This is a genomic window from bacterium (assembly GCA_021159335.1).
GTDB lineage: Bacteria > UBP14 > UBA6098 > B30-G16 > B30-G16 > JAGGRZ01.
Genome location: JAGGRZ010000133.1, coordinates 1 through 57,671, shown reverse-complemented (window position 1 = coordinate 57,671; position 57,671 = coordinate 1). Strand labels below are relative to the sequence as shown.

General features: G+C 44.6%; 54 protein-coding genes and 2 tRNA genes (1 of these 56 running past the window's edge). 31 read left to right on the top strand and 25 right to left on the bottom strand.

Annotation, left to right across the window (positions count from 1 at the left end):
• The 6 genes from J7J62_07350 to J7J62_07325 form a co-directional block, all read right to left on the bottom strand.
• Positions 1-397, bottom strand: the 5' portion of a protein-coding gene (locus tag J7J62_07350) for a hypothetical protein (protein MCD6124969.1). The gene continues 263 nt to the left of window position 1, outside the view; 397 of the gene's 660 nt are visible here — the first part of the coding sequence; the start codon lies at positions 395-397; its stop codon lies beyond the left edge, outside the window.
• Positions 398-425: 28 nt separating this feature from the next.
• Positions 426-499: transfer RNA gene (locus J7J62_07345), tRNA-Ile, on the bottom strand.
• Positions 500-514: 15 nt separating this feature from the next.
• Positions 515-587, bottom strand: a tRNA-Ala gene (locus tag J7J62_07340).
• A gap of 83 nt (positions 588-670) precedes the next feature.
• Positions 671-1,474: a M23 family metallopeptidase gene (locus J7J62_07335; GenBank protein MCD6124968.1), complete on the bottom strand. Its 804-nt coding sequence runs from the start codon at positions 1,472-1,474 to the stop codon at positions 671-673.
• Positions 1,475-2,440, bottom strand: a complete 966-nt coding sequence (locus J7J62_07330) for a transketolase family protein (GenBank protein ID MCD6124967.1) — start codon at positions 2,438-2,440, stop codon at positions 1,475-1,477.
• A gap of 117 nt (positions 2,441-2,557) precedes the next feature.
• Positions 2,558-3,418: a transketolase gene (locus J7J62_07325; protein ID MCD6124966.1), complete on the bottom strand. Its 861-nt coding sequence runs from the start codon at positions 3,416-3,418 to the stop codon at positions 2,558-2,560.
• Between the two features lie 151 nt (positions 3,419-3,569).
• Here J7J62_07325 and J7J62_07320 point away from each other — a divergent pair, with 151 nt between their 5' ends.
• The 7 genes from J7J62_07320 to dnaK all read left to right on the top strand — a co-directional run bounded on the left by J7J62_07320 (position 3,570) and on the right by dnaK (position 10,691).
• Positions 3,570-5,093 (top strand): aromatic amino acid lyase, encoded by a 1,524-nt coding sequence (locus J7J62_07320; protein MCD6124965.1) that lies wholly within the window; start codon positions 3,570-3,572, stop codon positions 5,091-5,093.
• 30 nt (positions 5,094-5,123) lie between these two features.
• Positions 5,124-5,867: an NTP transferase domain-containing protein gene (locus tag J7J62_07315; GenBank protein ID MCD6124964.1), complete on the top strand. Its 744-nt coding sequence runs from the start codon at positions 5,124-5,126 to the stop codon at positions 5,865-5,867.
• A gap of 38 nt (positions 5,868-5,905) precedes the next feature.
• Entirely contained in the window at positions 5,906-6,976 is a 1,071-nt protein-coding gene (locus tag J7J62_07310) for a bifunctional phosphoglucose/phosphomannose isomerase (GenBank protein MCD6124963.1), read from the top strand.
• A 185-nt stretch (positions 6,977-7,161) separates the two neighbouring features.
• Positions 7,162-7,482, top strand: coding sequence for a nucleotidyltransferase domain-containing protein (locus tag J7J62_07305; GenBank protein ID MCD6124962.1), 321 nt, complete (start codon positions 7,162-7,164; stop codon positions 7,480-7,482).
• On the top strand, positions 7,479-7,868 hold the full coding sequence (locus J7J62_07300) for a HEPN domain-containing protein (protein MCD6124961.1): 390 nt from the start codon (positions 7,479-7,481) through the stop codon (positions 7,866-7,868). Before J7J62_07305 ends, J7J62_07300 begins: the two co-directional genes overlap by 4 nt.
• Before the next feature lie 310 nt (positions 7,869-8,178).
• On the top strand, positions 8,179-8,631 hold the full coding sequence (locus tag J7J62_07295) for an Hsp20/alpha crystallin family protein (protein ID MCD6124960.1): 453 nt from the start codon (positions 8,179-8,181) through the stop codon (positions 8,629-8,631).
• A gap of 113 nt (positions 8,632-8,744) precedes the next feature.
• Positions 8,745-10,691, top strand: coding sequence for a molecular chaperone DnaK (gene dnaK / locus J7J62_07290; GenBank protein ID MCD6124959.1), 1,947 nt, complete (start codon positions 8,745-8,747; stop codon positions 10,689-10,691).
• Between the two features lie 92 nt (positions 10,692-10,783).
• On the opposite strand, the gene J7J62_07285 is transcribed toward dnaK, so the two are convergent.
• Positions 10,784-12,346 (bottom strand): response regulator, encoded by a 1,563-nt coding sequence (locus tag J7J62_07285; protein ID MCD6124958.1) that lies wholly within the window; start codon positions 12,344-12,346, stop codon positions 10,784-10,786.
• A gap of 196 nt (positions 12,347-12,542) precedes the next feature.
• On the opposite strand from J7J62_07285, the gene speB reads away from it, so the two are divergent.
• Positions 12,543-13,376, top strand: coding sequence for an agmatinase (gene speB, locus J7J62_07280; protein MCD6124957.1), 834 nt, complete (start codon positions 12,543-12,545; stop codon positions 13,374-13,376).
• Positions 13,377-13,445: 69 nt separating this feature from the next.
• Here the strand turns inward: speB and J7J62_07275 are convergent, their stop codons facing one another.
• The 3 genes from J7J62_07275 to J7J62_07265 all read right to left on the bottom strand — a co-directional run bounded on the left by J7J62_07275 (position 13,446) and on the right by J7J62_07265 (position 16,018).
• Complete coding sequence (locus J7J62_07275) at positions 13,446-13,979, bottom strand: 3-isopropylmalate dehydratase (GenBank protein ID MCD6124956.1); 534 nt, start codon at positions 13,977-13,979, stop codon at positions 13,446-13,448.
• Between the two features lie 75 nt (positions 13,980-14,054).
• Positions 14,055-14,837, bottom strand: coding sequence for an energy-coupling factor transporter transmembrane protein EcfT (locus tag J7J62_07270; GenBank protein ID MCD6124955.1), 783 nt, complete (start codon positions 14,835-14,837; stop codon positions 14,055-14,057).
• Positions 14,834-16,018, bottom strand: coding sequence for a zf-TFIIB domain-containing protein (locus J7J62_07265; GenBank protein MCD6124954.1), 1,185 nt, complete (start codon positions 16,016-16,018; stop codon positions 14,834-14,836). The genes J7J62_07270 and J7J62_07265 overlap by 4 nt, the downstream gene beginning before the upstream one ends.
• Before the next feature lie 124 nt (positions 16,019-16,142).
• Here J7J62_07265 and J7J62_07260 point away from each other — a divergent pair, with 124 nt between their 5' ends.
• Complete coding sequence (locus J7J62_07260; protein MCD6124953.1) at positions 16,143-17,705, top strand: hypothetical protein; 1,563 nt, start codon at positions 16,143-16,145, stop codon at positions 17,703-17,705.
• 145 nt (positions 17,706-17,850) lie between these two features.
• Here J7J62_07260 and J7J62_07255 read toward each other — a convergent pair whose 3' ends face one another.
• The 14 genes from J7J62_07255 to J7J62_07190 all read right to left on the bottom strand — a co-directional run bounded on the left by J7J62_07255 (position 17,851) and on the right by J7J62_07190 (position 32,493).
• The gene (locus J7J62_07255; GenBank protein MCD6124952.1) at positions 17,851-19,011 is read right to left on the bottom strand and encodes a glycosyltransferase; all 1,161 of its coding nucleotides are present in this window, start codon (positions 19,009-19,011) and stop codon (positions 17,851-17,853) included.
• 27 nt (positions 19,012-19,038) lie between these two features.
• Positions 19,039-20,160, bottom strand: coding sequence for a PQQ-binding-like beta-propeller repeat protein (locus J7J62_07250; GenBank protein ID MCD6124951.1), 1,122 nt, complete (start codon positions 20,158-20,160; stop codon positions 19,039-19,041).
• A 70-nt stretch (positions 20,161-20,230) separates the two neighbouring features.
• Positions 20,231-23,230 carry a T9SS type A sorting domain-containing protein gene (locus J7J62_07245; protein MCD6124950.1) on the bottom strand — a complete coding sequence of 1,000 codons (3,000 nt, stop codon included), beginning with the start codon at positions 23,228-23,230 and terminating at the stop codon, positions 20,231-20,233.
• 37 nt (positions 23,231-23,267) lie between these two features.
• Complete coding sequence (locus tag J7J62_07240) at positions 23,268-23,663, bottom strand: hypothetical protein (protein MCD6124949.1); 396 nt, start codon at positions 23,661-23,663, stop codon at positions 23,268-23,270.
• Between the two features lie 11 nt (positions 23,664-23,674).
• Complete coding sequence (locus tag J7J62_07235; GenBank protein ID MCD6124948.1) at positions 23,675-24,943, bottom strand: hypothetical protein; 1,269 nt, start codon at positions 24,941-24,943, stop codon at positions 23,675-23,677.
• 31 nt (positions 24,944-24,974) lie between these two features.
• On the bottom strand, positions 24,975-26,024 hold the full coding sequence (locus J7J62_07230; protein ID MCD6124947.1) for a 4Fe-4S binding protein: 1,050 nt from the start codon (positions 26,022-26,024) through the stop codon (positions 24,975-24,977).
• 30 nt (positions 26,025-26,054) lie between these two features.
• On the bottom strand, positions 26,055-26,423 hold the full coding sequence (locus tag J7J62_07225) for a hydrogenase iron-sulfur subunit (GenBank protein MCD6124946.1): 369 nt from the start codon (positions 26,421-26,423) through the stop codon (positions 26,055-26,057).
• Between the two features lie 234 nt (positions 26,424-26,657).
• Entirely contained in the window at positions 26,658-26,822 is a 165-nt protein-coding gene (locus J7J62_07220; protein MCD6124945.1) for a hypothetical protein, read from the bottom strand.
• Between the two features lie 119 nt (positions 26,823-26,941).
• Entirely contained in the window at positions 26,942-27,397 is a 456-nt protein-coding gene (locus J7J62_07215) for a dTDP-4-dehydrorhamnose 3,5-epimerase family protein (protein ID MCD6124944.1), read from the bottom strand.
• A gap of 30 nt (positions 27,398-27,427) precedes the next feature.
• The gene (locus J7J62_07210) at positions 27,428-27,994 is read right to left on the bottom strand and encodes a peptidylprolyl isomerase (GenBank protein ID MCD6124943.1); all 567 of its coding nucleotides are present in this window, start codon (positions 27,992-27,994) and stop codon (positions 27,428-27,430) included.
• A 12-nt stretch (positions 27,995-28,006) separates the two neighbouring features.
• Positions 28,007-30,127 (bottom strand): DUF3857 domain-containing protein, encoded by a 2,121-nt coding sequence (locus J7J62_07205; GenBank protein MCD6124942.1) that lies wholly within the window; start codon positions 30,125-30,127, stop codon positions 28,007-28,009.
• Positions 30,124-30,873, bottom strand: coding sequence for a tetratricopeptide repeat protein (locus J7J62_07200; GenBank protein ID MCD6124941.1), 750 nt, complete (start codon positions 30,871-30,873; stop codon positions 30,124-30,126). Before J7J62_07200 ends, J7J62_07205 begins: the two co-directional genes overlap by 4 nt.
• 59 nt (positions 30,874-30,932) lie before the next feature.
• A complete protein-coding gene (lpxK, locus tag J7J62_07195; protein ID MCD6124940.1) occupies positions 30,933-31,916 on the bottom strand; it encodes a tetraacyldisaccharide 4'-kinase in 984 nt (327 codons plus the stop codon).
• A gap of 4 nt (positions 31,917-31,920) precedes the next feature.
• Positions 31,921-32,493, bottom strand: a complete 573-nt coding sequence (locus J7J62_07190; GenBank protein ID MCD6124939.1) for a phospholipase D family protein — start codon at positions 32,491-32,493, stop codon at positions 31,921-31,923.
• 93 nt (positions 32,494-32,586) lie between these two features.
• Here J7J62_07190 and J7J62_07185 point away from each other — a divergent pair, with 93 nt between their 5' ends.
• From J7J62_07185 to J7J62_07125, 13 genes are all read left to right on the top strand, one after another.
• Entirely contained in the window at positions 32,587-33,075 is a 489-nt protein-coding gene (locus J7J62_07185) for a hypothetical protein (protein ID MCD6124938.1), read from the top strand.
• Between the two features lie 6 nt (positions 33,076-33,081).
• Positions 33,082-34,575 carry a T9SS type A sorting domain-containing protein gene (locus J7J62_07180; GenBank protein MCD6124937.1) on the top strand — a complete coding sequence of 498 codons (1,494 nt, stop codon included), beginning with the start codon at positions 33,082-33,084 and terminating at the stop codon, positions 34,573-34,575.
• Positions 34,576-34,590: 15 nt separating this feature from the next.
• Complete coding sequence (locus J7J62_07175; protein ID MCD6124936.1) at positions 34,591-35,475, top strand: lysophospholipid acyltransferase family protein; 885 nt, start codon at positions 34,591-34,593, stop codon at positions 35,473-35,475.
• Between the two features lie 79 nt (positions 35,476-35,554).
• Positions 35,555-40,441 (top strand): hypothetical protein, encoded by a 4,887-nt coding sequence (locus tag J7J62_07170; GenBank protein ID MCD6124935.1) that lies wholly within the window; start codon positions 35,555-35,557, stop codon positions 40,439-40,441.
• Between the two features lie 16 nt (positions 40,442-40,457).
• Positions 40,458-40,763, top strand: coding sequence for a preprotein translocase subunit YajC (gene yajC / locus J7J62_07165; protein ID MCD6124934.1), 306 nt, complete (start codon positions 40,458-40,460; stop codon positions 40,761-40,763).
• Between the two features lies 1 nt (position 40,764).
• Positions 40,765-41,316, top strand: a complete 552-nt coding sequence (gene def / locus J7J62_07160) for a peptide deformylase (protein ID MCD6124933.1) — start codon at positions 40,765-40,767, stop codon at positions 41,314-41,316.
• A gap of 15 nt (positions 41,317-41,331) precedes the next feature.
• Positions 41,332-41,649 carry a LapA family protein gene (locus tag J7J62_07155; GenBank protein MCD6124932.1) on the top strand — a complete coding sequence of 106 codons (318 nt, stop codon included), beginning with the start codon at positions 41,332-41,334 and terminating at the stop codon, positions 41,647-41,649.
• The gene (locus tag J7J62_07150; GenBank protein ID MCD6124931.1) at positions 41,646-42,761 is read left to right on the top strand and encodes a tetratricopeptide repeat protein; all 1,116 of its coding nucleotides are present in this window, start codon (positions 41,646-41,648) and stop codon (positions 42,759-42,761) included. Before J7J62_07155 ends, J7J62_07150 begins: the two co-directional genes overlap by 4 nt.
• Entirely contained in the window at positions 42,731-43,498 is a 768-nt protein-coding gene (locus J7J62_07145; GenBank protein MCD6124930.1) for an SPOR domain-containing protein, read from the top strand. Before J7J62_07150 ends, J7J62_07145 begins: the two co-directional genes overlap by 31 nt.
• A gap of 35 nt (positions 43,499-43,533) precedes the next feature.
• Positions 43,534-44,514: an FAD:protein FMN transferase gene (locus J7J62_07140; GenBank protein MCD6124929.1), complete on the top strand. Its 981-nt coding sequence runs from the start codon at positions 43,534-43,536 to the stop codon at positions 44,512-44,514.
• Positions 44,511-45,068, top strand: coding sequence for an outer membrane beta-barrel protein (locus J7J62_07135; protein ID MCD6124928.1), 558 nt, complete (start codon positions 44,511-44,513; stop codon positions 45,066-45,068). Before J7J62_07140 ends, J7J62_07135 begins: the two co-directional genes overlap by 4 nt.
• Positions 45,069-45,091: 23 nt before the next feature.
• Complete coding sequence (locus J7J62_07130) at positions 45,092-46,207, top strand: Na/Pi symporter (GenBank protein MCD6124927.1); 1,116 nt, start codon at positions 45,092-45,094, stop codon at positions 46,205-46,207.
• Positions 46,208-46,221: 14 nt separating this feature from the next.
• Positions 46,222-46,905, top strand: coding sequence for a hypothetical protein (locus J7J62_07125; GenBank protein ID MCD6124926.1), 684 nt, complete (start codon positions 46,222-46,224; stop codon positions 46,903-46,905).
• A gap of 27 nt (positions 46,906-46,932) precedes the next feature.
• Here the strand turns inward: J7J62_07125 and yidD are convergent, their stop codons facing one another.
• Positions 46,933-47,205 (bottom strand): membrane protein insertion efficiency factor YidD, encoded by a 273-nt coding sequence (gene yidD, locus J7J62_07120; GenBank protein ID MCD6124925.1) that lies wholly within the window; start codon positions 47,203-47,205, stop codon positions 46,933-46,935.
• A gap of 79 nt (positions 47,206-47,284) precedes the next feature.
• Here yidD and mrdA point away from each other — a divergent pair, with 79 nt between their 5' ends.
• The 9 genes from mrdA to J7J62_07075 all read left to right on the top strand — a co-directional run.
• Positions 47,285-49,090 (top strand): penicillin-binding protein 2, encoded by a 1,806-nt coding sequence (gene mrdA / locus J7J62_07115; GenBank protein ID MCD6124924.1) that lies wholly within the window; start codon positions 47,285-47,287, stop codon positions 49,088-49,090.
• A gap of 108 nt (positions 49,091-49,198) precedes the next feature.
• Positions 49,199-50,161: an acetyl-CoA carboxylase carboxyltransferase subunit alpha gene (locus J7J62_07110; GenBank protein MCD6124923.1), complete on the top strand. Its 963-nt coding sequence runs from the start codon at positions 49,199-49,201 to the stop codon at positions 50,159-50,161.
• A 2-nt stretch (positions 50,162-50,163) separates the two neighbouring features.
• Positions 50,164-51,510, top strand: coding sequence for a phosphoglucosamine mutase (locus tag J7J62_07105; GenBank protein ID MCD6124922.1), 1,347 nt, complete (start codon positions 50,164-50,166; stop codon positions 51,508-51,510).
• A gap of 80 nt (positions 51,511-51,590) precedes the next feature.
• Entirely contained in the window at positions 51,591-52,949 is a 1,359-nt protein-coding gene (locus J7J62_07100) for a PFL family protein (GenBank protein MCD6124921.1), read from the top strand.
• Positions 52,950-52,964: 15 nt separating this feature from the next.
• The gene (pdxA, locus tag J7J62_07095) at positions 52,965-53,942 is read left to right on the top strand and encodes a 4-hydroxythreonine-4-phosphate dehydrogenase PdxA (protein ID MCD6124920.1); all 978 of its coding nucleotides are present in this window, start codon (positions 52,965-52,967) and stop codon (positions 53,940-53,942) included.
• Positions 53,932-54,474 carry an outer membrane beta-barrel protein gene (locus J7J62_07090; protein ID MCD6124919.1) on the top strand — a complete coding sequence of 181 codons (543 nt, stop codon included), beginning with the start codon at positions 53,932-53,934 and terminating at the stop codon, positions 54,472-54,474. The genes pdxA and J7J62_07090 overlap by 11 nt, the downstream gene beginning before the upstream one ends.
• Positions 54,475-54,509: 35 nt before the next feature.
• Positions 54,510-55,457, top strand: coding sequence for a T9SS type A sorting domain-containing protein (locus tag J7J62_07085; GenBank protein ID MCD6124918.1), 948 nt, complete (start codon positions 54,510-54,512; stop codon positions 55,455-55,457).
• A complete protein-coding gene (gene prfA / locus J7J62_07080) occupies positions 55,454-56,542 on the top strand; it encodes a peptide chain release factor 1 (protein MCD6124917.1) in 1,089 nt (362 codons plus the stop codon). Before J7J62_07085 ends, prfA begins: the two co-directional genes overlap by 4 nt.
• Positions 56,539-57,671 (top strand): hypothetical protein (locus tag J7J62_07075; protein ID MCD6124916.1); only part of this gene is annotated, 1,133 nt, incomplete at its 3' end. The genes prfA and J7J62_07075, both read left to right, overlap by 4 nt.

Genomic DNA, 57,671 nt, shown 5'->3' with positions numbered 1-57,671 from the left:
CAAGTCCATAACCGCTTTGCAAAAGCAAGAGATTGTAAATCTCCCTGCTCGGATACAAACCAACTATTCTGTAGAAATCTTTGTCCTCAATTTCGGGGGATGCCCCGGCATACCGTGCAGAAAACCATCTGCATTCCTCGAATGTCCAATCTCCTTTTATCCTGAACGCGATGGCGGACGCCCATATAGCGCCATCGACTGCGATAAAACCATATCCCCAGTTCTTCTCCCCAAGATAAATTTCGCCGGCACCCGGTAGCAGAGCTGATAAAACAATGGCTTTAAAAAGGCTTTTTTGCTTATCTTGCTCGGCTTGCTCATAAAATATGTTGCCCTCAAAAATTCTCTGACTGAAAACTACCTGGACTATGAGGAGGAGTAGGATTAGCTTTTTCATTATTTCCTCGTTTCGAGCTTAAACAAAATGGCCCAGCGTGGAATTGAACCACGGACCTCGCGCTTATCAGGCGCGCGCTCTAACCAACTGAGCTACTGGGCCATGTCCAATTTTCTTTGGAGGATACCGGATTCGAACCGGTGACCCCAGGCTTGCAAAGCCTGTGCTCTCCCAGCTGAGCTAATCCCCCACAAGCAATTTTCAAATTATTTTTGATGGGCGGTTTGTCAATACTTTTTTGAACCCACGAAAAGCTCATAACAAGCCGTCATATCATAATTTAAGAGGATCAATAGGTTTGCCTTTGTATCTGACCTCATAGTGCACATGTGGACCCCTAACCATGCCCGTGTGACCGCTATAACCTATGATATCCCCTTTGCCAACAATATCCCCCGCATCCACGACTATCTCGGAAAGGTGACCGTAAACAGTCTCGTATCCATTAAGATGGTCCACAACGACGAATTTCCCGAGTTCCCTGTTCTCGCCCGCCTCGATGACAACCCCGTCAGCTGTAGCCGAAACAGGAGTGCCGTCCTTGGCGTAGATGTCAACCCCTGTATGAGGAGATTTGAAAATTCCGCCCACCTCACCAAACTTGGCAGTAACAGGTCCCTTAACTGGCAATCCCGATGGTATGTGCGCGACAAGCCTATCTTTGCTATCAAGAAAGTCCGCAAGCTCAGGTAACCCAACATTCCTGAACGGTGATGGTTTTTGCCTGAAAGCTACTTCTAATTTTTGCTTCTTCGTTGAGGTCTTTTTGGTTCTCTCCCCTGAGACCAGCAATGCTTGCTCGAGAATTCGCTTCATAGCCGAAAGCCGCCTTATCTCAAATTCCAGCGAATCGAGTTTCACGAGTGCTTTCCGTAGCCGTATATTTTCTGCCTTAAGCATTCTTATCTTGGACCCGCGCCACAGCGCCGCAGATAATATATTGTAGCACACCATCGCCCAGCCCGCTATGACGAGCCCAACAAGAAGAACGAATGCCCAGCGAGGCATAACGAATCCATACTTTCTTTCACCTTCACTGGGCGAAATTATAACGGTTATTTTTCGCTTTTTGGGCATCTAATGTTTGCGCTTAAGTAAATTCTCTGCTTTCCTTGCTATGCTTTCGTAATCAAGTCCGAACTCCCTTAAAAGTTCCATTGGCTGCCCCGACTCTCCAAACCTATCGTTTACCGCCACGAAATCCATAGGAACGGGATGGGTTCTGACAACCACCTCGGCCACCGCACCTCCCAATCCACCGTGAATCTGGTGTTCCTCCGCAGTTAATATAGCTCCCGTTTCCTTCGCGGCTTTCTCTATCGCAGCAACATCTATAGGCTTTATAGTGTGTAAATCAATGATCCGCGCGCTTATACCTTTTTTCTCAAGCAACTCAGCCGCCAGTATCGACTCGGCAACCATTGCCCCACATGCTATTATGGTTAGGTCTTCACCGTCACGGACTATTCTTGCTTTGCCGGGCTCAAACGGAGTTTCCTCGTCCGTAATGAGCGGAACGGGCGCTCTACCAAATCTTATGTAAACAGGTCCATCTATCTGTTCTACTGCTGCTATGGTGGCTTTTCTTGTTTCCTCGGCGTCGGCGGGAACGAAAAGCGTCATTCGAGGCATTACCCTCATTATGGCTATTTCCTCAAGAGCCTGATGTGTCGCGCCATCCGGACCAACCGATACCCCACCGTGTGCACCGCCTATCTTCACATTAGCATTGTTATAACAAACCGATGTTCTTATCTGGTCGCACGCTCTCCCAGCAGCGAAAACCCCATATGTCGAGAAAACGGCTATTTTACCCGCTAAAGCCAGTCCTGTTGCCATCCCCGCAGCATTTTGTTCAGCGATCCCCGCGTTGAAAAACCTATCTGGAAATTTCTCGGCAAAGTAACTCGCTCTCGTTGATTCAGTAAGGTCCGCTCCTATAACAACAAGTTCAGGATGACGCTCGGCAAGCTCAGCTAAGGCCTGCCCAAAACCGTTTCTTGAGGGTATCATCTTCCATCCATGCTCCTCGTATATGTTCATCGCCTGCCCTCCGAATTAAATCTTTTTTTGGCAATAATCACTTTTCGTTGAGGACCACAATCTCAGTCGAAATCGAATACATCTGGGCGAATGTCTCGTAATGTTCAAAAAGTTCTCTCATCTTATATCACTATCCAGTGCCTCGGGTGGGAATCCAAGGTCTTTCATGGCTATTAGTGCCTGTTCGCGATTGGGAGCTTTCCCGTGCCACTCGGCATGGTCCTCCATGAATGAAACCCCCTTGCCCTTCGTTGTGTGCATTATGATGGCTGTGGGCTTCCCAGACATTGATTTCGCCTGCTCAAATGCCTCATCGAGCTCACGAATCGAATGCCCGTTTATATCTATAACATGCCAGCCGAACGCCTCAAGTTTCTCAACCAGCGGATAGATTGACATCACATCCCTCACTCTACCATCGATCTGGAGGTCGTTATTGTCTATTATCGCCGTGAGGTTGTCGAGTTTATAATGGGCACCAGCCATGAACGCTTCCCATATTTGTCCTTCCTGAATTTCGCCATCGCCAAGAATCGCGTATACGCGCCAGTCAGCTTTATCGAGATATTTCCCTGATATTGCCATTCCCACCGCTATAGACAATCCCTGCCCCAGTGAGCCAGTCGAAGCCTCGATTCCGGGCAAGCCCTTATCCCGCGCGGGATGTCCCTGAAGCCGTGAGCCAAGCTTGCGAAGCGTCCAGAGCTCCTCGCGAGGGAAATAACCGCTCTCTGCCAGTACTGCATAAAGTGCTGGACACGCATGACCCTTAGACAACACCACTCTATCTCGTCCTTCCCAGTCAGGCTCTTTGGGACGGTGACGAAGATGTTTGAAGTACAAAACTGCCAACATGTCAGCTATTGACAATGAACCACCGGGATGCCCCGAACCCGCATGGTAGGTCATTTTTACAATGTCAAATCTTATCCTGCGGGCTATCTCCTCAAAATAACGAACCTCATGCTCTGTCAACATTTCCCCTTACCTCCTCAAAAGAACAATTTAGAGCATATATGAACCCGAGCAAGAAAATTGATTGTGAATACAAAATATTCTTATAAGATAATTTCTTGCTCAAAAAGCGCGATAGAATTTATTTAAAGGACAACTCAAAAAGGAGATTGCTATGGCTATAATTTTGGATGGCTCAAACCTAACGGTGGAGAAACTCGTAAGAATAGCGCGATATGGGGAGAAGGTGGAACTTTCACCAGAAGCTATTGACCGGATAAAAGTATGTCGAGAAATGGTTGAGCGGAAAATAGCTGCGCGAGAAATAATGTATGGCATAAATACAGGCATTGGCGAATTTTCGGAAATAATACTTACCGATGAGCAAATCGAACAGTTTCAAAAATGGTTGATATTTAACCACGCTGCGGGAATAGGCGAACCTATGCCTATAGAATATGTTCGTGGTGCCATGGCGAGTAGAGTTAATGTTCTTGCCCACGGAATGTCCGGGTGCAGGCTCGAGATAGTCCAAACATTCGTAGAAATGCTTAACAAAGGCGTTACACCTGTAGTTTGTCGGAAAGGGTCTGTGGGAGCGTGCGGGGATCTTGCACCAATGTCGCAAATAGCGCTTTTGCTTATGGGCGAAGGCGAAGCGTTTTACAAAGGCGAAAGACTACCTGGACGGGTGGCAATGGAAAGAGCTGGCATCCCTATCCCAGGCTTAAAAGCCCGTGATGGACTCGCATCCATAAATGGTTCAAACTTCATAACCGCAATAAGCGCACTTCAAATTTACGATATAGACCGCTGGCTCAAGCAAGCTGAAATAGCCTGTGCTATGTCGCTTGAGGCTTTATACGCAAACCTCAAACCTTACGATGTCAGGCTGCACGAGGCGAGAGGTTTTCCAGGCGCTGTGAGAGCTGCAAGAGCTATTATGAAGTGCATCGAGGGTTCGGAACTTCTTACTGGTAAGTTCAAGACGAGGGTTCAGGATGCGTACTCCATGCGTTCAAGTCCTCAGGTTCTGGGAGCCGCTCATGATGCCTTGCGTTGGGCAAAGGAACAAGTTGAGATAGAGCTTAATGGGGTCGGCGACAATCCAGTATTCTTCCCGGAATACGAGCTCACGCTCACGGGAGCCAACTTTCAGGGAACTCCCGTTAGTCTGCCTATGGACATGGTTGGCGCGGCTGTGACTATGGTATGTGTTATGTCCGAAAGGCGGCTTAACAGGCTTCTCAATCCAGCTCTCAGCGCAGGGCTTCCGCCATTTTTAACCAAGCACCCGGGAATGATGAGCGGAATGATGCTTAGCCAGTACACTGCAGACATGCAAATAGTCGAGCAACGGATACTGTCGATGCCCGCCTCGATACAATCAATACCAGCAGCAGCCGACCAGGAAGATTTCGTGTCAATGGGACTTAATACAGCACTTAAGAACGAAACAATTCTCGATAATGCATATGGAGTTCTTGGTATTGAATTTATGGCAGCAGCCCAGGCGCTTGACCTCCGCGACTTTAAGCCCGGAAAAGGCGTTGCCAAAGCTAAAGAGGTGATACGACGCCATGTGCCATTTCTTGAGGAGGATAGACCGCTTTACATTGACCATAATAAGATGAAGCAGCTCGTTAAATCTTGCGAAATACTCGAAGAGGTTGAAAAAGTGGTGGGGAAACTTGAATAGCGCTATAATCAAAGTTTAGTGGAGGCACAAATGAATGTGGTTATTCTTGCAGCAGGCAAAGGGAAAAGGATGAAGTCAGACATTCCGAAGGTATTGCACGAACTCGCGGGAAAGCCGCTTCTCGGCTGGGTTTTGGACACAGCTTCATCGCTCTCACCCGAAAAAACAATAGTTGTGATTGGATTCAAACGAGAGCTGGTCGAAAAATACATCAAATCTCGCAAAGACAGCACTAAAATAACAACTGTAATCCAAACCGAACTTCTGGGGACCGCGGATGCGGTTAAGCGTGCACTTCCGAAGCTTCCCGATGATGGGCTTTTAATTGTCCTCTGCGGTGATGTGCCGCTTCTTACTGCAAAGACAATTAAGAAACTTGTCGACCATCACGAAAATACAAATGCTGCCGCAACAATTCTTACCGCAGTTCTCGAAGACCCCGCGCAATACGGTAGGATAGTTCGCACAAAAGACGGAGATGTTGAGAAAATAGTAGAGTTTAAAGATGCCACCGATGCCCAGCGAAAAATAAAGGAGATAAATACGGGAACTTATGTGTTCAACCTCAAGCCACTTCGCGAGGTTATCAATCTCGTTTCTGCTGACAATGCGCAACGGGAATACTACCTGACCGATGTTATACATCTTCTGCGTGGTCGGGGTTATAAAATTTCTGCATTACCTGCGGAAGATGTTTGGGAGGTAGCTGGCGTCAACTCAAAGGAGCAACTCGAAAGGCTTGAGAAGCATGTAAGAGCAAAAGTTAAGGAGTAGAAAAAACGGATAGCTTAAAATAAGTAAAGGGAGGCAATATGCTTGACGACCCAAAAACATACTCAAAATACGACCCTGAGAACATGCACGAGCTTATTTTCAACTTTTTCGAGCAGCTTCCCAAAGGGCGTGAACTTGCCGAAACGAGCGATTACAACCTTATCGACCCATCATCTGTGGAGAGGATAGTCGTTGCGGGCATGGGTGGCTCAGCTATAGGGGCTGACCTTCTCAGATGCTATGCGCTTTATCGTCTTCGCGTCCCCATGTATGTTAACCGCGATTACAAATTGCCCGCATTCGTTGACGAAAAAACGCTTGTGATTTTGTCGTCCTATTCTGGCAACACAGAGGAAACGCTTGCCGCACTTGATGAAGCACGGTCTGTTGGTGCGATGTTGTTCGCCATATCAAGCGATGGCGAACTTGAAAGAAAGGCCTCTGAATGGGGTTTTGGGATAGTAAGGATTCCACAAGGTTTACCGCCGCGGGCTGCGCTTGGATATTCTTTTGCACCGCTTCTAACCCTTTTTGAGCTGTGGGGTTTCCTGCCATCTCACGAGGAAGAGCTAAACAAGACTACTTCGCTTCTCCACGAGGGTGCCAAACGCCTTTTTCGCGATATCCCAGAGGATATGAATGATGCCAAAAAACTTGCGAGAAAGCTTCACGGGAAACTTCCGCTTATTTACTCAACGCTGCGGCTGGAAGCGGTTGCCACAAGGTTCCGCGGTCAAATCAATGAAAACGCGAAAATGCTTGCTTATTCTGCAGTCATCCCAGAGATGAACCACAACGAACTCGTCGGGTGGCGATACCTATTCAAACTTGGCGACGAGTTAAAGCCCATCATCTTACTCGACCCTGAGGACCATCCTCGCAACCGATTCAGAGCTAATTTCGTTGCTGATGTGATGCGCTCGCTTGGCGTTGAACCAATATTCCTTGAACCGCCGATAAAGGATGCACCATTTTTGGCAAGAATGTTCTTGCTTATTCAACTGGGCGACTTCACGAGTTATTACCTCGCAATGCTCAACAAGGAAGACCCCAAGCCTGTTCGGGTGATAGATAAGCTAAAAGCTGCGTTGAAAGAATTTAGAGAATAATACTGACTAAATAAGCTGCTTAAGGAAGATAATCGATTATTATAGAAAAAGCAGTAATCCTTGATAAGCTCATGTTATAGAGAAATTTTTAAAGATGAGTTTGATTTTTAGACTATCTATAAATAAATTATTTGTAAAGGACATCAGCTAATACAAAATTTTATAAAGAAAAAGAAGCTAAAAATATGGATAAAAAGATAACCAAATTGGTAAATCGTATAAAAAATTATTTATTACAAGAATATGGAGATAAAGTCAAAAATGTCATTTTGTACGGTTCTCAAGCACGAGGAAGTGCTACAAAACACTCAGACATCGATGTAGTCGTATTAGTTGATGACTCAATAGATCCTTTCGATGTGAGGAGAAGTCTAAGTAATCTTTTGTTCGATATCCTGCTCGAGGATAAAGAATTCATATCAGTTGTTGTCCTTCCAAAAAGCTTTTTTGAGAATTATAACTACCCGTTTATGCGAAATGTGAAAAAAGATGGAGTCAATGTATGAAGGAGATAAAAGATTTTGTGGAAAAAGCGGAAAAATTTCTGATTACTGCCAAACATTCATTGGATATTGGGGATTATGATTCCTGTGTTTCAAGATGCTATTATGCAATGTTTTTCATGACAGAGGCAATACTTCTCACAAAAAATTTAACCGCTTCTTCTCATAAAGGAGTAATAACTTTATTTGGCGAACACTTTGTAAAAACTGGAATTTTCAATAGAGAAGCAGGAAAAGTACTCAATGAAGCTTATGACAAAAGGCTAATCGGAGACTACGGAATAGGCTTTACCATTACTGAAAAAGAAGCTCGAGAGACATTAAAAGCAGCCGAAAACTTTGTTGAAAACCTAAAAAATTATCTTGAAAATTGGCTGGAGGAAAGGTGAGTAGAACCCAAAATTGTCCGAATCATTAATGAATGTCCTACGACAAGTTCAACAAACTAAGTCCAATTGCCCGCCAGCTCAATATCTGTCCTTGTCAAATTTCAAAATAGCTGAAAATTATGTATGTTAAATTATGCCATTCCTTGCACAAAATCTGTCTCATTAGTGACAAATAGTGACAAAATTGTCACCCCAACTCCTTTCTCATCCTTACCTAAACCTCACAAATAGGGCTTTATCCAATTGGCACGATTGTTGCTTCAATTCAGGTGAGAAAATAAAAAAACACCTTTAGAAAGGAGGTGATAAAATGGCACTGGTAAGATGGAGACCATTTGAGGACTTGATGAATATAACCGATGAACTTCACAGGTTCTTCGAGGACTTTTTCGGAGAAAGGCTGCCGATAAGGAGAAGCTCAGAAGAGGCTCCAGCGTGGATTCCTCGAGTGGATATTGCCGAGACCGACGACGAGATAATAGTTCGCGCTGACATCCCGGGAATGGAGAAGGATGAGATAAAGGTTACCCTCTCGGATAACATTCTGACTATTTCCGGCGAGAAGAAAATCGAGCGGGACGAGAAGCGCGAGAACTACCATCGTGTGGAGCGTGTGTTCGGCTCGTTCTCAAGGAGCTTCTACATCCCGACCAATGTGGAGGCGGACAAGATAAAGGCATCTTACAAAAACGGTGTTCTTGAGGTGGTTCTGCCCAAGAAGGAGTCCGCAAAGCCCAAAGAGATACCCGTTGAGGTCGAGTAACAAAAAGTTCGTGGCGGGGGTGTCACGCCCCCGCCAAAAAAGTTTTCAGGCTGATTTTGAGAAAAGGTTTTAGATAGCTTTTTAGATCAAAAAACTAAAAGGAGGTGATGGCAATGCCGAAAATTCTGGGAATAGATCTCGGAACCACAAACAGCTGCATGGCTGTAATGGAAGGCGGCAAGCCCACGGTAATCCCAAACGCTGAAGGTGGAAGAATAACGCCATCTGTAGTCGCTTTCACAAAAGAAGGGCAGAGGCTCGTTGGCGTAACCGCCAAAAGACAGGCAATAACAAACCCGGAAAATACCGTCTTTTCCATAAAGAGGTTTATGGGGAGAAGTTACGATGAGGTTCAGACCGAGATAACTCAGGTTCCATACAAAGTTGTAAAGGGACCCCGTGGCGACGCAAGAGTTTACATCCCTGCTGTGAACAAGGAATTCTCCCCGCCAGAAATATCCGCAATGATTTTGCAGAAACTGAAACAGGATGCTGAAGCCTACCTCGGAGAAACTGTAAAAGAAGCTGTGATAACCGTTCCAGCATACTTTAATGATTCCCAGCGGCAGGCTACGAAAGATGCGGGAAGAATAGCCGGTTTCGAGGTTAAGCGCATTCTTAACGAGCCAACAGCCGCATCGCTTGCATATGGATTGGACAAAAAAGGCAAAACCCTTAAGGTAGCTGTTTTCGACCTCGGTGGTGGAACATTCGACATTTCCATACTCGAAATAGGTGAGGGCGTTTTCGAGGTTCTGTCCACTAACGGCGATACTCATCTTGGCGGTGACGACTGGGACCAGAGGATAATAAACTGGCTTATAGACGAGTTTCGTAAGGAGCAGGGTATAGACCTCTCTAAGGACCCCATGGCGATGCAGCGTCTCAAAGAAGCAGCAGAGCGTGCCAAAATAGAGCTTTCATCAGTTATGGAAACACAGATAAACCTTCCATTCATTACTGCTGATGCTTCCGGCCCAAAGCACCTTTCAATGACTCTTACCCGCTCAAAGCTTGAGCAAATGACTGCAGACCTGCTCGAGCGGACAGTGGAACCATGCAAAAAAGCTCTCGAAGATGCAAAACTGACTGCTGCTGACATAGACGAGGTAATACTGGTCGGTGGAATGACCAGAATGCCTGCTGTTCAGAAAAAAGCTAAGGAAATTTTCGGAAAAGACCCTCATCGCGGAATAAATCCTGATGAGGTTGTTGCAGTTGGTGCGGCTATTCAGGCTGGTGTCCTTTCTGGTGAGGTTAAGGACATTCTGCTTCTCGATGTTACACCACTTTCACTTGGGGTGGAAACACTTGGTGGCGTTATGACCGTTCTAATACCGAGGAACACGACGATACCAACACGCAAAACCGAAATATTCACCACCGCAGAGGACAATCAAACGACAGTGGAAATACATGTTCTTCAAGGTGAGCGCCCACTCGCAAAGGACAACAAATCACTCGGAAAGTTCTATCTTGAGGGTATCCCACCAGCTCCACGAGGTGTACCGCAAATAGAGGTAACATTTGACATCGACGCCAACGGGATTCTTCATGTTACCGCAAGGGACAAAGCCACAGGCAAAGAGCAATCGATAAGGATTGAACCATCATCCGGGCTTACGGAGGACGAGATAAAGCGTATGGTCGAGGAAGCGCAAAAGTTCGCAGAAGAGGACCGCCGAAGGAAAGAGGAAATAGAGCTCAAAAATCGTGCTGACCAATTCGCATATGCCACTGAGAAGGAAATGAAAGAACTCGGTGAGAAACTCGACCCTGCAGATAGGAATGTGCTTGAAAACCTAATCAAAGACCTAAGGGATGCTATAAAACGAGACGATATACCGGCAGTGCGAATAAAGCTAAATGAGCTTGAGAACAAGTGGCACGAGATAGCAGCAAAACTTTATAAAAGCGGCGGTGGTCCTACTCCACCTCCGGGTGCTGGACCTACACCTCCTCCTGGTAGTGGTCCTACCACACCTCCTCCTGGCGAGGGCCCCAAAGAGGGCGGTGAAGGTGGAGGTGAGGTTATGGACGCGGATTATGAGGTTGAGTAATTATCATCAAAAAATAAAAATATGTAATGCCCCCTGTATTGGGGGCTTTTTTAATCATTCAAAGGAACTCTAATAGCTTCATAAAGGCAAGATTACTTCGGTGTTAGTGTCGCAACGGGTATTATCATCTCCTCTACAGAAATGCCACCGTGAAGGAATGAGTTCCTGTACTGGCGCTCGTATTCGCTGAAATTGGTTGGGTAAACGAGGTAGTAATCCTCGAACGCTATTATGTAGTTGGTCGTTACGCCGAAACTCGGGAGTCGCCATTTCTTGGGATCTTTTATTAGTATCGCCCCGCGCTTGTCCACATTAAGGTTGTCGCCCACTTTATAACGAAGATTTGTCGATGTGTCCTTTTTGCCATAGGTTTTCGTGCCCCGTTTTCCTATAGTGCTTCCATGGTCGGTCGTAACCACTATAACCATGTCGTCTTTCTCCTTGGCACGCTTGAGCGCCTCAAAGAGCGATGATTGAGCGAACCATGTCTTCATTACTGCGCGATAACCACTTTCATCGGGCGATATTTCTTTCAGGAGGTTCGAGGCTGCACGCGAGTGCGCAAGTATGTCGAGGAAGTTCACAACCACAGCCGAAAGCGGCGCTGAGGTGTAAGACGATATGCGTCTGAGTAAGCTTTCACCTTCCTCAGGGTCGAGGATTTTTATGTATTTTGTATCACCGCGAAGTTCTATCCCAAGCCTGTCGAGAAGGTGGTCCATAAGTTCGTGCTCGTATCTGTTGTGCGAGCCAGGGTCAGTTTGACCATGCTCCCATATTTTCGGATATGCTCTCTGAAGGTCGTATGGGAAAAGCCCTGAGAAAAGTGCGTTTCGTGCGTATGGTGTTGCCGAAGGCAATATCGAAAAGTAAAGGTCCGTTTTCACATTGAAATGCTCGGCAAGAAGCGGCTCGACCATAAGCCACTGGTCATAGCGCATGCAATCTATAACAACATACATTACTCTGTTTCCATAGCGAAGATGTGGCGCAACATACTTCTCAAAAATGTCCACCGACATAGTTGGGCGCTTGGGTGGGTCCTGCCAAATCCAGTTGGGATAATTTTTTACTATGTACTGTGAGAACTCAGCGTTAACCTCTCTCCTGAATGTTCTGTGAGCGTCCGTTAGCTCAAGGTCGGGGCGCTCGTCGAGTATGACATCCCATTCAGCAAGCCATTTGCCTATTTCAAGCCATTCTGTAGGCGCTGCATTGGGCGAAAGCCTATCGTATATTTCGCGATACTCGTGAGCGTAATTCCTCGTTAGTCGCTGCCCAACTATCTCCTCAGCCTCCAAAATCTTCTTTAGAACAGTAAGAATTTGTATCGGGTTTACCGGCTTCACGATGTAATCGGTTATCTGCTGACCTATAGCTTCCTCCATAATGTTCTCTTCCTCGGACTTGGTAACCATAACTATAGGAATGTGCTTGTTTATTTTCCGGATTTCCTCTATAGCGCTTAGGCCATCCATTCCCGGCATCATCTCGTCGAGAAGGATAATATCCGGCGGAGAAGTCTTGATCATCTCTATCGCGTCCAAAGCGGTAAGCGCCACTAAAACATTGTAGCCCCTCTTTTCTAAAAACTTTATGTGCGACCTTAGCTGGTCGACCTCATCGTCTACCCATAAAACTTTTTTGCTCAACATCTCAACCTCCCAATAGTTTTACGGTAAAAATTAAAAAGATGCGGAACAACGATTAGCAAATTTTCACAACTATTAAAATATACAAAATCACACTTTTTGCAATAAAAATGTTGCTCAAATGTAAACAAAATTAAAAAATTACACTCATAATTAAAATTTTTCTTGAACGAACATGTTAAACCGTTAATTTCAAGGTATGGAAACTTTTGACGGGAGATATTTGAGAGCATCCGATTATTCACATTCAAGCTGGGTTTTATTTGGCGTTCCCTATGATGGCACTTCCTCGTTTAAGCCGGGCAGCAGATTCGGTCCACAGGCTATAAGGCAGGCATCCATAAGTCTTGAGGACTACTCACCTTATCAGGGAAAAACTCTACCGACTTTCGCCGACATTGGGGACATAGAGATGCCGCTGGGAACTGTGGAGAAAGCATTGGCTGAGATAGAAAAAGTTGCTGATGGAGTTATAGCTGATGGGAAGTTCCTTATAGCGCTCGGTGGTGAGCATTCAATAACTATTGCCACTGTTAAATCCTACAAGAAAAGGTATGCTAACCTTCAGGTCATCGCCTTCGATGCACACTGTGATTTCAGAGACGAATACCTTAAGGGCAAGCTTTCACATGCCACAGTTCTGCGAAGAATAGCTGAGATGAGCAAACTTCACTTATTCGGACCACGCTCAGGGTCACGAAATGAATTTGTCGATGTTAAAAGGCTTTGCCTGACATTCGAACCGTTCGGAATATCAAAAATCGGTGACGCGGTTTCCATAATCGGCAATGACCCCGTTTACATTACCCTTGACCTCGACATACTGGATCCGTCCGTCTTTCCAGGTACTGGCAACCCCGAACCTGGTGGACTCGCGTTTAGCGAACTACTGGATGCTATTCTTTGGCTTTCAAGTCAGCTTAATATAGTTGGCGTTGACATTGTGGAGCTTAATCCTATGCTCGACCCGTCGGGAGCATCTGCTGTTGTGGCTGCGAAAATCGTGAGGGAAATTCTTATTGCTGTTGGCTAAATTTATCCCTTGGGCTGGCAGGAGAGGGGTTTAAACTAAAATCGCTTCGGTAACTTAACAGTCGATTCCCTATTCCCTGATTTTCCTTGCGAGTTCTAATAAACCTCCCGCCTCGATTATCTGGCGCTGGACAGTTGTTAGCGGTCTCGCACTGGGGAGCTTTATACCCTTGGTTTCGTCGAAGATCTCGCCAGTTTCAGTGTTTATGGATATTATATCGCCTGTTTGAACCTCAGAGCGTGCTATACCCGGCGCCACAAAAATTGGTAGTCCTGCGTTAACGGCATTCCTGAAATAAATCGCACCGAAGCTTTCTCCGACTATGGCTGCTATTCCCAGCGCTATGAAACAGTCCACAGCCTGCTGCCGCGACGAACCAGCTCCGAAGTTCTCGCCAACTATGAGTATGTCTCCAGGTCGTGCTTTCTTTGGAAAATCCTCCCAGCCAGTCAAATTGCTGAACGCATACTGCCCCATCTGGGAAAGCTCAGTTATAGCAAGATACTTGTTGTGAAATATCATGTCGGTATCGATGTCGTTTATAGGCTCCCCATTTTGGTCTCTTATTACAAAAACTCTTCCTTTAATTACTTTTTCCATCAGAGCCTCCGTCGTTTTTCATTAAGAAAGTTGCCTAAGGATTGCAGGTCAAGCTTTACTTTTTTGCGCACAAGATGTTTAGATAATAACTAACATCACCACAAGCAACGCCAACATGGCCAAAATTGTTATTTTGTCTGTTGTGGTTAGCCTAAGCGGGGTAAGTCTGGTTCGCGGCATCAAAGGGTCGTAGCATCGTAGTTCGAGCGCTATAGCAAGCTTGTCTGCCCTTCGAAAAGATGTTGCGAAGACAGGGATAATTAACGGCACGAGTTGTCTGGCACGCTTTATTATCCCGCCGCTTACCTTAGCACCTCGAGCAAGCTGTGCCCAGCGAATCTTTACGGCATCATCAATTATTGTGGGAATATACCGCATCGAAAGGAGAATAACGGTTGATATGTCCCTTGGGTGAACACCAAAGACTCTAAGAAAACCGAACAATTCCTCAAAAGAATCAGCAAGCGACACAGGCGAAGTAACCCAGCTGAAAAGAGATGCTGCCCACAAAAGTAGAACCATCCTCGCGCTGAAAAGAATGCCATATACAGCGCCGCGAATACTTAAGTGCAGAAATAAAAAACTCAGGCCGTCTTTTGATGGGGTAAAAAGAAGGTTTATAACGAATGTTATCAATATAAAATACTTGAAACCCCAAATGAGCTTTACTACGCGTTTGAGAGAGATTCTGGCTGCTTTGGTCAGAAGGACGAGAAGAGCGAATGCCAGCAAATGGTTCCATAAATGTGATTTTGATATTATCAAAACCGCCAAGCTAACGAGACCGAGTAGTTTGGTTCTTGGGTCGAGGAGATGAATCGTGGATTTGCCCTTTATGTATTGTCCTAATGGGATATTCATTCTGGTGTCTCATACTTTCTGTGGAATTGGCAGGTGAATAAACCAATAAGGAAGAAGATGGCAAAAGCCAATATTGCTGCGAATACAGCGGTTCCAACTTTGAATCGAAGAGCATATATAACGAAAACGAAAATTGCGAAAAGCAATGCTATAAGCGACTGAACTAGAGTTGTCCATGGGTAGCTTATTATCCAGCGTTCAAGAATCGAATTTATAGCGCCTATACCAAGCCCGACCACTGTTGAAAAGCCGAGAAGCACAATAACCTGAAGGATAGGCGAGAAAATAGGAACTGGTTGCCAGAGCTTGGTGAGAATTAACGGAGAAAAAATAAGCCCAGCTACAAGACCCCCAAGCGCACCTGAGTTTATAGCCTGCATCATCAACTCAGCAGGACTTGTTTCCATCAATATTTCTTTCATTGCGGCGCCAACTTTGGGTTCCTGCGGGAAGAAGTAGGGTTTTAGCTCTGGCATTAGTTTCGCGGGGAAGAATTTGTTCGGGTTTTTGCTCATTCGTGCGATAAGCGCATTCGGTCCCATTATCCCGCTTCTCGCCCAGTTCTCAAGCAATGCGAAAGACATCGGACCAGCTATTTTGTCGCCCATCTTCACAAGGAATCGTTCGGTAAACTTCTCTTTTTCGGTGAGAGGAGGCATTATTTCCTCATCAGGTGATTGAAAAGAAACTCCCGCACCCACCTCAGAAGTTGTCTGTGTTACGGATTCCTGCGGTTGCTCCTCATCGTGAAGATCTACATCAGATATCCCGGGGATGAATTCAACATCGCCAGCCCCGGATAGTTTTTCGGATGTTACAGTTTCGATAACCGCTATCTCGTCCTTTTCGACAGGCTCATAGCCTTCGGCTTCCTTCTCAATTTTGAGGATGTGCTCGGGTATTGATGCTCTGAATATTCCGCGGCATGCAGGACAGCGCCATAGCTCTGAACCTTTTATGCGCTCTATCGTTGCGATAATCTCGCGTCCGCAATAGGGGCAGGTAACGCTTACTATACCGTGACCGAGAGCCTTAGTTTCAGCCTCATCGTAATCAGAATTCGTTAGAGGCACGACAAACTTGGCGTTACAGTTCTTACACATAACGAGCAGTTGACCGGGGTCATAATGACTTATATCGATCTCCTGCGTCGTTCCGCAATTTGGGCATTTTATATGCATAAATATTTTTTAGTTTAGTTAATTATTATGAGTATTTTAGATAGTGTCAACACATGAATATTTTTTATCATTATTTAATTAACTAATAAACGGCAATGACTTGATTTTTTCGGATTGGACTATTATGAGGTCGTTTGCCATAATACTTACCTTATTTGCGTCCTGCACAGCCGAGAGTGACAGCATATATATCGGCGTTTTTAAGCCATTCCCTGAAAGAAAGGGATTTGAAGGCATAGTATATAAAATTGGCAATAAAGTCCACATTAAAACCAGGCGGGGAACTGTTCTGCGACTTTGCCCTTTAAAACTTTGTGGGCACTACGATAGTGCTCAGATTAAATCGGCTGAGGTTGCGATGCGGTCGTATCCTTTTTGGGGTGATGCAAAAATAGAAACCGACAAAAATGGCACGATAAAATCCATAGTCGTTCAGGATTTGTGGACGACCAAGATAGCAGCCGAATTCAGGTGTGTAGCACGAAAACCTATTTGGAGCATTGCTTTTGAGGAGGAAAACTTATTGGGCTATGGTGTTTACTTTACGGCTGGGTACAGCCATAATATCGAAAGAGATTGGTGGCATGTGGGCAGCAGGGTATACGGCATATCAAAAAGCAAAATCGACCTTTCAGCGCTTTACAAGTATCATGGCGGCAGATGGCACGCAGAAGTCGCAATCTCAAGAAGAAATTTCTTTGAAGGTTCTCCTTTTTATGTAGGCGTTGTCGCCGAAAGTCTCGATGTGCCGATTTACAGGTCAGGCAATGCTACACCTAATGACACAGTATTCAGGTTTATCACGCAGCAATCGGTAGAGCTTAATACTATACCCTGCGGAAAAAACTTGTTCCTTGGTATAGCTGCGTCTCATTTCCTTGTCAGGAGAAATGCTCGAGGGTGGGCAAATAAGAAAACAGGTCAGTTTTTGCTGCTAATGCCAAGACTAAGTTTCGTGAGGCGAAAATTTGCGACTCTTTACAATGTTGACATTTCCGGTCGTCCTGAGGACATAACTACAGGTATATTCGCCGATTTAGCCTTCGGCGCCCAGCTCGATATAAGAGACTATGAAAACGCGAACAATTTCACACCAACCTACAACGCACGAGTTGTATTTTCCAGCTTCTACAGCAAAGCACTTTATTTTGGTGCTTCCATCAACGCGTATAGAAAGTTTGACATAAAAGGCTTCAGTTTATCAACCAGAACCTTTGCACCAACGTATACTAACTCGAAATTCAGGATGGGAGTGGGCATAGATTACATGTGGGCATCGGCACCAGAAGATTTGATGTTCATAGCGGATGGTTCCACGGGTTTTCGCGGTTACGAGGCTTTTTATCGCGTTTCAGAGGGAGAAAAGAAGAGTTTTTTGAGAGTTACATTCGAATTGCGCTCGTACCCCAACATAGAAATTCTGACCATAAGACCCGCATTGGCACTGTTTGCCGACTTCGGCGGCGTTGATGAGGAAATCGGGAAATTACCAAGCGATTATCTGCTTGACATAGGGATTGGATTGCGACTCGGTTCAACGCGCTCGACACGAAAAACAGTAAACAGGTTTGATCTATCCTATTCCCCAAAGCTTGGGACAATAAGCTTTACTCTCGATGCAGGGCAAATTGTTTCATTCTTCGTGCCTATGGACTGGCGCAAGGTAACGGATTACTGGCGAGAGTGAAAGGTTAAATCGCGGATACCGCGGATACTCGGGAACCGCGGAGGCTGAAGTAAAAAATCATAATCGCTGATACTGCGGGGAAACGGAAACCGCAGAGTTTAAGGTAAAAATCGGGATTTTTGCTATCACGGAATTATTATATAAATCACACCCGTTCCTCGATTTCAACGAACAGCTTTCTTGCGTACTCCTCGCCAAAAAATTCTGCTACGAAAGCCGAGATGACATCCTTCATCCTTTCGAGGAAAGTTTTAACGCCGAATCGCTTGGCGTTTTCGATAGCATCCTGCGGGTTAAAGTCGAATTGTTCGAATTTCACGACCGCATCGATAAGGGATTCTACTGTGGGCTCGTCGAAGAAAATTCCTGTAACGCCGTCTATTATTGTTGTCGTGGCTCCGCCGCGACCGTAAGCTATAACTGGTCTCCCGGCAGCTTGAGCCTCTATGGGGACTATGCCGAAATCCTCCTCGCCGGGGAAAATAAGAGCTTTAGCGTGGGATAGAAGCTCGTTCTTTTTTGGTTCGTCCACGAAGCCCAAAAATGTTATGTTATCTTTTGCCATCCTGCGAAGTTTCTTCAGCTGAGGTCCGGTTCCTGCTATTATCAGCTTTTTACCGAGTCTGTTGAAGGCTTTTACCGCGAGGTCGATGCGTTTGTACGGCACCAGGCGCGATAGAACGAGGTAATAGTCGCCTATCTCTGGCGAGGGCCTTATGTTGTGAAGTTCAACGGGAGGATGAACCACGATGGAGTCGCGATGATAATACTTAAGAATCCTTCTGCGAACAACCTCGGAGTTGGCGATAAATTTGTCGACACGGTCGGCGGATACTCTGTCCCACAGACGCAAATAATTGAAAACGAACGGATATATGAATTTGCTTATAAATTTGGAATAACTTTCCTTGTACTCGAAATAAAGTTCCCACGCCTGCCGCATTGGAGTGTGACAGTAGCATATGTGAAGTGTGTCGCTGCGTGTTATCACTCCTTTGGCCCAAAGGTAGGATGAGCTTATCACAAGGTCGAAATTGCGGACATCGACCTGCTCTATCATAGCGGGATAGAGGAAAATGTAGTATTTATAAAGCTTCTTTCTGAATGGGAAGTATCTGCTCCAGCCAACCGGTCTTATGTCCCAACCGCGAAAGTCAGGCGGGACGAGGTCGGGCTCATAAATAAGCGTAAAAACTGGCGCGTGTGGAAACAGATGATGCAACCATCTCAAAACTACCTCTGCGCCACCATATTGGTTCAGGTAGTCGTGAACCAGCGCTACCCTTAGGTTTTTGGAGTCGCCTATTTTCAATTCCTTAACCTGTCGTGTATTCTATCTCAAACATGTTATCCGGCCGTAAACCGACGGCACAAATAGGCTCTTACCATCGCTCGCTAATCCGCGCTTAACATCCTCGTGAATAGCTGTTTTTGAGATAACCTTACCGTCCGCACTGGCGATAAGATAGATATCTCCGTCATCTGTTGACACTACAACCTTTTCGCCAACACCTATCGGTGGAGAAAGGACATTTTTTCCGACATTAACTTTCCAGAGTTCTTTCCCGGAAGCCAAGTCGAAAGCTTTAATATTGCCTGCTTTATCGGCGAATATCGCCTTTCCAGCGTGAACCATAGGCGGTAATGCCTCAGCGTTAAGCTTAGCCTGCCAAACCGGCTGACCATTAGCGCTTGATATTACTGCGATGTCCCCCGATTCAGATGAAATAGCTATTTTGTCATCACTGAGCACGACGAAACCTATGGGGACAAAAGGAAGAGTTGTTTGAAGAGTAACCTCGCCGCGATAGATCTCAACCAGAACATCATTAGCAGCGATGAACAGCGTATCGTTTCGCTCCGCAGGTTGAACATGAATAGGATTAGCAAGCTTGACCTGCCATAAAAGAAGCCCATTTAAGGCATTAAGCGCGTAAACTCCACCCGACATGGTAAAGACTATTATTGTGTCTCCACAAATTATAGGCGCTGTTTTCGAGTCTCCAGACCTGTTAGCGAAAATCCGCTGTCCGCTTCTGACATCAAAGCAGGCGGTAACATTGTACATGCCCGAGCCTATGTATGCCATATACGGCGGGGAGAATACTGGCGGCATTATTATCGGCGCATCAGCCCAGAAGTTTAGTTTTATTGCGCCATTCTCCTTATCGAGAGCTATTATTCTGCTGTTCGGAAGCCCTGTGAAAACGAGTTTGTCAAAAGTGGTTGGGCAGGATGGGTCCATGCCGTTAAGTTGCGTGTACCAAATCTTTTTTAGTGAGTCAGAAAGCATGCCGTCAATGTAGCCTGTATTCTGAGGGTCTGAGCGAGGATAGCACCACTGCGAACCTTCCATTTCCATTTGTGGAATGGTTATTTTTGGTGCACAGCCTGACAGGCTTAAAATAAGCAGCACCCAAACCACCAAACCAATAATAACTTTATACCCTTTCATAGTCACCTTCCTTGTTTATTAAAAAATATATGTTATGATGAGAATCTCAACCAAATTTTGTTAAATTATTTTATTTTGTGAAAACGAATTTCCTTGTGAAGATTTTTTCGCCCACAGATATGCGCATGATATAGATGCCTGAACATATATTGTCGTAGGGTGTCCAGCACAATGTATATTTCCCCCGTGGAAGTTTTGTCTCGCAAAGTTTTTGGACAAGTCTACCTTTGGTATCATATATTTCTGCCCTCACAATGGAGCTTTTCGGAAGCTCAAGGGTTATCTTTGCGCTTGAATTAAAGGGATTTGGCACGACATCGCTGACGATAACCTCATCCGGCTTTTTTGGGCTTGAAATTGAATATGGCGTTAAAATGTAGAATTTTACCGCTGAGCTATCGTAGGGCAGGCACGCCGGTGGGTATCCTGCGTTAACATATGCCACACCGTCACCGTCCATGTTTTCTATGCCTATTGTCGGTCTTCGGCGGAGCACACTGGGAACATGAAGGTATTGCGCTATTATGCTAACTACATGCGGTATTTCATCTATATCGTCGAAATACGGTATCATCACTTCGAATGTGGCGTTGACCCCCGATGAATCGCCATACGGATAGACATGTTTCCACTCGACGATGAACCTGTTATTAGCTGTATCGTCGTATGCTATTACTTTTCCATAGGGCATGGTCGCTGGATGTGGCGGTCGTGGTATTAAATCGACCCAAAGAGGAGCTATAACGAAATTTGGCAAAAGTGCGCTCGGCATGTAGCCAGTAGATGGTCTTCCGCTGCTGTAAGATAGGTCGAAAGTAAGCCAACCGTTGGTGCTTATTTTGACATGGTGGCTGTAGATAGGCTCGAAAAACCACACCAGCCCGCCTATGTTTATCGGATTTGATAGAAGGTCGTCGTGAGTGGAGTCTATTATCGTTCCAGAGCCGCCCGCGGCAGGGTCTATTTCGACCCAATCGAACTCTGGTGCGAATGTGCTGTCATACCGGCTGTCGATGAATGCTGCTATGGTCGTATCTCCGCCGATGTGAGGGTTACCAACGATGGTGGTTATTTTTACTGCGGGCGCACCAGCCGGAAATATGGAACGATTAGGTATGACAAAATCATCCCAGAAAACAAAATAGTATTCTATCGTGTCGCCGAAAAAGATGCTGTCAAGCCAATAGTAGAAGTTCTCGTCAACATGCATGTAGGAGACGAGTACGCGTGGATGTCCATTAACCCAGACATACATTGTATCAGCACTTATCCCCATCGGGTCGTTTGCCGAGACAGTAAACCTGTAGCCGCCAGCATCGTCGCAGAAGTATATCACAGGCTGGCTGTAGTGAACTATTACAGGTCCTATAGTGTCACGAGGTATGGTTGATGGGACGAATCTTATCGCGAGCCCAGGGAAGATGGGGTTGCCGGGTGGATTGCCATTGAACTCGTAGATAAGCGATGTTCTTCCGTCGGGTGAGGATATCCCAATTGTAGCTGACTTTCCGTAAAGATTGTTCCAAACGCCAGACCCGCTATGTGATGGACCATACTGGAATAGTATCTCACCGTTCTCAAATAGTCTTGCTTCGTATGTGCAGTAGTCCGTGGTTGAGGAGTACGGTAGATACGATTGTCGCCATATTACCGAAAAGTATCTTATGCTGTCAGGCGTTAGCCCGCTTTTTACATAAACTGACGATGGTGGCGAGGCAGAAGTCCTTATGTAGTGGTCATCCCAGAATGGTGCTATCGCGCCTCGTATGCTGCCTGTGGGCAATGTGTCGTTGGTTGGCAGTGCGCTGCTTACTGAACTCACGGAAATAAATCCATTGCTCGAAATCCAGATTCTCCTCACGAATCTATCGTAGTATGGAAATGGGAACGGTAAGTCAAATGTCGTTGTTACATCGTCGCCTGATAATGTTAGTTGTGTTGCGCCAGCAAGGTCAATGCCAAGGAATCTGGCTGCTTCTGTATCGGGGTAAAAATTGTCATACCATCTGAATCCGCTTGCGTCTGGGCCACCGCTCGCAAAGTGCTCTGCGACAAAAAACCTCGTTTCCGAGGTATCGTCAAATGGGAACGAGTCTGCCGGATGGTGTATTGCGACCACAGCTGTATAGGAATCGGGAACTGAAAAACTAAGAGTAGGGAAGGGCACGAGATTCGTTTCTGCCGTATCTATATTGAAAGTAACCGATTCCTGGTATATTATGCCTGCGGTGTCACCAGTTATGGTTATTTTTGCTTTCGCAAGGTCCTCGTCGTATCCGCCAAGGTCGGTTATAATGGCTTTCGGGGTTATCGTTATGAGTGAGGGGATAGGTGTTACGGGGAAAAGTTCTACGCCCAACGCTGCTATGTCATGAGTTGAGCTTAGGTCTATAAACTCTATCCGCATGCTATCCCTTAGTATTGGCGAGTTATACAAGTATTGCACTCCTTCTGTTCCCGTGCGATTTTCTATTCCGACGGTCGCGCTTGCGCCGAAACTTATGGCTGTCGAACCGGCCCACTCAACATCGAGGTATTGAAATGCTATTTTTCCGTTTCCAGTTGGGTTCTCGTAAAGTATTGCTTCAAAAGTTATTCCGTCCCGTCTATAGGAGTATCTGAATATGTTTGCCCATATTATTGCGACCCATCTATTTGGTGGTGAACCGCCAGTCTTAAAGTATATGACTGGTCTTGGCAGCGTTGTTCCTGCTGGAATAGGTCTTAAGTCGTCCCAATAAGGCGCTATGTAGGCGTTGGGGCTCGCTGTATTGGGAATGGGATGATTGCGCCATATGGCTGCACTATCAGGAAAAAATGTTATAAGACCGTTGCTTGAAACCCACATGCTGTCGTAACCAATGGAATAAAATCTGAATGTGAAGGGAAGATGAACAACCGTAGTATCGTCATCACGGACCATGGCTCCGGAAAGTAGTGTCCCACCTGTGGTATCGATCCAGTCAAATGTTATGCCGGTCCTTCTGCTATCGAAAGCTATGTATCTTTGGGATAAGATCTGATTAGAAGATAAAACAATCAGAATCAAAATGCTAACTCTTCGCAGCATTTCTCATCACGCCCCCTGACTTTGTGAGTAAAATGGTTTATTCGATGCTTTTGAAGAATTTATCCAGTTCATCGGGATTTGTGAATCCTATGGTACTATAATAGCATCCTTTCCTGTTGCAGAATTGGAGGTCGCCGCCGCTTTTTAACTTTAATCTTAAAAGGTCGCCTTTACAGTAGCACTTGTCAATTTTTGGCAAAGGTTTTTTGCAGTGTGGGCAGTAGAATTTCACAAGGTCCCCGGGCAGAATGTTGAGCTCCGGTGGTTCTATCGTCTCATGGTCACCGTAGATGGCTGATATCCATATTATCCCCTGCCTGCCCTTGTTTTCGACGAGAAATTTGAGCGCTGGTCTTTCTTTGATCTTTACCTCAGGGTCGTTAAGCAGTTGGCCACAGTTAGGACAAACTATTTCGAGGTAATAGTGCTTCATTTCCTTTTTACTTAGATTTTGAATTTGTACATTACTCCTATGCCGATGTATGTACCTCGGCTGGAACCCAAGAGACCTTTTTGAAAGTTCAGTTCGAGTATGAAGTTGTGGTATTTAATCATCGCTGCCGCTCCGAGACCGAGCCCAGCCATGTAACAGGACTTGAATTTCGGATTTGACTCTATCAGCTTAATATAACCAGCATCCGCTGTTCCTTCAACAAATATAAGCAGTGGGTCTATGAAGTAAACATTGTAAAGAATATTTGTGCTTATTCTTTTTTCGCTTATTCTTGCTATCTCGTCCTTTATTTCCTTAACATCGTGGGAAGGTGTAATAATTGTGTCGAGAAGATACACATATTTGACATTTGCGTCCGCGAAATGAATGTGAGCTCTAAAAATAAATCTGTTCCATATGTAACCGCCACCAATGATGAATTCGTTCAGCGTTCCGAGTAAGTTTTTAAAGTATATCGTATCAGTAAGTGATGCATAATTTCTTCCCGGGCGTTTGGGAGCGTCGTCTTTTATGGTGAAAGCAAAGTTTTTGGATGGGGTTATAGAGCCGTAAAAAATTCCTACCAAAACTGGATTATAGGTGAAAAATCGTTCTTTTTCCGCCACTATAGCCTGCTTGAACTGCTGCGCGCGTTGTTTCCTCATTTCCCGTTCCTTAAGCTTTCTCTCGTGAGCGGCTATTTCCTGTTTAAGAAGCTCCATATCGTGTATTTTTGCGCGGGCTTTATCGACGAACTCACCATCGGGAACCTGATTTATGTATCGGTTGAAAAGCATGATAGCCTCGTCAGCAAGGTCCGAGCGCATTTTAAGGTGTGCTTTCTCCGCGAAAAGCTGGGCTATGTTGAAGTAGTATTTAGGTGAGAGTTTTACAAGTTCTTCCCACGCATCGAGGTACTCGTACTGGTTTTCTATTGCCTTTTCGAAGTTAGCTATAGCTTTTTCCTTCTCGCCAGCTCTAAGGTAAATTTTTCCCGCAGCATATCTTAAGAACGGGTCGTTTGGGTGAAGTTGAACAGCTCTTTCGATTTTCTCCTTGGCAACATCTATTCTTCCCGCAAGGTAGGCTGTCCACGCGTATCTGTAAAGGTAGGCGGGATTATTCATGCTGTCTTCGTAAACTCTTTCGAACTCCTCGAGGGACTTACCCGCAACAAAACTAATTTTCTCAACGGGTTTGAAAAGGTCTCGATATTTATCGAATTCTCCTCCAAAGGAAAGTGCAAAAATTATGAGTGATAGAAAGAATATTTTTTTCATAATTTACCTCCGAATTTGTTTACCAAAAAAACTATCTGGGTTCGAGCTCCTCCTCGCGAAATTCCTTTAATGGGATTTCCTCGTCCCAGCTTCTGCCAGCTTTGTATTCGAAAATACTTTGCGTGTTCTCTCCAACCCACTTGAATATTTGACCGATGTTTATATCCTCCGGACATGCTTCCTCGCAAGCGCCACAGGCGACGCAGCTTGTGGACATGTGTGACATTCGTCCGAGATGGAATAGCATAACATCCGTAGGTGCTCTTAATCCACCCTTACGCGAAGCTAACTCCACGAAAACATCCCCCTCAAATTCCATCGCCTCCGACTCGAAGAAACATTCCCTGCAGAAACATATGGGACAGTTGCTCATGCAATTGTGACAATTTATGCAATTGGCAAAATTTTTGGCTAAATTCTCTATTCCTTTAACACTTTTCTCAAGCTCTGCGTATAGTTTTTCTTTCTCCTCAATTCTTTTCGACAGGATTTCCTTATAACCTTTATCCGGTGCTGATTCTATGAATTCGACCCCGATTTCATTAAGGAATGCTTTCCCTTTTTCCGTATATGCGATAAGCGGTTCGCCGTCCTCGAAAACAAGCCATCCTATGTCGGCAGTATCTGCTCGCGGGTAATCGCAGCTACGGCACAATGGGCGTAGCATGCTGCCGTCCTTTCGCGCTTCAGAGATGAATTTTTCCGTGTTCGGAATCTCATTGCCCCTTATTTCTTTTCTGGGAATAGTGCCATAGCAGTCGTGAACGAGGTATATTATGTTCTCGTTCTGGATTTGGGAAAGTTTGGTTAGTTCCACTACTGCTCTCATTTCGCACGGTCGTAGTATTGCGAGGATTGGTTTTTTTGGTGGTCGCACGAATGTTAGCGTTTTTATAAAGTCTGCACCGTTGCCCGGGAAATATGGCATCAGTGGGTCACAGCCCTCAAGAAGCTCGACCTTCGTTATTAATGCATGGGCTGCGGCATCGTTTGAAGTCCTCTTCAGCGTTATAACGCCGCCAACCAAGTCTCTCTTTAGCGATTCGCTTAGGATTTTTTCTAAGAATTCGGTTGGTGTCATTTCAAAGCCCCCATTTTTTCGTTTGGGATTTCAAAGTTCCCACATTTCTCCCAGCTTGTTGGGACCCGATTTTCTTATTTTTTCCGTGAAGGATGCCATTGTGTCGGCGAATTTTTTGCCCTCGCTCGCGCTAATCCACTCGAGGTGTATACGCTCGTGTTCGAGTCCAAGGGTTTCGAATATCTTTTTTATTATGGCTATTCTTCGTCTCGCTTTGTAATTGCCGGTAAGGTAGTGACAGTCGCCCGGATGACATCCACCAACAATAACACCGTCTGCGCCAAGCAGTAGTGCTTTTATGACATAGCTCGGGTCCACGGAACCTGAGCACATTACTCTTATGGGTCTTACATTGGGCGGGTATTCAAGCCGTGATGTGCCGGCGAGGTCTGCCGCCATGGATGTGCACCAATGGCAGAAAAACCCTACTATCTTTGGCTCAAAAGGCACCTTTTACCTCCTGTCATTTCTGGGTTATCAAATATAAAAATCAATCAAGCTAACGCAAACTTTTTATTGTGAGCAATGTTTTATGGCAAATTTCATAAAAATATAGGTAGGAAAATAAGATAAAAACATTTAAAGGCGGCATCACAAACTACTCGGAGCAGGCTTGAAAGTCAACACTTAGAATCAACCTTTAGTAGGCGAGTTCAGAATCGTAGGTTCATCCTTTTTCCGTCTCAGAAACCATCTTATAACATCAGCCTGCTCATCCTTGCCCATGATGGCTAAAATCAAAGCCCTATAGCAGAGTAATTGCTCCAATATCACCTCTCTATCCATCAACCTTTGCAACCTATCCTCCCTGCCTACAATAACTTATAAGCAAAAAAATTTTTTGCGCAAGTATTTTTTGAAAAATTTTGATTTTTTTATTCTTTTTGGGCAGGGCTATATGGCTTTACATTTTCATCTTAGCCTTCCTTTAACCGCCAATCATATGGAATATTGTTGTCGTAAGGGTCGAGCCGATATTCGTCGGGTTTTTCGTAGTTGTAAGGATGGGTGGGCACATTAACTACTATAGCCTCTTTTGTACCCACACCTTTCCAGCCGTGATAAACGCCCGGTGGAACATGGATTAGTGTGGGATTATGCTCACCTATAAAGAACTCGTTTATCTCGCCGTATGTTGGCGATTCCTTTCTCGCGTCGAAGAGTGCCACGCGAATCATACCGCTAACGCAGGCGAAATTGTCCGATTGAATTTTGTGGTAATGCCATGCTTTAACGACGCCCGGATACACGGTTGTTATGTACACTTGCCCAAATTTCTCAAATATTTCGTCGTCTGAGCGCAGGATTTCCATAAGCCTTCCACGCTCGTCCGGGATTACGCGAAGTTTTTTTATCTTAACCCCATCAATCATATCTCGGTCCTTTTGGTTATATAAAATTCTTCATTTCTTCTTTAGATAAGCTTTCTTTATATACACTGGTTTCAAGGGTTTGTCTCTTTGGTCTCTTGGTACTGAGGCTATCTTCTGCGCTACATCCATGCCTTTTATAACATAACCGAAAACGGTGTATGCGCCGTCAAGCTGGGGAAGGTCATCAAGTGCTATGTAGAATTGGCTTCCTGAGGATTCTCTGCGTGGATTAACCTGGTCAGGAAGTCTTGCCATTGCTACTGCGCCCTTGGTGTGCTTTAAATTTATTTCCGCGGGGATTGTGTACCCAGGTCCGCCTGTACCGTCGCCCTTGGGGTCGCCACCCTGAATCACGAAACCCGGAATAACCCTATGAAATGTCAGACCATTGTAAAAGCCCTGTTTTACCAGCTTTATAAAGTTTTCGACAGTTTTGGGGGCTGCATCGGGGCGAAGTTCTATTTCGATGTTACCGAAATCGGTCTCAAGGACTACCACGGGATGTTCCGTTTTCTTTTCTTCCGATTTCGCCTCTTTCTCCTTGCAACCTGCGACGAAAAGCAGCATTGCTGAGAGAATAATTGTGAGATACCTCATTTTTCCTCCTTTTTACTTTCTTTTCCTTTCAAGTATAAGCCAGTGTTTCGCGGCAGAGGCCTTTGTGAAAATCAGGTTACGATATGATTCGTATTCATCGGGCGGAATAAGTTTGTCAGTTCTTATGTCTTTCTCGCGCACGACTATTTTGTTGCCGCTCTTTTCGTACTCAAATTTAAGCTCGTATAGTGCCGAATCGAGTTTTGCTTCGATGTTTTGTGGAATGTGGTATGGTTTAAATTTTTTCGGAATTGTTATTATCCATACCCTCTCGTGGACGAGGGGATCAGGAAGCCACATTGGCGTTTTCCTTTCCGGCAAACCAACAGTGTAGGTTGAATATCTGAGAAGCGGTATCTGGAATGCAAGCATTTTCGCACCGGCTTTCTGCGCAAGTTTTGGCGCTGTTACGCTCCAGAAAAGCCTTACTGTCGAATCGAGTGAACCTATACCCTCGATCTTGTAACTTATTAATTTTGCTCCCGGATGTATATTGCCCGACCTGGTTTCGTAGTCTTTATCAATTTCTTCTTTGCGTTCTTCACGATAGTATCTCATATCAACTGACTGATAGTTGCCATAAGTCTTTTTTATTTCTATTTTTCCATTCCCGTTTTCATCTATTTCCACAACGATAGTGTCCACTGTGCCATATGTTGAAAGTTTGCAGTGAGGTATGGTGTCTATAAGTGTTTTCTGAGGCGAGACCCAAATTCCAAGTTGTCCCTCGAATGACGGTGGTATGGTTCCAAGAGGAAGATATTTTCTATACGGCAGTCCTAAAAGTGTTCTACCATCTGGCATGTCAACGAAGAGGGCGACGCGACGAAACATTCTCAGAATCGGCATCTTGAAAATAGCTGGCTTGTCGATTTCGTCAGAAACATAGATTATTCCGCTATTAACGCCCGCGCGTTTGAGCATGTATACAGCGAGTGCGCAAAGGTCAAGATGACTCGCTACACCGTCATCAAATATTTCCGAAACCTTACGGGGAAAGAATCTCGTTAATTCAGGCTCGGCATATGCTTTTCTAAATTCTATGTTCAGATACTCGTAGATTTTTGCGACTTTTTCCTCGACAGATTTTACTCCACTAAGCAGTGAATCCACGAATTTATCGAGTTTCTGGGAACCATCGAGTGAAGCTCTCAGTGAGTCGCTAAGAGCATTGAAAACCTCATTAGGACCGATACCGTAGCCAATCCAGATTGTGGGGTTGAACTTTTCCGGTGGTGCGGTGTTGGTTTCAGGGATGTAGGGTGGTATGTCTTTTGCGTGCCATCTGAGAATAAGATAATCATCCTTCTCTGATATGTCGGGAAGGTCTTTTAGAATGCCAGAATTTGCAGGGTCATCCATGACATACCGGAAAACATTTCCAAAAGCTTCACTGGGAACTTTCACAGTAACTTCTATGTTGATTATAGGTTCGTTGTCGCCAAAGACATGGTGCGACCAATAAGGTTTTAGCTGGCTTAACCCCTCGTATCGTATGTGGAATTGGTAGTCAAATACGGAGCCTACTTTGAGCTGAGGCAATGCGAATCTTATTGTGCGAGAAAAATTATACTGTGGATAAGTTCCCAAAGGTTCGCCGAACTCTATCGCTGCGTCGTCGAGATGGTGCACCTTGCCATCGGGCGAGATTGTCCTGCAAAAGTCTATGTCACCGTATTGCCATGGTTTGATGTATATGATTGCTTTTACGGCGTTGTCTGCTTTTCCACGCTCATTAAGCACCACTCCTATGTGCCTTAAGGTATATTCGCAGTTCCCGTCACGAGTAAATTCTACTCTTACTGACCTGTAAAGAGTTATGTACGAAGCTTTCGGGTATTTGGCTTTGGCGCTATCCTTTATGGCTAATGCGCTGATAAGCACAGAATCAGTTATGTCGTCGACCGTTTCCCATTCGTCTCCCGGGCGAGGATGAGTAAGGCTTAATCTCACGACCTCATCGATCTTATACTTTTGCTTCCCTTCTTTCGTTTCTATAACGACCTCTTTTTTTGTTATTTTGATTACATTACCCCTTATCTCCTCGCCATTTTTCAGGAAAAGCACATCCCTATATGCTGCGCCCAGCGCCAAGGATACAATAATTAGAACCAGTAAGGCATATCTTCTCATGGTTCCTCCATTTTTTTGTTCTTGAGACTACCTATAAGTTCTTGGGCTTTTTTTAGATAAAAGTTTTTCTTTGGTGAAGGCGGTAAACTTTTCAATTCTTCCAATACTTTTTGTGCTTTGTGCACTTTTTCAGCGATAATGTATTGTTTGATTAGTTCGTACTTGTATTCCGGGTTTTTGGGGTCAAGTTTATTTGCAGCGATTATGTATTTCAGGGCATTATCCTGAGAGGCATCCCCGAGGTCATAGGGCATCCTTTTCAAAAGCGAGATTTTCGAGACATAGCGATTCCAAAGTCCCATAACAAGCAAGTTTTCTGCATTATTGCTGTCCATTGATTGTGCAAAATTAAGTTCCTCTTTCGCCCTACTCCACATAGCCATGTCGTTGGTTTTTCCCGCCTTAGCGATTATTAAAAGCAAATTTCTCGTGAGTTCTGTGTGTGCTATTGGTATTTTTTTGTCGGTTGATATCGCCTTCGTAAGATAGTCGTTCGCCTTGCGCAGTGTGTCGATAATCCCGCTGTTTATTGATTCGGCTATTCTGTTAAGAGCTGCGCCAATTCGCCACATTACATCGGGATTGTTAGGGGAAAGTTTTTCAGCTATACGATAGTTTTTCAGCGCATCGTCGTATTCGCCGCGTTTCATGAAATGGTCTCCAGCCCGAATGTAGTAATTTATGTCTGACGCTGATGCGATTATAATCGTTAACGCCAAAAATATATTTATCACCACAGTCTTCATTCCTAACCTCTGGAAAATTAAGTTACTAAATTAATTTAGGTATGTCAAGAAATGCTAATTCACAAAAGTTTTGATATAAATTCTTTTATTAATCGGATGAAATCGTCGTGAGGTTCTATTTTTAATGCTATTTTTACTGCGAACATGTTTTCAGGGGCGAATGCTTTTATTCTCACAGCGTCCTTTTGAGTCGTAAGTATTATTTCTGCGCCAAGTTTTTTAGCATCGCGAACCACACGCTTCACCTGAGCCGGACGATACAGTCTATGGTCGAGGAACCATTTGTGTCCGACTATGCTGGCTCCGCACTTTAGCATACTCTCTGTAAACCTTTCTGGATTCGCGATTCCAGCAGTTAAATATACTTTCTTCCCGTTAATCCAGTTTATGTCAAAGTTTGTCTCGGGATTTTTTAGGTTGAAAATAAGTTCAGGCATTGTCTGGAATGTGAAGACATGTCGAAAGAATTTTTTCGTGTATTGGCAATCCCTGCCTTTTTTCGCGATCGCTATCGCTTTGTTTTTATCAATTTCTCTCAGTCGCCAAATTGTGTCACGCCTCAGCCCAAAGGGAAAGATCGCAGTTTTTGCTTCTTTGCAGGTTAGCATCAGGATGTCCAGATCGCGTTTCGTGCAAAGATTCTGGAAAGCGTCGTCGAGTATGTACACATCCACTTCATCTTTTATCGCTTCGGCCGCTAACTCTCTGTTTTTATGTATTGCTATCGGTGTGTTCGGCAGGTTCTGTGCGAGCATTGCTGGTTCGTCACCCGATATCGGCCAGTTTTCCGGTGGGCCATGAAGAACTACTAAACCTCTAGACTTTCTTCCGTAGCCGATTGTTATGATGCCGGGTCTAAGTCCCATTTTGATAAGTGTTTTGGCCAGAAATTCTGTCATGGGTGTTTTCCCTGCACCACCAATGATGAGGGAACCTATGCTTATAGTCGGTTTGGGGAGATTTCTTTTTGGCAGAAATCCGATTGTGTAGAGTTTGAATCGAACCCAAAAAGGAAAATCTAACAGTTCGGTTAATACTTTCATGGGATCAGTGATAGTAGTGACGCCACATCTTGGTAAATTCTTTCTCGTAAATTTTCGCGAGTTCGGGCGATTTTATTATTAGGAGATTTTCATGGTTATAAATATTTGCTGATACTGTCCAGTTGTAGGAGCCCGTTATGACTATTTGCGTGTCTATCACGGCGAATTTGTGGTGCATTAAACCTTCGCCGCGGTTGGTCGCTATAGGGATTCGATATTTTTGCAAGTATCTTTTTTTGCTATACTTGCTTCGATTCTGGTCTTTGTCCATTATTATTCGGATTCTCACCCCTCTTTTCTTGGCTGCCACAAGTGATTGGGCTATTTTTCTGCTCGTGAATGAATATATGGCTACATCAATAGTTTTTTTGGCGGAATTTATTGTTCTTATCACAGCTTGCTCGCAACCGCCCTCTGGAGAGAAATACACTTGCACAGAGTTTGGTGTAAGCTTGATGGACCTGTTCAGCGTTGATGCCGTTATAATGTCACTTTTCTGCCATATGAGTGTTGCCAGTGCCAAAAGAAGCAAAAACCAAAATATAGTGGATGATAGCTTTTTTCTGCGCCTTGCCAATTAAGCCTCCTTCTTTCTTTTATAATTTATGTGTTGCCTTATTTTATCAAAATATTTATTTAGAATAGACTATAATTTATTAAGGAGGTTCAAATGAGGCGATTTTTGGTTATTGGTTTTTTACTCGTTATCATGGCATCCTCGCAGGCGGGTGGACTTCGTCCCATGGCAAGCGGTTCGATGGGGATTAGCCTGATGGGGGATAATGCATATTTTAACCTTGGTCTGGGTGGAGTAATACCTATAAAAAGTGGACTTTGCGCGAGATTCTGTGTTATGAATCTTCAGGCTGGCGAGAACACATCTTTCTATCTTGGGACAGGCGCAGGAGTTGGATTGGCTTATTATGTTCCTATGAAAAAGTTTAGCCCTTACGGTTTGTTATCGATGAGTTTAAATACTATGAGCAATTACACATCATTTGGGATTGTGTTTGGTGGCGGCGCCCAAATGCGTTTGAGAGGAATTCCAGTATTACCTTTCGGGGAGATAGGTTTTGGTTTCCAGTCTGTATCGTATGACAGTTACAGCAATACGGATGTTTTGTTTAACATGTTTTTTGGCGCAAGAGTAGAGTTCTAATAAAGTATGAAAAATTCAATTTCTCTTTTGCTAATTATTCTATTCAGCGTGGCGGCACTGTCGCAGGTGCCGGAGATAGACCCGCGCTATCACACCTATGATGAGGTGCTATCAGAGATCGACAGTATTGCTGCGGCAAATCCATCCATATGTTATGTTGAAACTGTTGGGGTAACGGGTGTTGATTCGTTGCCCATAATAGCCATAAAAATTTCCGATAACGCTTCGCTTGACGAGGATGAGAGTGCTGTGCTTATCGTCGCTGGCCAGCATGCGCGTGAACCCGCTGGAACAGAGGTAGTAATGTGGCTCATAAAATATCTTGTGACCAATTACCCTGCCAATCCGATTGTTCGAATGTGGCTCGATTCACTTCAGATATGGTTCATCCCTGTGGATAACCCTGAGGGGCGACAGCTTGTTATGATACCGGGGCCCATGCATACTTTGCATTGGAGAAAGAACAAGCGAGATAACGATTTAAACGGTGTTTTCGATACGCTTTTCGATGGTGTTGACCCTAACAGGAATTATCCTTACAGGTGGAGCGAATTCACGGATACCAACATTTCTTCGGAGTATTATAAAGGTCCGCATCCATTCTCTGAACCTGAAAGTCGGGTTGTTAAAGAACTTGTCGAGAGGTTTCTCCCAACAGCTGTGATAGACCTTCATTCTCCGGATTCAATAGGTGGAAATAAACTTTGGTTCTGCTGGTGGGACCCCGATGTTGGTCGGTACCACATGGAAGGATACCCTCATTACCAGCAGGTGGGAAGCGGATTGGCGCGCAATACGATGACTGAGATTACCGGAACATATTATACATGTGCTGCATCGTACAACACAAAGCCCAAACTGCAAACATGGGTCTACTGGAAAACAGGAGCTTGCGCAATATTAATGGAAATAACGAACAAATGTTTTTGGCATGGCGATACAGTTGATACCATTGCCGCTCGTGTGGGACGAGGACTTTTCTACATTTTTGATAGGATGCTAGTGCAGGGATTGGTAGTGCATGCTTTTGATAGTTGGGCTGGCGTGCCTTTGCGTGCGCAGGTTATAATTGATGGGGTTACCGATACCACATTCCCACCGAGACTATGTGACCGACATGGCAGATATCATAGATTTTTGGCGGTTGGCACATACGACATAACGGTGCGTTATAATTATCGTCAGAGAATTTTTCCGGGCGTGCCCATAGCCTCAACCATGAACACATATCTTTCGGTTGACTTTCCAGGCGCGTATGTAGCCGAATCTGCTGAAGAAACTCATGCTGCCACTATAGGTGTGAGGTCTGGCAAGATTCATTTCTTTGTGCCGGAGCCTGCGGTATTAAAAATTATCGACATTTCTGGAAGGGAAATCCTAAGGAAGCGAGTAAGCGGCTACGGGCAGGTTAGTATTCCTCCTGTTAAAAGCGGCGTTTACATCGCCTTCGTTTTCTTGAATAATAAGGTGTTCGCGAAAAAGTTCGTCATCGTCAAATAATCCTGCCATTTTTTGATGAAAAAGCTGAGACACATATTAGAGTATGTTATAACGCTTATTCTTGTGGGTTTCATAAAGATTTTGCCCGTTCGGTTGGGGCTTGCGTTCGGCGCGTTTTTAGGACGGCTTTTCTGGATTATTGGGGTCCGCAGGCGAGTCGCTGAAAGAAATTTCAGCCTATGCTTTGGAGAAAGGTTCACCAAAAGTGAAAGGAATAAAATACTTGTAAGATCCTACGAAAACTTTGTGCGCTCGGCTGTCGAGTTCGTGATTATGCCAAAAATCCTGCGAAAGAGGACAGTGAGATTTGATGGAATAGAGTATCTTAAGGAGCTTGCTAACAAAAGAAGCGGAGCTATACTTGTCACGGGGCATTTTGGTAATTGGGAGCTTTTTGGAGCAGCCCTTGCCCATGAGGGAATCCCGATAGGAGCTGTCGTAGCAAGGCAGGCGAATAGGATGGTGGACAAACTTATTAATTCCATAAGGAAGAAGTGCGGCATTGAGGTTATATATCAAAGTGAATCGGCATTCGGGATAATAAAGGCTCTTAAATCGGGGAGACAGGTAGCGCTGCTTTCCGACCAGGATGCGCGTGAGAGGGGTGTTGTGGTGAAGTTTTTCGGCAAAGAAGCCTCAACACCGAAAGGTCCTGCCCTCATAGCTTTAAAAACGGGAGTTCCGATAGTTTTTGGTGTGATAACACGAGAATCGGATGGGATGAACCACATTGCAAAAATCTTTGAGCCGATATATCCGCCAAAAAACACCAAAAGTATTGATGATACCGTTTACCAGCTTACCGCAAGGATAACTAAAATGCTTGAGAACGCTGTCGAGAAGGAACCCGAACAATATTTCTGGATGCATAGACGATTTAAAAGCACACTTGGATATTAGCGGTTTTGTGTCCATATTTCCCTTGAAAAAGTGGTTTGAGAAAATCATATTCAATTGTGTTCTAATAAGGTGGTGCATAATGAGATTTGGCATTACTTTTTTGTTAATAATTATTTTTTCGTTCTCGTGCATTGCTCAAAAGTCCGTTTTCACCGCTATTGATGAAGCCTACAATGCCTCGGAGATAACTTTTGACCAGGCAATGCTTTACAAAGTTTACGCTGTGTTTGCTCCTGAAATGCTGCCACAGCAATTCCAAGGTTTGCCCACTCCTATTTGCCCAACGCCTACCTTGGCTTCAGTTTACAGTAATCTTGATAAACTTTCGGAGGAAGTCAGAGCGGAGATAATGGGGATAATGGCGAGACCGAGTCTTCCATTAACCTATTCCACCACTCACTTCGTATTTCATTACACGCTTACTGGTCCAGATGCGGTATCTGGACTTTCGTATGTCATGCAGATGGCCAGCGCGTTCGAGGATGCATACAATTTCATTACTGTGACCAAGGGTTACATAACCCCGCCCTCTGACGGCACGGCGGGTGGCGACTCGAGATACGATGTTTATATAGTTAGTCTTCCACCAAATATCCTTGGCTATACCGTTCCTGAAGCGGCTGGGCCTGCTCCGTGGAACGATGCAACGAGCTACATAAAAATGAGAAATAGCTTTTCAGGATTCAGTTCGCCGCTTGATTATATGCGAATAACCGCTGTTCATGAGTTTTTCCACGCTGTCCAGTTTGCGTATGATTATTCCGAGCAGCCATGGTATATGGAGGTATCATCGGTGTGGATTAGCGATATCAGATATCCCGCTGCGGATATGGAGCACATGTTTTTGGATACTTTTTTCAGGAATCCGCAGATGTCAATAACGACCTACGACGGTGCTCATGAGTATGGTTCATATATCTGGAATACATATCTCTCGTTAAATTATGGTGATACTATTGTCCGTGTTATATGGGAACGCAATCGGTTTGCGACATGCATATCGTCATTTCAAACTGTTCTTGCTCGTTATGGAACCAGTCGCTCGAGTGCATTCGCTGATTTTTTCGTGCAAAATTACTTTACGGGGACGAGAGATATTTATCACTTTTATCCCGAAGGTGGTGCGTATCCTCTCGTAAGGCTCGAGACTGTGCATACAACTTATCCTGCAAGCGGTGGGACTTCACATCCACCAGCGAATTTCGGGGCAAACTATGTAAAATTCGAAATTCCTACGGGAGAAACGAGGGACTTTAACCTTACCTTTGATGGTGACGACGATGTTAATTGGGTTGTTTCTGTTGTTGTTCCAAAGGCTGGTGCAGCACTTGTCAGAAATATTACTCTTGATGAGCATGCTTATGGGAATATAACGATTCCGCACGCGGACTACTCGTCAGTAGGGGAAATAATCATGGTAGTATCTAATGTTAGCACTTCCCCTGACACAGGAGAATACACTTACTTTGCCGATTTCGTTACAACCAGTTCGACATACCCGCCACCTGAAAATCTTAGAGTTGAGTTTACTTCGCCTGATTCTATCTGCCTGGGATGGGAACCACCCCCTGGTGTGGGACCTGTTGAGATAGCATATGATGATTCGAGCGGTGAGGTATTTTGGCCAAGAAGTGTACCACCATACGGCACAGTCGAGTACGAGGCAGTAAAATTCAGTGTCTCCAGAGCATGCTCATTGATAGCCTTGAAAGTTTTCGCTCGAAACGATGGTTCTTCGGGCAGATTTCATGTCTGGGGTGATTCAGCCGGACTGCCAAGACTTGGGACTGAGCTTTGCCCTGCGATTAACGATACCCCGGCTAATCTTAGCTGGACAACAATAAGTATTCCTGGTGGAGCATATGTTCCCGCAGGTGACTTTCACATTGGCCTTGAGCGAGCTACCGATATGCCTGCCATAATGGTTGACACGACTGGTGCAGTTGCTGGTCGTTCTAACATACGGATTTCTGGGATCTGGTATTCAGTACCTGCTAACTTCATGATAAGGGCTTTGGTTAAGGCGGGCGCAAGGTTTTATGTTCTTTATCCTGTGGAATCGGAAGCATTCAGTTTATACAGGGTATATCGTTCGAAAACACCTGGTGGGCCATATACTCTGCTTGATAGTGTTACTACCAATGAGTTCACCGATACGACAGTGTTAGCTGATTCTATGTATTATTATGTGGTGACCGCTATCTACGATTCGATTCACGAAAGCGCCTACTCAAACGAGGTTGTTGCAGTTGCTGAGTCTGTCCCGCCGGTCGAGGTGGAAACACTTTCCCATGATGATGGTGACCCTGCAATGTATTATGGGGCTAATTATAACGATAGGTTCGCTGTTGTATTCTCGCCAAGAGCATCGTGCCAGATATTGACACTTGAGTACAGAGCTCAGAACATGGGTTCGGGTCCAGGTTACTTTGGGATTGAGCTTTATTCATTTTCACATGGTCATTTTGGCAGAGATTTGATGCCACCGCTTTCGTATCCGACGGCGCCAGATGCTGACGGATGGACAAGAGTGGACATATCGAGCTTTGAAGTTTACTGCTCAAGCGATTTCGCTGTAAGCTTCGTGATAATGGACACGGCAGTTTATCTTGGCGCAGATAGCCTGAATGATGGCAATTCTTGGACATATATAAGCAGGTGGGGAAATTGGTACATAGCCGATGCGCGCTATTTTATTCGAGCTGTGGTGCGTTATCTTGGCGGGACCGAAACATACACGATAACCGGCACGGCATATCTTGGGGCAGGCACAGGTGGCGCACCGTTGCCAACGGACCTTTCGGGAACCATGATAAGAATCCTTGAAACTGATGATGTGGATACGACAGACAGTCTGGGAAACTACGAATTCACGGGTATTTCGCCTGGTGTGTACACCATTGAGGCGTTTCATCCGGGATATGAACGACAGCGTGCAGAGGTGGTTCTGGTTGATAACAATGCGGTTCAGGATTTTTCGCTCGTTCCTTTATTTACGCCATTAAATCCACCGCAAAACCTTCTGGCGAAAAATTTTCAGCCATCGCGGATTTCGCTTACTTGGGCACCACCCCGAGGACAGGACGGAACTTCTGGAAGATTAATGTTTTATAATCCTTTAACTACTCTCTGGTTTTACGATACTATTCAAAATCCGGGCGACCTTTACACAACCCGTTACGAAATAATGTTCCCATGTTCTCTAAGGAAAATCGGCGTTTCATTCTATGATAGGGATAGTGTTTACGAGGATGTTTCGATTCACCTTTGGCTTGATGACGGTAATGGTTATCCCAGTCTTGACTGGGAGTTGATGGATTCTGTGGTGGTTACGCCAGTTCCATATACTACTACGATACAATGGACTGTGGTTGATGTTTCGACGCTTGGGGTGGTGTTGTTGCCGGGGCAGGCGGTTCATCTTGGTGTAAGAGTACTTGGGCATCATTCTTCAGTGCTTTCGAGCGACACGATTCCAGATGGAGACCCACCAAGATGCTGGGAATATAACGCAGTTCTGGGCACATGGAACCCCTCGGGTGAGCATTTGATGTACATGGATGTAGCATATTTTACTCACATTACTGGTTTCCCAGGTAACCCGACTCGCTTTGAGGGTTACATCGTTATGAGAGCTGACTCTTCTGACTCCTTCATCGAGATTGCAAGGCTTGATTCGACAGCTTTCGTTGATACGACAGTTTCCGACAGTGCGATTTACAAATATTTCGTTTATGCGTCCTACGAGCATGGCTTTTCAACGACTACGGATACCGTAAAGGCTATGGCGCTGTCGCGTAATGATTCAGCCTGGGTGCTTCTTGTTGATGATGATATGAGTTCGCACAGTGCAGTTTGCCCAGATGAGGGGGCTGAAATAGCAAATTTGTTGTTCGAGCTTGGAGTGCCCTTAAATGGCGTTGACCTCGACAGCAGCGAGTTCGTCCCGATGGATACGCTTTCTCACTACAGGGCGGTTATCTGGAACTGTGGAATATCTTATGCAAGGAATTGGACGCTTTCCGATAGCGAGGAGGCAAACATTGCACGCTATCTTGATGCAGGCGGTAAATTTTTGCTTTTCGCACAGGATTACCTGTGGGATAGATATCGTGATAGTGTGGCTTTCCATAGTGGGAGTTTCCCGCATGACTATTTGGGTGTAAGTCGTGTTATGCAGGATGTGGCTACCGTAAGCGATACAGGCGGAAGATTCGTAGGTTATGGAGTTGCTTCAGGTCTTCGATACGGCGTAAGAAATCCATTTGGAAGGCGTTGGGCATTGTACCCGGATGACATAGTTGGAACTCTCGGCGATACTCTGCTCGTGCTTGACCTCGATACTGTGCGCTTTAATGTTGGAATAACTTATCGAGGAGGAGCATTCAAGTCAGCGTTTGTTACTGTTTCGCCACTTTCGCTTTCCGAGCGCGATTCCTCGACGGTAACATTTTTGCGGAGAATTTTATACGATTACTTCGCCATCGATGTGGTGGAGACAGTTGAAACACTTTGCATGACCTATCACATTCTGCCAGGTTATAATCTTATTTCGGTTCCTTTTGCTCCGTTCGATTCTCTTGTTGATTCTCTTTTCCCCGTAAACCTTGGAGCCTACGGCTATGACGGGCGGGCTGCAACATTTTTTGCAGCAGAAACGCTCCGCCCAGGAAATGGCTATTTCGTTCTTTTCTCCGATTCACTTGATATTGATGTGTGTGGCTATTATATTGATTCGCTGAAAACGAGGCTTTATCGTGGTTGGAATCTTTTCGGTGTGCAGTGGCGTGATAGTTTATTCTGGGAGATTGACAGTATGGAGTTCATTCCGGCTGCGGTAAGGTCGCTTGAAATTTGGAGCTATGACCCCATAACGGGGATATATTCGAGACCAGATACGCTTTTCGTTGGAAAAGGTTACTGGATTCTTGTTCGGGATAGTTGTATTTTGTGGTTTGGAAGGTAAATAAAAAGGAGAGAGTATGATTAACTTAGGTAGCGCAATACTTCAAGCGCAGCAGCAACAGGAAGGAAATCCTATTGCGATGCTTTTGCCGCTCATTCTGCTTTTTTTGGTTTTCTATTTTATATTCATGCGACCCCAAATAAAGCGGCAGAAGGAACTTCAAGCGATGATTCAATCACTGAAAAAGGGTGACAAAGTCGTGACATCAGGAGGAATTATAGGTACTATAGTCGGTGTTAGCGAGGATAAGGTGACCATAAAGGTGGGCGAGGGTACAAAGCTTGAGGTCGTGAAGTCGTACATAGTGCAGAAGCTAAGTTGAAATGGAAGAGCTTAAATTGAAATATTATCCAGACCCTATACTTCGTAAGAAGGCAAAACCCTTATTGCTTCGAAATGGCAAACCGGACCAATCAATTCTGCGGATGCTCGCAAAGCTTAAAGAGGCCTGCCGTGAGTACGACGGCGTTGGTCTTGCTGCACAGCAGGTTGGTCTCGTGTTGCCGATAATAGTGGCTGGCGAAAAGCAGGCTGATGGAAGGTATAAACTCGTCGGCGTGGTAAATCCAAAGGTGGTGGAAGTGAGCGAGGAAACCTATGTTTACGAGGAAGGGTGTTTGTCTTTTCCTGGACTATACATACCTATTGAAAGACCCATCGAAATCGTTGCCGAGGGATGGTTTGACGATATTGAAAAATTTGAGAGAAGAGAACTAAGGATGATTAACGCGCGAATTTTCATGCACGAAACCGACCACATAAATGGGATTCTTTACATTGATAGAGTTGACGATATTACGCGGCAGCGAGTAAAAGCCGAATTAAAACATATAGCAAAGACTTATTATAAAAAAGGTGAGATGGAAATCGCATAAATCGTGGAGGAAATAATGCGACTGTTTGTTTTAGTAATGCTTCTTCTTGTGATCGTATATGGGGTTGTGTTTTATACCCTTAATACAGATGTTTCTGTTCAGTCGGTGTCATATTGGTGGGGGGCGCAGCGGGATGTTCCGCTTTATGTTGTCGTATTCATAGCGTTCTTTTGCGGAGTATTGTGGGCGCTGGTTATATTCATTGTTCAGGAGATAAGACTAAGAGTAAAAATGTCCCGACTCAAAAACACCATCAAAAGGCTTCGAGAGGAGATAGACTCATTGCGAACTATGCCCCTTAAAGACATCCAGACCACAGAGGAGGAGGAATGATTAGCGGCAGTTTTTGGATGGCTATCATCATTTTTGCGATAATAGTGGTCATAGCGCTATTCACCTACTATAGGCTTAAAATTCGTCGCAGGGCAGGGGAGGACGCTTTTACCAAAGGACTTCTCGCATCCATCGAGGGCGATTTCGACGAAGCGATAAAGAATCTTAAGCAAGCAGCTATGGTTAACACCCAGAATGTTATGGCTTACATTTTACTTGGCGACATATTGCGTTATACAGGTCAGGTTGCTAAAGCCATGCAAATTCACCTTTCATTACTTGGGAGAACTGATCTTGGCCGAAACACAAAGGTCCGAGTTTATAAGTCGCTCGCACTCGATTCTCAGAAAAAAGGCGATCTCAGAAAAGCCGCTGAATACCTGCTTAATGCGCTGGAGATAAAACCTGAGAAGTGGTCCTATGACATGCTCATTGACATTTATGAGAAACTTGGTGAATGGGAGAAAGCAGCAGAAATACTTCGCAAAGCGGGCGCAAAGGATAAAGAACGAATGATTTCCTTTTATTATGCTGAACTGGCGGGCTCATATTTAGAGAATGGGGATATTGAAAAAGCGAAGGAGTATACCAAATTGGCGCTTAGTTTTTGGGATAAATGTCCGCCTGCGCTTCTTATTATGGGTGAGCTTCATTTTCAGGATGGCGATTATAAGAGCGCGATAGATTACTGGACTGAGTTTATTAAAAACAATCCTAGCAAGGCATTGCCTGTGGCTGAGCGTGTTGAGACCGCTTTTTACGAGATGGGCGAGTTCGACAAAGTTCGTGAGCATTATCAAAAGCTCATCGATAAAAATCCTGAGCTTGAGCCAATAAGGATTAAACTTGCACTTATTGATGAGAAACGTGGTGATGTTGACGAGGCTTTCAAAGTTGTAAGTTCTGCTCCGAAACAAAGTGAGAACATAGCCATATTCAAAGCATATTTCAGCGCCATAAACAAAGGCTGTGCCGAAATAGCAAACGAACTTTTACCTATAATAAAATCAAGATTAAACCCGACATACCAATGTCAGAACTGTGGTTTCAAAACGCAAAAGCTTCTATGGCGCTGCCCGAAATGCGGCGCGTGGGAATCATTTTTGCCCTGATACTTTTTGTTTTTGCTGCACCTGTCAGGGTAGGTTCTCAAATGCCCTATTCGGGATTCTGGCGCCAGCAAGGGTACAGTGAAGAAATGGCGCTAATAATGTCCAGGGTCGAGCCAGCGGAGAAAATCGAGGATTTACTTAAATTGCAGGATGATAAATTCGCCTGCCTGAATCTTGCAAAACTTTACTTTGCAAGGGGACAGTATATTCTCGCGGAAAAGACTTTAGCCAGGTGCCCCAATGTAAGCGATGATGCAAAAATACTTTTGCTTCTTATTTCAAGCGTTTTGCACGAAAGATTATCTGAAGATATTGCTTCTGAGAGCGAAGATAAACTAACTGCTTTAGCTGCAGTTCTGGGTGCTAAATCTACGCTCAAACTTGACGAAGCGCTAATGAGATATCCTTATCTGGCTAATTTTGCTGTTAAAAAGCAAACAATGGCTCTAAAAGTGAACGAGCGAAAGATTGTCCCGGAACTTTCAGAAACCATTGATTCGACCAAAAAATTTGCTATTCAATTTGGAGTGTTCGCTGACAGCCTGCGTGCAGAAATGTTTTTAAGAAAACTTGGAAATCAGGGGATAAAAGCTTATATTGAAAAGATAAAAAGAGATGGAAGGAAGTTGTATGCTGTAAGACACGGGAGTTTCAATACGAGAAAGGAAGCTGTCAACGCTAAAAGCAATATTTGCGCAAGTTTTGAGTGTATAATAGTAATCAGGGAAAAACAATGAGGTATTTTTATCGAACGATTGCTATTGTATTATTAATGTTAGCATTTCTTTCCCAAGGTTGTTCGAAGGGGGAGAAAGTTTATTCGAGGGAGTGGGTTTATTTTGGAACTGTGGTGGGAATAAAGTTTTATGCTACTCAAAGACCCCCTGATAAGCTTTTCGACACAGTAAAAAGGACATATGCATACTGGGATTCTCTCACCGACTTTTACGACAGGAATTCGGCTTTATACAAACTTAATCGCGAAATAGAGGAAACTGTTGTGGTCGATAGTAATCTTGCCAAGCTTATTTGCGAAGCTTTGCGATGGAAAAAGCTTACTCACTCGAAACTCACGCCGCTAATAGGTCCACTTGTAAAGTTGTGGGGTATCGGGAAAAAAGGCAAATACATACCAGATAAATACAAAATCGATTCCGCGCTTTCGTACATAGAAACATGCTATGTTAAGTGCATATCGGAAACAGTGATGGTGCTTCATGGTCGTCCAGTCATAGACCTTTCGGCATATGCCAAGGGTTGGGTGGTTGACAGAATATACCATGAACTTTTGCCCATAGTTCGTGAGCGCAAGGACATAAGGGGATTCATTATTGATGCTGGGAGAAATTTGAGAGTTTGGCGTCGGGATGGTGGCACATACAAAATAGGTATAAGCAATCCCAGAGGTAAAGGCATAATAAAAGTATTCGAGTTGCCATCGGGAATGAGTTGCGCATCAGCGGGCGATTACGAGCAATTTTTTATTGTTGACGGGAAAAGGTATCACCATATATTTGACCCGATGACAGGATATCCAGCTTCTGGAGCTATAGCGGCTACCGCTATATGTGTTGATGGGATTGATGCCGATGCTCTTTCAACGGCGGCGGTGGTAATAGGAAGCGATTGCGATGATGTTGCAAAAAGAGTAGGCTGCGAAGTAATCCTTTTTGAGGAGGTGGGGAAAAAGGTCGTTTCATCGTTATATGGAACGAGGATAGTCAGGTTCGCAAGCAGGGAGGGTGAACTGTGAAAAAGATTTACATATTAATCTCGATATTATTGCTGTTTTTTAGTTTCATATGGGCTCAGGGAGAGTTTGAAGACGAGATAAAGGCTGAAGTAGGGATAACGGGGGTTGGTGTCAAGGCGGGGTTGTTGTATTTGACGAGTGAATACGGTCTTGCACCGGGTTTTGGATTGTGGTTCGATTGGGCGAAACTTGGACAAAACATAATAGTTGATGGCGGTCTTGAGTACTGGTTTGCTCAACGGGGCGCAAAAGCATGGGAGAAGGAGAGGAAAAGAGATTTTGCTATCTTTTTCACATTGAAATATGCCGTTGAGATGGGGAAATTCACGCCGTTCCTTGGTGGTGGCTTTGGAATAAATATGTATAAAAAGACCTATCCCGAGAATATAGACAAGGTACCTGAAAAGAGCACCAAACCAGAACTTCACATCGATGCGGGTACTACTTATTTCCTTAATCCTAAAATGAATCTTGAGGCAAGATTTAAAGTTAACATTTCCGATGTTAGTTCTTTCGGATTGTATGTTTCAATGTATCTTAAGACGGGTAAGTAGCAACTTTGGGAGCAGAGGCTGAAATGGACAGTTCCTCGGATTCGGATAAGCGTCCTGTTTGGCTAAGAATATTGCTTCTTCTGATATTTCTTTATTTGTTTCTCCTTAGCATTGAGCTTCTGGGACATTCCTTCAAATCTCTTGGGCGAGGCTTTGCCGAAACATTGCTTCAGACGACTGCTAATCCTGTAGCAGGTCTTTTAATAGGGATTCTTGCAACGAGTATAATTCAAAGCTCGTCCGCTACCACTTCGATAGTAGTGGGTATGGTTGCTGCGGGAACATTGACCGTGAGACACGCGATCCCAATAGTTATGGGAGCAAACATTGGGACTACTGTAACAAATACTATAGTTTCCTTGGGGCATTTTACAAGACCTGTAGAGTTCAGAAGAGCATTTTCTGGCGCTGTAGTTCATGATATTTTTAATTTACTGTCAGTTGCTGTTTTCCTGCCTCTTGAAGTTTGGACGCATTATCTTGAGCATTCCGCGACCTTCCTTCAAAAAATATTTTCAGGAGTTGGTGGTTTCAAAGCAACGAGCCCGCTTAAAATAGTAGTAAAACCTTTGGTTCACATTATTTTCGAATTTTTCCACGGACTAATAGGTAGCGGGGTTGTTCTGGGAATTGTGCTTCTTGTGGTAGCGCTTATTATACTATTCCTTTCGCTCGCCCGCCTTGTTAATCTGATGAAAAGCCTCATAATAGGCAAGGTCGAGGTCATGTTGCACAATTATCTTTTCGTTACTCCTATAAGAAGCCTCTTACTTGGTTTGGTTATAACTGCCATAATCCAGTCAAGCTCTGTAGTAACATCATTAGCTATTCCTCTTTTGGGCGCAGGTATTCTCAGCGTTGAGCAAATTTTCCCATATACGCTCGGAGCCAACATCGGGACAACATTCACTGCTATTCTGGCATCTTTGGTTACTCAGCGTCCAGCAGCGATAACTATAGCATTTGTTCACTTGCTTTTCAATATATCGGGAACGCTTCTTTGGTATCCGCTAAGAAAAGTTCCTATAAGCGCTGCCAAATGGCTTGGCGAGGTAGTGTACAGGCGGAGGTGGGTTGCCATAGTTTATGTGGTGATAATATTTTTTGCGATACCAATTTTTCTTATTTATATTACTTAAAAAGGAGTAAATCTATGTTCAGGAAATTTCTTGAACTTTGGCGGAAAGAGGACCTTCTACACCAAGCTTTAAGGGATACACAAAACATGATGGAGCTCACCAAGGAGATCTACCATTACGCTATAGAGCCTCTTTTTACGGGAGCTTCCATAGATGGGCAGCAGGTATACGACATGGATAAGCAGATTAATAAGTTCGAGATAGAAATACGAAGAAAAGTTCTCGAGCACCTCTCAGTTTCCCCAAGACAGGATATTACCGCAGCATTGGTTTTGACGACGATAACTGTTGACCTCGAGAGGATAGGTGATTACGCCAAGAACTTCTTTGAACTCTACGGGCTTTATGGAAAACCTCTCGGCGAGGGCGACATATCAGCGAAATTAAGGGAGCTTAAGACCGCAGTGTCCACTATGTTTGATGACATGATAACTTCATTCTCTAATGCTGACATTGAGCTTGCAAAAAAAGTTATGGAGCAACACAAGCGCAATTCCGATGAATGCGAATCGATAATCGCATGGCTCATAAAGAACCCTCAAGCCTACAAAGAACTTGGCATAAGCGGTAGCGTATTATCCGCGCTGGCGGCAAGGTATTTCAAGAGGACGAGCGCACACATAAAAAATGTTGCGAGTTCGGTTGTTAACCCATTTGATAGGATAGGATATAAATCCCCTAATTCCGTTAACGATTAGTATTTTCGGGGATTTTGGGAGGGGTTTCTAAGACCTGCTTTTTCTTTTGACGAAAAATTTTTCACGCCACTCGTCAAGATTTTGCGGGACTGGGTCAATCCCGCCTCGCGAAAAGGGATTGCATCGCAATATTCTCCACATGCTTATTATGCTGCCCCAAAAGATCCCGAATCTTTTTATTGAGGTTTCAGCGTAATGTGAACATGTGGGTTCAAACCTGCATGTATAAGGGAACAGACGCGAAATGGTGACACGGTAAAGCTTTATTAGGAGCACCGCTATTTCATTTAAAAATTTAATTCTCACATTTGAATTATAGCAAGTTATCAGGAAAAATCAACTCTTGACCGCAGAGGAATGCAAGGATATGATAGTTGGTATGAAATCTGTCAGTAAAACGAGCACAGTTTTAAAAGAGAATTACGCAAAGCTCCTTTTTGCCTTTGTGGTTGCCTTCTCGTTAATCATCGTGGTGAGGTTGATCAAACTTCAGATAATAGAACATAATTACTACTACACGCTTTCGGAGAAGAACCGTGTTAGAGTGGTTCCTTCACATTCGGCGCGAGGGAAGATATACGATAGGAACGGTGTTCTTATTGTCAGAAACAAGCCTACATACACAATCTCAATAATCCCAGCCGAGTTTCTTCCTGATAGTGAGTATGTGCGCAGGTTGTCAAGTCTGATAGATGTCCCTGAAGAGGTTATCTGGCAAAAGTACGAAAAAAATAAGATTCCGGGCTATCTGCCGGTTCCAATAAAGCGTCGGGTGGATTTTTCCATCGTTAGTCAGGTTGTTGAGCATCCAGATAAGTTTCCCGGCGTTATTAGCCAGGTTGAACCAGTAAGAGATTATCCGTTAGGGAAATTTGCACCGCACATTATTGGCTATGTGGGGGAGATAAGTGCTCCTGAGCTCAGGGAAAGGTACAAGGAGGGGCTTAAAGCGGGTGATATGGTTGGCAAGCAAGGTGTTGAAAGGTATTTTGACAACCTGCTTCGTGGACGGGATGGAGCAAAGTTTATTGAGGTAAGCGCTACTGGTGAGATAATAGGTCCGATAAAAGATTTCAGGGACATACCGCCTCAAAATGGTGCCGACCTCGTGCTTACCATAGATGCCAAGCTTCAGATGGCGGCAGAATCTATTTTTGCAGTTGCGCCTGAGGGAGCATTTATCGTTATGGACCCTAATAACGGCGAGATTTTAGCGGCAGTCTCCAAACCCGATTTTGACCAGACCATTTTCACGAAACCTATTGCTGAATCAACATGGGCACGACTTAACGACCCCGTGACACATCCAATGCTTTGCAGGTGGTATCAGGGACTTTACCCGCCCGCGTCACCCATGAAAATTCTTGCAGCAGCAGCCGCCGTTGACGAGGGAATAGCAAATGCGAGCTCAATAATGCCCCAACCGTGCAGGGGAGCTATGAGGTACGGCGATAGATACTTTTTCTGCTGGAACACATTCGGACACGGTTATCTCAATATGCTTGAGGCTATAGCCCAGTCGTGTGACATTTATTTCTATCAGATTGCGATAAAGCTTGGGCTTGATAAGTGGTACGATTATACCACAAAATGCTTCTTTGGACAGCCAACGGGCATAGAGTTGCCCTTCGAAGCTTCAGGGCTTGTGCCAAACAGAGACTATTACAACTGGCGCTTTGGACGTCGCGGCTGGGGAAGAGGAGTCCTCTTAAATCTTATAATCGGGCAGGGGGAATTTTTGGCTACACCACTTCAGGTAGCTCAGTTTTTTGCTGCCATAGCCAACAGGGGCATAGTTTGGAAGCCAAAAATAGTAAAGTACATAGAACCTAAATTGCGCCACCGTATTGAGATACCATCTGTTATCCGCGGCAGGTTGCCATTTTCGCAGGATGCCATAAACACCGTCATAGATGGCATGATACGCACTTGCAACGAGGAGTGGGCAACTGGTTATGGCGCTCACATGGATGACATACTTGTTGCAGGTAAAACGGGAACCGCGCAAAATCCTCATGGCGCCGACCATGCGTGGTTCGTGGCGTTCGCTGATGCAAGGCAGCCGGAAATATTGGTCGTAGTCTTCGTTGAAAGCGGTGGTTCAGGGGGTTCATGGGCATTCTTGGCAAGAGAGTTTTTCGATTATTACTTCCATTACTGGAAGTTTGAGAATCAAGCACAGTAAAGCCCTCTTTTGTTTTATCGGCAGGCATCAGGCTTTGTTTCGGGCAAAAAAACTTGCGCAATACCAATTTTTTAGTTTATTAATCTGAAATAAATTTCGGGGAGAACTATGGCAGGAGAATTCTCATTAGATTTTGAGCGACCGATTATAGAGCTTCAGAAAAAAATTGAGGAGATGAAATCGATATCCTCGAGGGAGGGTGTGAATCTTGATAATGAGATAAAGTCCCTCGAGCTAAAGCTTAATAAACTTAAAGCCGAAATTTACAGCAAACTTACCCGCTGGCAGCGGGTCATGGTGGCTCGCCACCCCAAAAGGCCGTACACCCTCGATTATCTTGAGCGTATAGCAGTAAATTTTATAGAACTTCACGGTGATAGGAATTTCCGCGATGACCCAGCTGTAGTTACTGGTTTTGCCACTATCGGAAGCTACAAAGTAGTCGTTATCGGACAGCAAAAGGGTCATGATGCCAGCGAGAACATAAAGCGCAACTTCGGAATGATGCACCCAGAAGGCTATAGAAAAGCTCTAAGAATAATGAAACTTGGGGAGAAATTCAGTCTACCGGTTGTAATATTTATAGATACTCCTGGCGCATATCCTGGTATAGGTGCGGAGGAGCGTGGACAGGCTGAGGCTATAGCGCGCAATATAAGAGAGATGGCTCGTCTTAGAACCCCTATAGTGATAGTGATAATAGGGGAGGGCGCTTCTGGTGGCGCTTTGGGGATAGGTGTTGGTGATGTTATTCTTATGCTTGAGAACGCCTGGTATTCGGTTATTTCTCCTGAGGGGTGTGCAGCGATTCTTTTCAGGGATGCCAAGGCAGCACCCCAATCAGCTGAAACGCTTAAAGTCACAGCACCTGACCTGCTTGAACTCGGGGTTATAGACGAGATAATACCTGAACCACCTGGTGGCGCACATTCTGATTACGATGCTATCGCCCAGGTGGTTAAATCCGCAATACTTAAATGGCTCGATAAACTTACCAAAATCCCACCTGAGGAGCTCGTCAAAAGGAGAATAGCGAAATACCGCAAGATGGGTGTTTATGAGGAGGTTTGATATTGACCCTCAAGCTATCGATATCGGGGGCAAGAGGTATTGTCGGCGAGTCGCTAACACCTGATGTTTTGGAAAGCGTTCTTCGTGCTTACGCGAATTTTGTTTCCAAAGGCAAAATCCTCTTGGGGCGCGACACGAGACCATCGGGAGAAGCAATAAAAAATTTTGTAGCTGGTTATCTAATGCTTACTGGCTTTGATGTCGTTGATTGTGGGTTGCTTCCCACTCCGACTTTGGCGTTATGCGTAAAGCATAGCAAAGCTTGTGGCGGGATTGCTATAACGGCGTCGCATAATCCACCCGAATGGAATGCTCTAAAACTTTTTGACTCAAACGGTTTATATCTGCCGATGGAATTCTGGAGCGGAATCAGTGAGCATGGTGGCAAAGTAGAATTTGCGGATTATGAACATGTGGGAAAATTGGCTCGATGCGAGGATTGCGTCGAGAAGCACATTGAAAAGGTCTTGGGATTGCCATATGTAGATGTGGATGCTATACGGGCGCGTGAGTTTTTCGTCGCTTATGATGGTGTTGGTGGTGTTGCACCGAAAGCGGTGCTTGAGCTGCTTTCGAGGTTCGGAGCCAAGGTGGTAGCAGTGGGGACTGCTATGGATGGTGTTTTTCTCCACGATCCGGAGCCCAAACCGGAAAATCTTTCGCAGCTTTCTGAGCTCGTCAGAACAGTTGGTGCGGACATTGGATTTGCCACCGACCCTGATGGTGACCGTCTAACCTTAGTGGACGAAAAAGGTGTTCCGCTGAGCGAGGAGCTAACTCTGGTGCTTGCAGCGTGGCAATTTTTGGAAAACGAGCGGTCGGATATCGTGGTTAATCTATCGACTTCAACGCTTATAGACTGGCTTTCTGGCAAGTTTGGCGTAAGGGTTCATAGGGCTCCTGTAGGTGAATTCTGGGGGTCGAAAAAAATGCTTGAGCTGGGAGCAAAGATAGGCGGCGAAGGAAACGGTGGAGTTATAGTTTTGGATGTTCATCCGGTGCGTGACAGCCTTACAGCTGTGGCATTAGTTTTATCATTGCTTGCAAGAACTGGCAAAAGACTTTCCGAAATAGTATCATCGCTGCCAAGAATGTTTATGGTAAAGTCAAAAGTAGCCTTTAGCGGAGATTTCAAAAGGGTGTGCGACGAGATTGTCAATCGATTCCCTCATAAAACCGAAAATTTTGATGATGGCGTATGGCTTGGATTAGAGCATGGTTTTTTACATGTGAGGCAATCCAATACGGAGCCTGTGGTGAGAATTATTGCAGAATCAACTGAGGAAAGCGAAGCCAAGAGGATTGTTTTTGAGGCTAAGAAAATTGTTGAGAAACATTCGAGGAGCTGAGACTAAAAATGACGAGCTATTGCGAACACCAGTTGACATAGTCTTTTTTGGGTTTTAATTTCAATTTGTGTAAATGTCTTATGAATTATACGCTTGAGGAAATACTTGAGACTATTCATTCGTCCGAAGTAGCGCATTTCGACATAAGGACCACTACACTTGGCATTTCGCTCTGGGATTGTGCTACGGGGGATGTTAAGACTACCGCGCAGAAAATCTACGATAAAGTGATGCGCATTGCCCACGACTTCGTTAAAGTTACTGATGATATCCAGATGAAGTTCGGCATACCTATAATAAATAAGCGTATAGCAACCACGCCTCTCTCGCTCGTTCTTGCTGGTGGGAACCCTAATGATTTCACCTATGCGGCGCACATGCTTGACAAGGCTGGCGAAGAGATAGGAATAGATTTTATTGGCGGATACGGTGCGCTCGTTCACAAGGGGGCGACAAAGGCTGAGGAAGCTTTTATTGAAACCATTCCCGAGGCTATATCGACCACACAAAGGGTTTGCAGTTGTGTTTCATTGGGTTCGACTCATGCAGGACTTAACATGGATGCTACTCGTCAGATGGCGAGGATAATAAAAGAGGTTGCAAGACGCACTGACCGTGGAATAGGATGTGCGAGACTGGTCGTTTTCGCTAATGTTCCGGAGGACAATCCATTTATTGCGGGTGCATTTCATGGTGTTGGCGAGCCTGAAGCGGCGCTTAATGTGGGTATAAGCGGTCCTGGGGTGGTTCTTGAGGCTGTTAAGGCGCTTGGACCTGAGGCTGACCTTCAAACCCTGTATGAGACCATAAAAAGAGTCGCTTTCAAAATAACGAGAGCAGGTGCACTTATAGGTAAAATGGTTGCAGAGAAATTGGGCGTTAGTTTTGGTATAGTTGATGTTTCGTTAGCACCGACCCCAGCTATAGGCGATAGCGTTGCCGAAATTCTTGAGGCTATGGGACTTGAGAAAACGGGAACTCATGGCACAACAGCGGCAGTAGCCATGCTCACGGATGCCGTAAAGAAAGGCGGAGTCATGGCGACTTCAATGGTGGGTGGGTTGTCCGGCACTTTTATACCTGTAAGCGAGGATTCTGGAATGGTTCGCGCTGTAGCCGCTGGCGCTTTGTCGCTGGATAAACTTGAAGCTATGACCGCTGCGTGCTCCGTGGGGCTCGATATGGTGGCAATACCGGGCGATACCCCGGAGGAAACAATAGCAGCAATAATAGCGGATGAGCTTATGATAGGAATAATAAACGATAAAACAGAAGCTGTAAGAATAATACCTATTGAGGGTGCGAAACCAGGTGATATAGTTGACTATGGAGGCCTGCTTGGCAAGGCTATAGTCCAGGAAGTTCATGAATTCAAGAGCACCGTTTTTGTGCAAAGGGGTGGAAGAATCCCGCCTCCGATAACTTCTTTCCACAATTAGCAGAAAAATCGTGTGATGATAGAGATTCTTGTTACAATGGGTGACCCTGCGGGTATAGGTCCAGAAATTATTGCGAAAACGCTTTCGAGATACATCCCATCAGGCACAAGGATATTTTTGGTCGGTGCTATAAGCCCCTTCGTCAAGCTTGCGGATAGGTTTTATTGGGCAAAGAAATTTCTGGAAAAGTTGGATCGCGGTGAGATTGATTTTGTTTCCGCTGCAGAAGAAGTTGAGTATCCGGTGGGTGTTGTCAATGATGTTTGCGGAAAAGCGTCTTTTATGAGTCTACTTAAGGCGATGGAACTTATTAAGAATGGGCACGGTGAAGCGCTGGTTACTGCGCCTGTGTCGAAAAAAGCCATAACGCTATGCGGTGAGAAGTTTAGCGGGCACACGGAAATGCTCGCACAAAGTTTTGATTCGAGAGTAACGATGTTGCTCTTTGACCAAAGAATAAGAGTTGGATTGGTTTCAACCCATGTTCCGCTTTCTGAAGTTGTTTCATATATCGATGAAGAAAGAATACTGGGGCACATAATAAGGATTAATCATGGCTTAGTTAGTTTTTTCGGGGTGAAGGAACCTGTAATAGGCGTTCTTGGGCTTAATCCCCACGCTGGAGAAGCTGGTGAATTCGGCAAGGAGGAGGAGACAATCAAGAAGGCTTTGGATGCCGCATCGAATATTGGGATAAGAGTTGTTGGTCCTCTTGTTCCGGATACAGCATTTCTTGCGGTTCAGCGACGGCGATTTGATGCTTATCTTGCTATGTATCATGACCAGGGGTTGATTCCGCTAAAAACATTGGGGTTTTATTATGGAGTTAATCTTACCCTTGGGTTGCCGTTCGTGAGAACGAGCCCTGACCATGGCACCGCTATGGACATTGCGGGAAAAGGTATAGCAAATCCGCTTAGTTTCATTAATGCGTTGCGTTACGCGGCTTTTTTCGCTAAGAAATTAATTGAGAGGAGGAATTATGAGAAATAGCGCATTGACAGCTTTTGTTTTGGTGGCGATTGTGACATTTAGCATGGATTTTTCTTATGCCTCAAGCAGGAGGAGCCGGACTAAAGACAGGAATCTTAAGGTTGGCGCCAGAGTTTCGCTTTACAATCCACCAGGAACATCTATTACGACCATGCTTTTCGAGGTTACAGCAAAATACAGAGTGTCTGATAGGTTTGCTGCCGAATTCTCGGCTGGATGGACGCAATACAACGAAGAAGGCAGAACTACTACATTAATCCCGATTCAGATTAACGGCGAGTTTCATCCTTTTGGCAAGGGTGTCTTCGACCCCTTTGTAGGCGGTGGTATTGGGGCATATCTTAAGAAATGGGGCGATGAACAATCGGCTACTGTGGGTGTTCAGGCGTTGGGAGGTTTTGAGTTCAGACCCACGACGGGATTTTCCATGTCATTAAGCGTAAAATATATACTTTCGGACATTACTGATCCGCGATCGGGCGGATTCAGCTTTGGCGGTGGTGTTCAGGGCAATTGGGAAACGAGCTTTTAGACGATTTCGGCGAAATTATATTTTGGGGGTGAGCTATGAAACGATTTATTATAATATTTGCTTTGTTTAGTTTAGCGCTTGGCGGCACGATTTCTGGAAGACTTATATATCCTCATGGCGGGGTCGGAAGTTATTTTGTTGCTGCAATGACTCGTACTATGCTTCTTCAGTTGTTAGCGGGTTCTATATCGATAACTGACATACCTATGACGGTGCTTTTGCTACCCGGAAGTTATACGCTAAATAGTGATTCTATAGTAGATGGAAGAGGATATATAGTTTTCGGCGCGAAACGGCGGGGATTGATACTTAGGTCAGGCGACCCTATGGGTATGTATCCTGATGATGTATATACTACAGGCGGTGTTGCCACGGGGATTGATGTTGAGCTCGATACGATTGGTCATATAAGGGGACACATAAGATATATGGGATCTTATGATAGTTTAAAATTAAATATTTATACTTTTGACTTTTCTGCGCGGACTTTTGTGGTCGAGACTGTATATAACATTCGAAGTGCTGAATATGATGTCATATCGAAGTCGGGGTTAAAAATTCTTGTCGCTTATGACGACCTTAATGGGAACAATATACCGGATTCATTCCCGAGGATGGAACCTATGGGAACATATCTGGGCGAATGGGGACCGTTTATATTCGTAGGTGGTGGTGGACGGTTCTCTGATAGTATAAATATATTTGTGATAAGGATTCCTGGAGTGGAGGAAACGCAGATTCCTGATAGGATAGAGTTTTATTGTTCGCCTAATCCGTTTAACGCTAATAGTAGGATTGTATACAATATAAACGGAACGGGTGAATTGGGTATATTTGATGTTTCCGGAAATATGATTTATGAATGCCCAGTTTTTGGTCGTGGTGAGGTTAAAGTAAACTTCATTAGAAAATCTGGTATGTATATCGCAAGGTTGAAGTATGCTGGCGGGATCAAAAGTATAAAGTTTTGCGTTATAAAATGAGAAACGATGACTTGATAAATATTTTATCAAACCTTGAGGAGAAAATTGGGGAACTTGAAAAACTACTTTCCAAGCGGGAAATTATATCTGATATAGAAAAATATAGAAAGCTTAATCGTGAATATAAACGTCTTAGCGAGCTTTTGAAGTTGCGAGAGAACTACAAAGAGGTGTTGCAGCAGATTGATGAGGACGAAAAAATCATAAATTCCTCTGACGATGAGTTAGCAAAATTAGCCAGTGATGAGTTAGCTGAACTCAGGAAAGAGGCAGAAACGCTTAAATCCAAGATACTTGCGTTACTTTCACCGCCTGACCCCAATTTTGGAAGGGCGGTAATAATGGAGATAAGAGCGGGAACGGGTGGCGAGGAAGCTGCTCTTTTCGCTGCTGACCTATTTAAAATGTATTCAAAATATGCGGAGAAAAAAGGGTGGGAGATTGAAGTTATAGATAAAAATGAAACTGACCTTGGAGGATATAAAGAAATAATATATATAGTTCGCGGAGATGATGCATATAGATTATTGCGTTTTGAATCGGGAGTACATAGAGTTCAAAGGATTCCAATAACCGAATCGGGTGGTCGAATACATACCTCGGCTGCGTCCGTGGCCGTTCTGCCGGAAATGTCGGTCGAAGAGATAGAGATAAATCCCGACGATATAAAAATTGATACTTTTAGAGCATCTGGTGCAGGTGGTCAACATGTGAATAAAGTTGAGACAGCTGTCAGGATAACACATATACCGACAGGGATTGTTGTGACATGCCAGGCAGAACGCTCTCAGCATAAAAATCGCTCGCTTGCCATGCGAATTCTGGCATCAAAACTTGCTGAATTAAAGAGGAAGGAAGTTGAGCAGGAGATTGATCAAAAGAGAAAACTTCAGATAGGGACGGGTGACCGTTCGGAGAAAATAAGAACATATAATTTTCCTCAAAATCGTATAACCGACCATCGAATAGGATATACTGCGTATAATCTTGATGCGGTTATGGAGGGCGAGCTGGACGAGCTTTTTGAAGCGCTTCAAGCAGCATGGGCGGAGAGGGTTTTGGAGAGTAAAGGAGGAAATTTATGATATATAAGAAATTAATTTTGTATTTGTTGTTTGTTATTTCTTTCGCTCAACCAAAAGTAGAAATATTATATCCGAAATCACTGGACACAGTTTTATTACATGCAACAATGATAGTTGAAGGGGGAGATACATCTTATTATGCAAATATAAAGTTTCTTTCCCAGCCTCTGAACCCACTCGTCGAAATAGGGAGAGTAAGGATAACTGATACATTAGCCGATTCAATATACAATTTACCATTAAGATTTGGGCTCATAACTGGGTCTATAATAGACACAATATTATTGTGCGATACAACGGATACACCGTATTTCTGCCCATGTAATCCTGTGATAAGCTTAAATAAAAACCCTATATATCATTATTATGTTTATTCTGGATATATTGATAGCCCACATCTGATTTATTCATTAACAGATTGTATTTGGGATACTGTTCTTTTATCCTGCGATACACTTATATTCCCATCCGACACATCGATTATCTGTGAATCGCTTAAAACATATGATGAACCGTATTGTGATTTAAGCACCAATGTTCATTTGGTCAATATATCATCAGGAATATGGGATTTATATTTTGGAGCTTATTATATGGATACATTTTTTCTTTTTCCGAGAGATGGCTATGGATGCTTGAATTTTGTTGTTTCACCATTCTGCAACGATAGTGGATTATGCTCAGAGCCTGTGATAGATAGTTCATTGTATCTTTTCCAGTGGTCGAGAGCACCGAGATACAAATTGGATTATTTCCCGTCAACTGACTCTATTCTCCGAGATGGGTTAACATCCAGAATATCTGTAGATATAGCATTGTTTGGAGAAAGCGCGTATAAATTTTATCTTGCTCTTGACTCCACTTCAGCCTGGTTCATAATCCGCTTCGAAACCATCACAGGCGACACATTCATCGACACAGTCCGCTACGGCGACCCCGGAACATTCTGGATAGTGCCACCAGGAAAACACATAGGCTGGCGAAGATTCGGCGTTATGACAATGCACACCGATATACCGTCAAGAGGCTACACAGGAGTGGTCGAGGTATGCCTTATGGATGTCACCAATGCGCCCGTGATAGCGTTCGGCGAGCCCACTCATCTTCACCCCGAGGGGGTAAGCTGCTA

Coding starts and splice junctions, on each gene's coding strand:
- J7J62_07335 (MCD6124968.1), bottom strand. CDS start 1,474: ATGCCCAAAAAGCGAAAAATAACCGTTATAATTTCGCCCAGTGAAGGT.
- J7J62_07330 (MCD6124967.1), bottom strand. CDS start 2,440: ATGAACATATACGAGGAGCATGGATGGAAGATGATACCCTCAAGAAAC.
- J7J62_07325 (MCD6124966.1), bottom strand. CDS start 3,418: ATGTTGACAGAGCATGAGGTTCGTTATTTTGAGGAGATAGCCCGCAGG.
- J7J62_07320 (MCD6124965.1), top strand. CDS start 3,570: ATGGCTATAATTTTGGATGGCTCAAACCTAACGGTGGAGAAACTCGTA.
- J7J62_07315 (MCD6124964.1), top strand. CDS start 5,124: ATGAATGTGGTTATTCTTGCAGCAGGCAAAGGGAAAAGGATGAAGTCA.
- J7J62_07310 (MCD6124963.1), top strand. CDS start 5,906: ATGCTTGACGACCCAAAAACATACTCAAAATACGACCCTGAGAACATG.
- J7J62_07305 (MCD6124962.1), top strand. CDS start 7,162: ATGGATAAAAAGATAACCAAATTGGTAAATCGTATAAAAAATTATTTA.
- J7J62_07300 (MCD6124961.1), top strand. CDS start 7,479: ATGAAGGAGATAAAAGATTTTGTGGAAAAAGCGGAAAAATTTCTGATT.
- J7J62_07295 (MCD6124960.1), top strand. CDS start 8,179: ATGGCACTGGTAAGATGGAGACCATTTGAGGACTTGATGAATATAACC.
- dnaK (MCD6124959.1), top strand. CDS start 8,745: ATGCCGAAAATTCTGGGAATAGATCTCGGAACCACAAACAGCTGCATG.
- J7J62_07285 (MCD6124958.1), bottom strand. CDS start 12,346: ATGTTGAGCAAAAAAGTTTTATGGGTAGACGATGAGGTCGACCAGCTA.
- speB (MCD6124957.1), top strand. CDS start 12,543: ATGGAAACTTTTGACGGGAGATATTTGAGAGCATCCGATTATTCACAT.
- J7J62_07270 (MCD6124955.1), bottom strand. CDS start 14,837: ATGAATATCCCATTAGGACAATACATAAAGGGCAAATCCACGATTCAT.
- J7J62_07265 (MCD6124954.1), bottom strand. CDS start 16,018: ATGCATATAAAATGCCCAAATTGCGGAACGACGCAGGAGATCGATATA.
- J7J62_07260 (MCD6124953.1), top strand. CDS start 16,143: ATGAGGTCGTTTGCCATAATACTTACCTTATTTGCGTCCTGCACAGCC.
- J7J62_07250 (MCD6124951.1), bottom strand. CDS start 20,160: ATGAAAGGGTATAAAGTTATTATTGGTTTGGTGGTTTGGGTGCTGCTT.
- J7J62_07245 (MCD6124950.1), bottom strand. CDS start 23,230: ATGCTGCGAAGAGTTAGCATTTTGATTCTGATTGTTTTATCTTCTAAT.
- J7J62_07240 (MCD6124949.1), bottom strand. CDS start 23,663: ATGAAGCACTATTACCTCGAAATAGTTTGTCCTAACTGTGGCCAACTG.
- J7J62_07235 (MCD6124948.1), bottom strand. CDS start 24,943: ATGAAAAAAATATTCTTTCTATCACTCATAATTTTTGCACTTTCCTTT.
- J7J62_07230 (MCD6124947.1), bottom strand. CDS start 26,024: ATGACACCAACCGAATTCTTAGAAAAAATCCTAAGCGAATCGCTAAAG.
- J7J62_07225 (MCD6124946.1), bottom strand. CDS start 26,423: ATGGCGGCAGACCTCGCCGGCACATCACGGCTTGAATACCCGCCCAAT.
- J7J62_07215 (MCD6124944.1), bottom strand. CDS start 27,397: ATGATTGATGGGGTTAAGATAAAAAAACTTCGCGTAATCCCGGACGAG.
- J7J62_07210 (MCD6124943.1), bottom strand. CDS start 27,994: ATGAGGTATCTCACAATTATTCTCTCAGCAATGCTGCTTTTCGTCGCA.
- J7J62_07205 (MCD6124942.1), bottom strand. CDS start 30,127: ATGAGAAGATATGCCTTACTGGTTCTAATTATTGTATCCTTGGCGCTG.
- J7J62_07200 (MCD6124941.1), bottom strand. CDS start 30,873: ATGAAGACTGTGGTGATAAATATATTTTTGGCGTTAACGATTATAATC.
- lpxK (MCD6124940.1), bottom strand. CDS start 31,916: ATGAAAGTATTAACCGAACTGTTAGATTTTCCTTTTTGGGTTCGATTC.
- J7J62_07185 (MCD6124938.1), top strand. CDS start 32,587: ATGAGGCGATTTTTGGTTATTGGTTTTTTACTCGTTATCATGGCATCC.
- J7J62_07180 (MCD6124937.1), top strand. CDS start 33,082: ATGAAAAATTCAATTTCTCTTTTGCTAATTATTCTATTCAGCGTGGCG.
- J7J62_07175 (MCD6124936.1), top strand. CDS start 34,591: ATGAAAAAGCTGAGACACATATTAGAGTATGTTATAACGCTTATTCTT.
- J7J62_07170 (MCD6124935.1), top strand. CDS start 35,555: ATGAGATTTGGCATTACTTTTTTGTTAATAATTATTTTTTCGTTCTCG.
- yajC (MCD6124934.1), top strand. CDS start 40,458: ATGATTAACTTAGGTAGCGCAATACTTCAAGCGCAGCAGCAACAGGAA.
- def (MCD6124933.1), top strand. CDS start 40,765: ATGGAAGAGCTTAAATTGAAATATTATCCAGACCCTATACTTCGTAAG.
- J7J62_07155 (MCD6124932.1), top strand. CDS start 41,332: ATGCGACTGTTTGTTTTAGTAATGCTTCTTCTTGTGATCGTATATGGG.
- J7J62_07150 (MCD6124931.1), top strand. CDS start 41,646: ATGATTAGCGGCAGTTTTTGGATGGCTATCATCATTTTTGCGATAATA.
- J7J62_07145 (MCD6124930.1), top strand. CDS start 42,731: ATGCGGCGCGTGGGAATCATTTTTGCCCTGATACTTTTTGTTTTTGCT.
- J7J62_07140 (MCD6124929.1), top strand. CDS start 43,534: ATGTTAGCATTTCTTTCCCAAGGTTGTTCGAAGGGGGAGAAAGTTTAT.
- J7J62_07130 (MCD6124927.1), top strand. CDS start 45,092: ATGGACAGTTCCTCGGATTCGGATAAGCGTCCTGTTTGGCTAAGAATA.
- J7J62_07125 (MCD6124926.1), top strand. CDS start 46,222: ATGTTCAGGAAATTTCTTGAACTTTGGCGGAAAGAGGACCTTCTACAC.
- mrdA (MCD6124924.1), top strand. CDS start 47,285: ATGAAATCTGTCAGTAAAACGAGCACAGTTTTAAAAGAGAATTACGCA.
- J7J62_07110 (MCD6124923.1), top strand. CDS start 49,199: ATGGCAGGAGAATTCTCATTAGATTTTGAGCGACCGATTATAGAGCTT.
- J7J62_07100 (MCD6124921.1), top strand. CDS start 51,591: ATGAATTATACGCTTGAGGAAATACTTGAGACTATTCATTCGTCCGAA.
- pdxA (MCD6124920.1), top strand. CDS start 52,965: ATGATAGAGATTCTTGTTACAATGGGTGACCCTGCGGGTATAGGTCCA.
- J7J62_07090 (MCD6124919.1), top strand. CDS start 53,932: ATGAGAAATAGCGCATTGACAGCTTTTGTTTTGGTGGCGATTGTGACA.
- J7J62_07085 (MCD6124918.1), top strand. CDS start 54,510: ATGAAACGATTTATTATAATATTTGCTTTGTTTAGTTTAGCGCTTGGC.
- prfA (MCD6124917.1), top strand. CDS start 55,454: ATGAGAAACGATGACTTGATAAATATTTTATCAAACCTTGAGGAGAAA.